A 57671-nucleotide genomic window follows, 5' to 3' on the forward strand; every position below is an offset into this window, starting at 1 on the left:
GAGGATATCGATTTAACTGAACCTACAGATGACGCTATAAATAGTCTGAAAATTGCTTTTGCTTGCGATGAATCTGTTAAAACCGGACAAATCGTTCTCCTCAACAATTAGCGTATGAAGAATTTCTGGACCATGGTGCTATTGATGTCTGTTATTGGCATAGGTAGTACGACACGGATTTTAGCGCAAAAGATTATTTCTAAATCTACTTTAAAAGATAAGATTAAAGGTGGTTGGGCAGGACAAACAATTGGCGTTACTTTTGGCTGGCCTTCTGAATTCCAGTATCAGGGGACCTTTATACAGGATTATGAAACCATTAAATGGCATGATGATTACGTGAATGAAGCTATGACTTCTTTTCCTGGTCTGTTTGATGATGTTTATGTAGATCTGACTTTTGTGGAAGTGTTTGACCGTTTGGGACTCGATGCACCGGCAGATTCATTTGCTAAGGCTTTTGCTGCTTCTCAATATCAGTTATGGCACGCCAATCAGGCTGGACGCTATAATATTCAACAGGGGATACCTGCGGTTAAGTCGGGCCATTGGTTAAATAATCCTCATGCTGATGACATAGATTTCCAGATAGAGTCTGATTTTATTGGGCTGATGAGTCCTGGAATGCCAAATACAGCTTCGGATATTAGCGATAAGGTTGGTCACATCATGAATTCAGGTGATGGTTGGTACGGAGGCGTATTTATATCTAACATGTATGCGCTCGCTTTTATAAATAATGATATTTCTTACATTGTAAATACAGCACTAAAGGCAATTCCTGTGCAAAGTAAGTTTTATCAGTGCATAGCTGATGTGGTTAAATGGCATAAGCTGTATCCGACCGACTGGAAAAGAACTTGGTTTGAAGTCCAGAAAAAGTGGGCTGAAGATGTAGGTTGTCCAAGCATGGTGTTTCATCCTTTAAATATTGATGCAAAGATTAATGCTGCTTATGTGGTAATAGGCTTACTATATGGACAAGGAGATTTTACAAAAACACTTGAAATATCGACACGTGCGGGACAGGATTCGGATTGTAATCCCTCTAGTGCTGCAGGTATCCTTGGGGTGATTTTAGGATATGATAAAATCCCTCAGAAATGGATCACCCCGCTTAAAAAGGCTGAACATAGAGATTTTAGTTTTACAAAGGTCTCTTTAAATAAGGTTTATGAAATGGGCTATAACCATGCATTGAAAAATATTCTTAAAAATGGTGGGAGCGTGCGTGATGATCAGGTGATAATTACAATTTCTGCACCAAAAACAGTTCGATTTGAAGAAAACTTTGCAGGTCATTTTCCTGTCGGCCGTATTTCTTTAGCAAAAACTTTTCAGGATAAATTGGAATTCAATATGAACGGGATCGGCTTTGTAATACGCGGATATGCGCATAAAAAGAAAGCAAATGCAGCAGCACATGTTTTACAGGGCGCACTATTCATAGATGGCAGGGAAGTAGAACGAGCCAATTTCCCAACCGGAGCAAATCAAGCAAGGACAGACCTGTTTTGGCGATATCAGCTTGCAAAAGGAGATCACAAAGTGAAAATAGAGATTCTTAATCCACATCCCGATTACGAGTTTGTAACAGTTGATTATCTGGTTTATGATAGCAAGCCTCTCAGGTTACCGGGGGAATTATAACAAGTATAATTGTAGTTACAGCGTATTTGGTAACGTATAAATAGTTATGTTTGTATGTCAAATACATGAAGGACTAAGAAAAATTATTGCCTATAAATGAGTACGAAAACTGCAGTTTCTCCATCAGAATTCGAATTGGTATCCGGTTTAGAGATCCACGTACAATTAAATACACAATCAAAAATATTCTCCTCAGATAGCGCTTCATTTGGTGCACAGCCCAATGAGCATATATCTGCGGTTTCTTTGGCTTTACCTGGTGCTTTGCCCAAGTTAAACAAGGAAGTTGTGGCTAAAGCCGTAAGAATGGGGTTGGCATTAAATTGTACCATCAATCAGATCAATTATTTTGATAGAAAGAATTACTTCTATGCAGATTTGCCTAAGGGCTATCAAATTACGCAAGACAATAAACCTATCTGTCAGAATGGTTTTCTGAACGTAACCTTAAGTAATGGTGAAGAAAAACGTATAGGTATTAACAGAATCCACCTAGAGGAAGATGCAGGCAAAAGTTTGCATGATCAGGATGATAAATATTCGTTCGTCGACCTGAACAGGGCCGGTGTACCTTTAATTGAAATCGTAACTGAACCTGATATCAGAAGTGCTGAAGAAGCCTCCCTTTTACTAACAGAAATCAGAAAACTGGTGCGCCACCTCGATGTGAGTGATGGGAATATGGAAGAGGGGAGTTTACGTTGTGATGCCAATATCTCTATCCGAGAATTTGGCACGCTTGAATTTGGTACACGCTGCGAGGTGAAAAACCTAAACTCTATCAGAAATGTACGCAGAGCGATGGACTTTGAGTTTGGTCGCCAGAAAGAAGTGATTTCAAGCGGAGGAAGGATTATACAAAGCACGCTTACTTTTGATGCGGATCAGGGTACTACGGCACCTATGCGGACTAAAGAAGAAGCAAATGATTACCGTTATTTTCCTGACCCCGATCTTGCACCTGTGCATATTTCGGATGAATGGCTGGCACAATTGAAATTCGATATGCCCGCGTTGCCACAGGAGATTGCCAAGAAACTGGTGGTTGACTATGGTGTTACGGCGTCGGAAGCTACTATGTTAGCCGAAGATCATGACCTGCTGGCTTATTTTAATAAAGCTTTGGTTTATGTGAATAACAAAAAGAGCCTGGTTAACTGGCTTACAGGTTCTGTGAGGGCATTGTTGAATGATGCTGAAATAGGAATAGCCGACTTTAAAGTGATCCCTGAGCAATTGGCCGATGTGATCAATTTGGTGGATGATAAGAAAATTACTCAACAGGTTGCGCTTCAAAAACTGTTGCCGGAGCTGTTTAAAGCACCTGTAGATAGCGTTTTAGAATTGGCAGCTCGATTAAATCTGCTGATAGAAGAAAACGTTGATGAGTTATCAGGTTTTGTAGATAATGTGCTGTCGAAGTACCAGCCTCAGGTGGAAGCCTATAAGAAAGGGAAAAAGGGGGTATTGGGACTTTTTGTTGGTGAGGTGATGAAGCTTGCCAAAGGAAAAGCCGATCCACAGAAAGTAAATGAATTGTTAGAAGAAAAGTTAAAATAACTACGAGTATGATAAAGAGAATAGGTTATATATTACTGTTATGTGTTGTTTTTGTAGCATGTAAAAATGAAAACACTTTTGTGGTAGAGGGACAGTTTAAAAATGCAGCAGCAGGAAGTAAAGTGTATTTGTTTGGTTTCCAGAAAGATCGTGCCCTACCATTGGATTCTACCGTATTTTCGAAAAATGGCGACTTTAAATTCACTCACGGCGCACCTGCGGTAGATTTTTTCAAGATTTCTACAGGCAATAGTGAATATATGATTATCGCTAAAAATGGCGACCACATAAAAATCAATGCTGATCTTACAGATAAGACGCTTGCCTACACGATTTCAGGAGCGATGGAAGCTGATAAACTGGAAGAATTGAATAAGGTGAAAAACCAGTATATGGGAAAAATCTCTGAAATCCAAAAGCAGTTTGATGAGGCAGTAGCAGCACAACCTGATAAAAGAGATGTGATCATGGAGCAAATGAAACCTGCATATACTCAGGAGATTAATGGCTTAAATAAAGCTATTCTGAAGTTTGCTCAGGATAACACCACTTCTTTGGTTGGATTTTATGCGATGAACCTTTTAAATCCTGCGGAATATGAAAAGGAATTGGTTGAATATTCAGATAAGATTAAAAGCAGTTTTAATGATAACCCTGTTGTAACAGAGTTTTTAGTTAAAATAGCTAAGCTTAAATCGGTACAAATTGGGCAACAAGCACCCGATTTTACCATTAATAGTGTAGATGGTAAGCCCATTAAATTGTCGGATTTTAAAGGTAAATATGTAATGCTTGATTTCTGGGCATCATGGTGTACGCCATGCAGACAGGAGAATCCTAATGTGGTTAAAGCTTATAACACGTACAAAGATAAAAACTTCACTATTCTGGGTATATCTCTGGATAAAGATGCTGTAGCCTGGAAAAGCGCCATTGCTGCGGATAAACTAACCTGGGCACATGGCAGTGATTTAAAAGATTTTGAGAGTCCTACTGCTGTATTGTATTCTATTGAATCTATTCCAAGTTCTTTTATTCTTGATCCAAGCGGAAAAATCATTGCTAAAAACCTTCGTGGTGAAGAGTTGGAAGCATTTTTGAGTAAAACTTTACGCTAACCCTAAATTCATGTTAATATACATGAGGGTATTAACAATTTGTTAACTTGAGTTTAACGCTATATTATAATTGATTACCTAATTTCGTAACAAATAATTAAAGCTATGAGCACCGTAAAACAGAAGATACTTATTGTTGATGACGAACCAGATATATTAGAGCTGATAGAGTATAACCTAAAAAAAGAAGGTTACCAGGTTTTTTTGGCAGCAAATGGACAGGAGGGAATTACGATTGCTAAGAAGGTACATCCTGATTTAATTATCCTGGACATCATGATGCCTAAGATGGATGGTATTGAGGCTTGTAGATTAATGCGTGCTATTCCTGAATTTAAAAATACATTTATGGTATTCCTTACTGCCCGCAGTGAGGAGTATTCTGAAATTGCTGGTTTTAACGTTGGGGCTGATGATTATATCGCAAAACCTATTAAACCACGTGCATTAGTTAGCCGTATAAACGCTATCCTGAGAAGAAATTCGAGCGCCGATGAAGTATCTGATAATAAAGTAGAGATAGGTGATCTGGTAATTGACAGAGAAGCTTACCTGGTTTATCAGGATGGTAAAAAGGTAGTTCTGGCTAAAAAAGAGTTTGAATTGCTGTACCTATTGGCTTCTAAACCAGGGAAAGTATATACAAGAGAGTCTATATTAAAGAACATCTGGGAAGACTCTGTAGTGGTAACGAACCGCACAATTGACGTGCATATTCGTAAGCTACGCGAGAAATTAGGTGAAAGATATGTGGCTACAGTTAAAGGTGTGGGGTATAAATTCGAACTTTCTTAGTACTTTTGCAGCTAAGAAATTCTTATCATATTGAAATATCCTTCTTTTAAAGATCTTATACTATTCGAAAACGATGATTACATCGTTGTAAATAAACCGCCATTTGTAGCTTCATTAGACGAACGTGGCGGTTCGGGAGAGGTAAACATACTTCGACTGGCAAAACAATATTCTCCTGATGCACAAGTGTGCCATCGTTTGGATAAAGAAACCTCAGGTGCTATTATTATTGCAAAAACACCTGAGGCTTATCGTTCTGTAGCCATACAGTTTGAAAAACGTAAAATAAATAAAACCTATCATGCGGTTGTGGACGGGCAGTTTACTTTTAAGGATCTGTTTATAGACCTGCCGATTTTAAATGATGGGAATAAAAGCGTTACAATCGACCGTAAAGAAGGCAAACGTGCCGAAACCATCTTCAATACCATAAAGCATTACAGACATTATACTTTGGTGGAATGTAAGCCTATCACAGGGCGTATGCACCAGATCAGGATTCACCTGGCTACACAACGTGCTGCAATTGCCGGTGATGATATGTATCGAGGTAAACCAGTATTTTTGTCGAGCATTAAAAAAGGCTATCGTTTAACTAAGGACGAAGAAGAGCAACCTATTATGAAGCGTTTCGCCCTGCATGCCAAACATCTTGTGTTTAAAGGTCTGGACGGACAGGACATCGTAATCGAAGCTCCATATCCTAAAGATTTTGCAACACTCATCAAATTGTTGGATAAGTTTGATGCCTAGAGTTTAGATAGAGATGTACGTTAGGTTAGTGAATTATATAGACCAAATCAATCAGTACAGGAAAACAAAGATCTCCAACAGGAATTTTCTGGTTATTGCCGCACTGATAGTAGGTGTACTTGCTGGACTTGCTGCCTCTCTACTTAAAGCCATTACACATCACATTGAAGAGTTCTTACAAAGTGGTTTTCATTGGCAGTATAAATATTATCTCTTTTTCTTCTTTCCTTTTATTGGGATCTTGCTATCGGTCATGTATGTCCGCAGGTTTATCCGAAAGGGAAAGTTTGAAACGGGTTTGACACCTTTGCTGTATACGATTTCTAAGAAATCAAGTAAAATAGAACCCCATAATATCTATTCACAGTTGATTACAGCTGCTCTGACCGTTGGTTTTGGCGGATCAACAGGTCTGGAGGCACCCATTGTAACCAGTGGTGGTGGTATTGGTTCTGTTGTGGGCCGTTTTTTAGGCTTATCTTACCGTGAGACCACTATGTTGCTCGCTTGCGGTGCTGCGGCCGGTATTGCTGCTGCTTTTAACAGTCCGATTGCCGGAATTGTATTTGCGATAGAAATTCTGTTGCCTGAATTTACCATTCCTGCCTTTATACCCCTGTTACTGGCTTCAGCCACAGGAGCGGTAGTGGCGCGACTGTTTTATAACCAGCAACTTTTTTTTCTGGTTACAGAAGGCTGGAGGATGGATGCCCTGATTTATTATGTGTTATTAGCAGTATTGATCGGCATATTTTCTATTTACTTTACCAAAATCAATACTTTCATTAAATCCTCATTTTATAAAGTAAGCAATCCTTATAAAAAGGTAGTATTGGGAGGATTGATGCTGGGGTTACTGGTGTTTTTATTCCCAACCTTGTATGGAGAGGGGTATATCACCATTAAGAACCTTTTAGGGGGTAATTACTCGGCGCTGGTGGCTAATAGTCTGTTTTCAGACTATAGTAGTTTACCCTGGGTTGTGGTGATGTTTACTATAGTTACAGTTTTTGCTAAATCGGCAGCTACATTAATTACCCTAAGTGCGGGTGGTAATGGAGGAACTTTTGCGCCCAGCTTAATTATGGGTGGCTTAATTGGCTTTGTCGTAGCTTTTAGCATCAATACGCTGGGCATTGCTCAGCTAAATGTGGCCAATTTTATCGTCGCAGGTATGGCAGCCTCATTGAGCGCGATCATGCATGCACCACTTACCGGTATCTTCTTAATTGCCGAGATTACAGGCGGCTATATCTTAATGGTTCCATTGATGATTACCTCAGCCATTTCATACCTCATCAACCGAGGCAAGCATAAACACTCCATTTATGCCACGCCTTTAGCAGAGCGGGGAGAACTATCTTCTCTTGAAGATAAGGATACTACAGTTTTAAATATGATGAAATTGAAGCATCTGGTTGAAAAGAATTATCTGATTTTGTATGAGGGTGAATTGATTGCCGAACGTCTAAATGAGATTCTGCAGTCTAAAAGAAATCTGTTTCCGGTGGTAGATGAAGATCAGCTTTTTAAAGGGCTGGTGTATGTAGAAGATATCTTAAAAAAAGGAATTAACCATTCAGATCAGCACACTGTAAATGATTTGATGCAGGTGGCTCCCGATGTGGTTATGATTTCTGATCCGTTAAAGGTCGTATTGCAAAAGATGGAAAAGGAGAATGCCTGGTTATTGCCGGTGCTTGATGCAAATGGTGGGTATCTTGGTTTCGTTTCGAAGACCTCAATTTTTAATAAGTATCGAGCTTTACTAAGCAGACAAGCAGATTACATGGAATAGTAAATTACGCAAACGTTTGCGTAACTTTTATGTGAATTTATTTATTAGCTTAGTTCCACACACAAATAACCTTATTGAATTGACAATCTTTTTTGATTATACTACTAATTGAATTTTGGAAAATTCAAAATGATTTATTAAGTATTTGAGATGAATAGCAGAATGTCACAAGTTGAAGATGAGGAGATACTGAGTTTATTTCTGTCAGGAGATAAAACTGCATACAGGGTAATTTATGACAGGTATTGGGCTATATTGTATCGTCATGCCCGAAAGATGCTTCAGAATGATGAAGAAGCAAAGGATGTTGTTCAGGAAGTATTTGCTATGCTTTGGTTAAAAGTCGAAAGCACTACTATTCATGGCCCTTTGGCTGCTTTTCTGTATACGGCTACGAGAAATAAGATTCTGGACCATGTTAAGCATACTAAAGTAAAGGCTAGATACATGATTTCCCTGAAGGAAGAAATGGAAAGTGACACGCATCCTCCAGATAGCCGGGTTCGACAGCGTGATCTAGCTCGTCAGATAGAGCAGGAAATTCAATCTCTTCCCCCTAAAATGCGGGTGATCTTTGAGATGAGCCGTAAAGAATATAAGACCCATAAAGAAATTTCGGAACAGTTAAATATTTCTGATAAAACCGTTAAAAAACAGGTAAGTAATGCATTGCATATTTTAAAAGAGAAGCTAGGCGCATTTAATGTTTTTTTAACTTTTTTTAACATCATCTACTACCTGCCTTCCTGTAAATCGTTATACTTATAAATCGCTTCAAATATGCGATAAACAAAGCGATGAAAAGCCATAAAACGGAACAAGAAGAACTACTTGATAAATATAATAGAGGAATTTGTACACCTGAAGAAATTGCCATCGTTGAAAACTGGTACAATAAACAAAGCAATAATTTAAAGGACGAACTACCTGAACCTGATTATGAAAAATCAAGCAATGAAATTTGGGACGGTATATCATCAAAACTAGCTAAGGCCAACTATATTGAACCCCCTGCCGACAGTATTTTTACCATCAAGCGTATGCTTATCGCAGCTTCCTTATTTATTGTTTTCGGATTGGGATTATCATACTTTGTTTTTGATGTTGTTAATAAACGTAGCGAAGAAATCGCAAAGCATGATAAAATTAAACCAGGTACAAATAAGGCTTATCTTACACTATCAGATGGAAAACGTATTGAGTTGACAGATAGTGTAACAGGTACATTGGCGCTGCAGGACAACGTACAAATTACTAAAACTGCTGATGGACAGGTAGCATATAGAGTGATTTCTGGTTCTGAAGCACATAAGGGTAAGCACAATACGCTTGAGGCACCTAAAGGTGGTCAATACCAGATTACGCTTATTGACGGCACAAAAGTGTGGCTAAATGCTGCTTCGACCTTAAAATACCCTACCTGTTTTGAGGGTGATGAAAGAAAGGTTGAGCTGATTGGCGAGGCTTATTTTGAAGTAACAAAAGACAAGAAAAGACCCTTCAGGGTTGTTTCGGATAATCAGGAAATAGAAGTTTTGGGTACTCATTTCAATGTAAACGCTTATAGTGATGAAGACGCAATCAGAACAACTTTATTGGAGGGCAGGGTGAAAGTGTGCCGTAAGTCTGCCATCCGCGATAATAAAATATTAATTCCTGGTCAGCAATCCGTTTTAACACCTGGTGTGTTTAGTGTAAAAGAAGTAGATATTGAGGAGGTTGTTGCCTGGAAAGAAGGCTATTTTATTTTCGATAATGATAACCTCACGATGATCATGCGTAAGTTGGAACGTTGGTATGATGTAGATGTGAACTGTAAAGGTATAGCCGATAATAGGACTAAGATAACCGGAATGATATCCAGAAAAACAGAACTGGCTGAGGTATTAAGGCTACTGGAGGAAACAGAGAAGTTTAAATTTAAAACCGAGGGAAGGAGGATTACGATTATGCCATAAACTTTACTTAGTGATGTATCCAGGTCATAATAACCTTATAAATAAAAACCAGGAGTGTTGGAGCACCCCTGGAATATAGTTTGGATCATCCTTCCAAAAACCAGTCTTAACAAAACAATTAATCGAATCTGATTACCAGATAGCATGGGAATGCTATGTGTAATCGTTGACCAAACTAAACCAAATGTATGAAAATTTATTTGTCTGGTTTGTATAGGTATCTCTGTATGAACAAGAAAATTCTATTAGCAATGAAGTTGACCGTTATTTTAATAATAGCAGCATTATTACAAGTCAATGCAGCGAGCATAGCACAAAATAAAATTACGCTGAACGTTACAAACATGCCGTTGGATAATGTACTGAAATCTATCAGGAAGCAATCTGGCTATAACATTATTATCCTCTCTACTGATATGGATAAGATAAAACCAATGACCTTAAATTTAAAAGCAGTAACACTGGAAGAGGCTCTCGATAAGGTGTTGGCAAAAGGTCCTTTAACTTTTACATTGAAGGGGAAGTCTATCGTAGTTAAGGAAAAAGCCGAACAGCAGACTAACCGACAAACGAACAGCATTAAACCACTAAAAATATCAGGTATAGTAAAGGACGAACTATCTATGCCTATGCCTGGCGTAAGCGTAAAGATAAAGGGAGAAAAGAGTGGTGCCGTAACAAATAATTCGGGTAAATATGCCATTGAGGTGGATCCTATGGACACATTGGAATTCTCTTATTTGGGTTATAAGCCGCAAGCCGTTCCTGTAAGGAATAGGGTAGATCTAAACATAGTGATGGTACCAAATGAAGGCAGCTTGAATGAGGTCGCTGTTGTTGGTTATGGTAAGCAAAAGAAAGCCAGCGTGGTAGGCTCACAGGTAACATTAAGACCTGAAGAACTAAAGCTTCCGGTTAGAGATCTAACAAGTGCTTTAGCGGGTAGATTAGCAGGGGTTGTTGCAACCCAACGTGGTGGAGCACCTGGATTTGATGGCTCAAACATATTTATAAGGGGAATTGCAACTTTTGCTTCTAGCCCACAAGGTCCGCTGTTGGTTGTTGATGGAGTGCCTGATAGGGACATTGCAAATATTGACCCTGAGGATATTGAGAATTTTACCGTGTTAAAGGATGCCTCGGCAACTGCTGTTTATGGAGCCAGAGGCGCTAATGGTGTTATCCTGATCAATACCAAAAAAGGTAAGATTGGAAGGCCAAGTATAAATGCAGAAATTAATAAAGCTGCAAGTCAGTTTACAGAACTTCCTAAGTTTTTAGATGCCCCTGGATTTATGTCATTATATAATGAGGGTTTAACCATGCGTGGAAGGGCTCCTTTATATTCTGCAGAACGAATCGCTAAACATGCAAGCGGCGAAGATCCGGATTTATACCCAAATGTGGACTGGTATGACGAGTTGTTTAATGATTACGGTTTTAATCAACGTGCCACATTAAATGTCGGCGGAGGCTCCGAAAATGCAACATATTATATTTCAGCTGGATATTTTGGAGAAAAAGGTCAGTTTAAGCGTGATGAAAATCAGGCATATAATTCTGATTTAAAACTTGACAGGTTCAACTTTACCAGTAATGTTGGTGTTAATTTAACAAAAACCACTAAACTAGATTTGGGGATTAATGGATTCATAACCAATGTTAATCAGCCCAATTTTGGTATTGATGCTATTTTTAATATTGCTACTCAAACCTCACCTCATATTATTCCAATTCAATATTCAAATGGGCAATGGCCACAATTAACCGGAACGGGAGCAAGTCCATGGATGTATTTAACTCAATCTGGTGTATCTAATGCTTATAACAATACGGTCAGATCAAACATCAGGGTAACTCAGGATCTCAACTTTTTAGTAAAAGGTTTGTCTGCCTCTACGATGTTTGCCTTCGATTTTAAAGGAATTAATACCCAACGTCGTTTCAGGACTCTGCAAACGTATTATGCAACTGCAAGAGATTCTGAAGGGAATTTGATAAGTACGATCTCGACTCCAGGAAGCAGCGACCTTGCTTTCGGAATGAGCAATGAAAGTGACAGAAGATTTTACACCGAATCATCATTAAATTACTCAGGAAAATTTGGTGATCATGATGTTTCAGGCTTATTGCTATTCAATCAGTCAGATTACAGAAGTGGTTTAAGCGGAATAGATAACTGGACAAAGGCTATCCCTTATCGTCAGCGTAATATAGTAGGTAGGGTAACATATGGCTATATGAACAAGTATTTTATCGAAGGTAACTTCGGATACTCAGGTTCAGATAACTTTGTGCCTTCTCGTCGTTTCGGTCTTTTTCCTTCAATTGGAGCGGGCTGGGTAGTGTCAAATGAAAAGTTTTTTGAATCGGTTAAAGATGTTGTTTCTCATTTTAAACTACGTTATACTTATGGCTTATCCGGTAACTCAGCAGTTCAAAGCAATGCATTACGCTTTCTTTATTTAACAACAATTGGCGATGGTGGTGCTTATACTTTTGGTGAACCTGGTCAGCTAAGAGGGGGTACTGGGTATGCCGAAAGTCGCATTGGCGGGAATGTACAATGGGAAACTGCCCGTCGCCAAAACTTAGGTGTCGAGTTAAATTTCCTTAATGATGACCTGCAGTTAATCGTTGAGTTGTTTAAAGAAAGGCGTACAGGCATTTTATTACCTAACTATGTGATTCCATACAACTCTGGTTTTACCGCCGGTAATATTCCTTACGGAAACATTGGTATTACCAACAATAAAGGGATTGATGTCACTTTAAACTATACCAAAAACTGGACTAATCAAAATTTCTTTTCTTTCAGAGGAACCTTTAATACGAATAAAAACTTAGCAGAATTTGATGGTTTGCCACCCTGGAGATATGATTACTTAAATCGGATAGGACAATCTATCAACCAGCGTTTTGGATACATCGCAACCGGGTTATTCCAAACTGAAGATGAGATAGCCAATGCAGCTGTTCAAGCAGGTGATGTAAGACCGGGTGATATTCGTTATAAAGATTTAAATGGTGATGGTATTATCAATTCTAATGATCAAACTGCAATAGGCTATGGAAGCGTTCCCCGTATAGTTTATGGACTTAGCTTTGGTGGCGGTTATAAGGGGTTTGATTTGAGCTTGTTTTTCCAGGGTTCAGGACTCGTAGATTTTAACTATGCAAGTGGTTTTGCAACACAACCATTCTCTAATGGTGCTACTTTCGGAAACATGTATGCCTATGCAAATGACCGTTGGACGCCTGATAATCCTAATAAACGCCCATTCTATCCAAGAATGTCAACCAGTCAGGATATTACTTCAAATTATAATACCAGCACCTGGTGGATTAAAAGAGCAGATTATATTCGCCTAAAGAGTGCAGAGATTGGCTTTACTGTCACCAAGAAATTTCTTGAAAAAGTAGCCATTAAGCGCCTGAGAATATATGCTAATGGTACAAACCTGATCACATTCTCTAAATGGAAATTCTGGGATCCTGAACTTGGCGATGCAAGGGGTGCATCCTATCCAAATATTACCACTTACAATCTTGGTTTACGTGTAAACTTTCAATAACAGATCATGACTTTAAAATATAAACATATTAGAAAAGCATTGGCAGGAGTTGTTTGCCTGTTAATGCTTACACCTGTAGGTTGCAAAAAGGGGTATTTCGATAATATACCTGATAACATTATCACTATTGATAATATTTTTCTAAACAGAGGTCAAACTGAGCGTTGGTTGACAGGTTTATATAGCTCGGTTCCTGATATTTGGGCGGCTCCCTATACCTATCAGTACACGGGCATCAGTGATGAAATCGAGTTTGCTAACTGGGGGGTAGGAACAGCCCCATCAATTAATAATGGAGCAATTACAGCTGATGGTTCCCCTTCAAACTTTGGAGCATACTATGAGAAAATCCGTCTTGCTTCTATCTTTTTAGAAAATATAGATAATAACAAGGAGATCCTTGCTTTACCTAACGGGGCACAATTAATCAAACAGTACAAAGGTGAAGCCAGGTTTATGAGGGCTTATTATTACTGGCTAATGATGAAAGAACTAGGCCCGGTAGTATTAATGCCACTAAAATCGGCAAGTGTAGAAGACAATTTTCAAATTCCCAGAAGCTCATGGGACGAATGCGTAACTTTTGTACTTTCTGAAATGGCTATTGCCAAAGCGGATGTGCCTTTGCAAAACTACGCAGTAGGAAGTTCAACTGAATTAGATCCTGCTCAAACAGGTAGAATCAATAAACTGATTGTTTCAGCTGTCGAGTCTCAAATTTTGCTATATCATGCAAGCCCATTGTTTAATGGTAATACCGAACTTGGTGATTTCAAGAACTTTGATGGCAAGCAGCTATTTAATCAATCGTTTGATGCCACAAGATGGAAAAAAGCTGCTGATGCTTCGAAAGTTGCTATTGATATGGCTATTGCTAACGGTAAGGATCTATTTAAAGTTGCAGATGATGATCCGTTCAGGGCAGCATATTTGTCGTGTAGAAACATGTTCTGGGATGGATGGAAAACAGAAGGTATCTGGTTAAGGAGTGCTTCCGATGAAAATGCGAGCTGGGAGCGTCACTGTTCTCCACGTTCAATCTCAGGAGGTGCATGGAATGGAATGGGAGTTCTGCAAAGTCTGGTAGATGATTTTAGAATGAAGGATGGTTCTTCTATATTCACAAACTCAACTTATAATGAAAATACTTATCCAAATACCGGAGGTGTTATTGGAATCGGTTCTAAAACAACGACATTATATGTTGCGGGAACCAATCAAATGTACCGCAACAGGGAAGCTCGTTTCTATGTTGATGTCACTTTTAATGGTTCGGTAAATCCTGGGGTGGCAAAAGCTAATACGCCTACAGAAAATAACTCAAGGGTTGAATTCTTTAAAACAGGCAGTTCAGGTAAGGATGGCAATGCACGTGACTGGCCTAAAACAGGTTATACTGCACGTAAAAACATAATCCCGAATATTAATTTTAATCCTTCGGTTACTAACGACAGACCAGCAATGTTAATCCGTTTAGCTGAATTATATTTAAACTATGCAGAAGCACTTAACGAGGCTGAACCTGGTCACCCGGATATATTGAAATATTTAAATGAGATCCGTGTAAGAGGAGGAATCCCCGCTTTAACAGGAGCGCTCAGTCAGGATGAAATGCGTAAAGAAATTCGGCTGGAAAGAAGAATTGAATTCTGCTATGAAGCAGGTATGCGCTATTTCGATGTGCGTCGTTGGAAAATAGCCGATAAACCAGGGTCTAATCAGGGTGGGGCAATGTATGGGATGAATATAGATGCAGGTACCTCATTATCAGATCCGGCATTCCATGTACGTACTGTAGCAACAGTTAGAAAAGTATGGCAAAGGAAATATTATTTCTTCCCGTACGGGCAAAATGAGATGGATAGAAACAAGCTTTTAGTACAGTTTCCAGGTTACTAGCTATACACGACTTTAGACTTCATTAGATTAAAAATTATGAATACAAAAATAAAATATCACCTACTCATTCTTCTTGGCCTCGGTATATTTTTCAGCTGCACAAAGAATGACGCATTTAACGAGGAGACGGACACTAAAAAGGGTGCTCAAGTTTTTCTGGCAAAGGCAAACCGCGGTTTGCAGGAACTCCAGATTTTTCCGTTTACAGATAATGCCCGTTCAATTAGTTTTGGTGTAGGGTTTGGTGCGGTAGGTCTGCCGGCAAGCCCAATTCTGATTAAAGTAGCAATAGACAACAGAGCTTTTGATAGCATAAATGTGATACGTAGCAATTCTGCCTTACCTCTTTATCAAAAGTTTCCCACCGATGCTTATACTATAGACCGCACAGATGTAACTATTCCTAAAGGGAAAGTATCTTCAGAACTGATTAATATCAAATATTTCTCAAATAAATTTGACTCAACCAAGGATTATCTTTTACCAATCAGCATAACTGATGCTTCAGGCTACACTATTAACCCCACAGTAAAAACCATTTTAATAGTTGTTCCTAAGTTAGTAGAAAAAGCTGCTGCAAGAGGTAAATGGAAGGTTACAGCCAGTTCTGAGGAATTAACTGGTGAAGGAGCTATAAACGGGCATGTGGCTGCTGTAGTTGATGGAGATATCAATACATTCTGGCATTCCTCATGGTCAACTCAGGAGCCCCCATTCCCTCATTGGCTAGCATTTAATATGGTAGACTCTACTTACGTTACAAAAATTGCAATGATACCTCGTCAAAACAATTCTAATGGCTTTACAAAGTTTAAACTGGAGGCCAGTTTAGATGGTACAGTCTGGACCCTTATTGGAGATAATTTAGTATTCAATCCGGCATTAAAGCAAGCTCAGGAATATCCTGTTGAACCAAATTGGTATAAACATATAAAATTAACAATGCTCGAAGGGAAGCAACAATCAAGTCATCTTGCGGAATTTAGAGTTTATACATATTAAGCCCTCCACGGTTGATTTAACAACCTTACCATAAAAAAAATAGCCTCCTGATTTTTGTCGGGAGGCTATTTTTGAATATTATATTATTCTGTAACTCGCTTCAAACCAAATTTCTCGATTTTACTATACAAATGGCTTCGCTGTATGTCAATGTCATCTGCAGTCTTTGATACGTTCCAGTTGTTTTTCTCCAGCTTGAACTTGATAAATTCGCGCTCCGCATGATCTTTATAATCCTGGAAATTACTGAATTTATCATAATCTACTGCCTGACTACCACTAGAGACCGCATGCCCGTTATTTGAACCGGCAGCACCTATATTTGTTCCTCCACCAGGGTTGGCAAAAGAGATCACATCATTCTCAGTAATCGTTTTATCACTTAAAATGATCAGACGTTCGATCATATTATGCAACTCCCTAACATTTCCTGTCCATGGTAAAGCCTGTAAGGCAGACATAGCACCTTCGCTAATCTTTTTAACCGGCATACCATAATCGCGACAAATTTCTTCAAGGAAGTTCAATGCGATCTCAGGAATATCTTCTGTACGTTCAGTTAAATGAGGTACATGGATGTTGATGACATTTAAGCGGTGGTATAAATCCATACGGAAGTTACCGGCTTCAATTTCTTTTAACAGATCTTTATTCGTTGCCGCAAGTACGCGAACGTTTACTTCCTGTTCTTTTTCGCCTCCAACACGGGTGATTTTGTGCTCTTGTAATGCACGAAGTACTTTTGCCTGTGCAGAAAGACTCATGTCGCCAATCTCATCCAGAAACAGAGTACCGCCATTAGCCAATTCAAATTTACCAATGCGTTGTTTTACAGCTGAGGTAAATGAACCCTTTTCATGACCGAAAAGCTCACTTTCTATAAGTTCAGAAGGTATAGCCGCACAGTTTACTTCAATAAGCGGATTTTCAGCACGCTGAGACTTTTCGTGCAACCAACGTGCAACCAGTTCTTTACCACTACCATTTGCTCCGGTGATTAAAACCCTTGCTTCAGTAGGAGCAACGCGCTCAATGGTTTCCTTAATTTTATTGATGTTATCAGAGCTACCAAGAATATCTCTTGTTTTGCTGGCTTTTCTTTTTAAGACTTTGGTTTCGGTAACTAAGTTACCTCTGTCAAGCGCATTTCTAACAGTAATGAGTAACCTGTTCAGATCAGGTGGTTTAGAAATGAAATCAAAGGCACCTTTTTTACTGGCTTCGATGGCTGTTTCAACCGTACCGTGGCCAGAAATCATGATGAAAGGAAGATCCGGACTAAACGCAAGCGCTTGCTCCAGCACTTCCATACCGTCCATCTTGTTCATTTTGATATCGCAAAGGACAAGATCAAACTTCTTTTTCTTAATGAGTTCTAATCCTTCAACACCATTATCAATATCCTCAACTTCGTAATTCTCGTATTCTAAAATTTCTCGAAGGGTGTTTCTTATTGCTCGTTCATCATCAATTATCAATAATTTTGCCATAGGTAATGCTAATCATTTTTGAGGTTAGGCTACTAATATAATTCATATTATTAATAACCCATTTATAAAATAAAAAAATGCAAGCCTATAAGCCGGGTTCTGTTTCCGATAAATCGAAATTCTATCATTAATCTACTATAAATGTTGCCATTTATCTCTAACGACCTACCCACTAACATCGGACGAGCAGCCCTACATGCGTTAGCCTATTTGGTCTTTCAACTCCCGGGGTTTACCACTCTTCCGGTCGCCCGGAAAAATCGTGAGCTCTTACCTCACGTTTTCAACCTTACCTGTGCTTAAAAAGCCATCGGCGGTATGTTTTCTGCGGCACTTTCCATAACTCAGGCATTCAGTCCTGAGCCTCTTCCCGTTAGGAAGCGAGATGCTCTGTGTTGCCCGGACTTTCCTCTTTCCCTTTTTAATCGGGCCAGCGATAGAACAGCTTGCATTTTGTACAAAGATACAAAAACTTATCAGGAGCTGATTTGAAAAAGATCTTAAAATTAAGCTTATTTCAATACATTTGTTACTCAACATTAACCGTAACCAACCACGAAAACTATGAGTAATCCAATCAATTCTCTAAATGAAGCCGTAAGTCACAATGTTTACTTTGAAGGAAGAGTTCAAAGCCTGGGCCTGGAAACCGAAAAGGGTAAAGCTACCCTGGGCGTGATGAAAAAAGGTATCTATACTTTTTCTGCCTCTACACCCGAAAAAATGATCGTAATATCCGGTAGTATGGAAGTAAAACTGGCAGGTGGAGAATTCAATAAATATGATGAAAAGGATGAGTTTGATGTAGCAGCAGGTACTTCTTTCGATGTAGTATGCAATGCTGATGTAGCTTACATATGTTATTATGGATAACTTTCCAGCAGGATTATTTACAACCTTTTAAATCCCCCGATACTTGTTCGGGGGTATACATACCCTGTTTATTACCAAATGAATTGCTGATGTAAACCAGTAATTGTGCGATATCGATATCATATAATTCAGGGAATGCAGGCATGGTACCTTCGTACTTTTGGCCATTGACAACAATCGTGTCTTTTATCCCATTTTTGATGAAACAGGCAAGCTTTTGCTTGTTCATTTTTAAGAAAAGGGTGTCGGTAAGCGGAGGTGCTAAAATACCTAGACCTTCGCCATTGGCACCATGACAATTCTGGCAATGTTTAATGTACAGGTCCCTGCCATTTACATAGTAAACGTCCTGCTTAATTTTTCCCGCATCCTGACAGGAATAAATTATAGAAGTAAGGGCAATGAGTAATACTGAACTGATCAGGAACCTGCGCATAATTTATTTTTTATCTTCTGCCAGTAAAACAGGAATGTCTTTCATCAATTGCGCTACCTGCTTGGTATCTGTGCCATCATAGGCACCACGAATGCGTTTTTGCTTGTCGATCAATACCAACCATCCCTGGTGAATATAACCGTCTTTAGCAGTGCTGTCTTCAATGACTGCAACTAAGTAATCATTTTCCGCGATTTTATAAACGCTGTCTTTGCTACCATGAACAAATTGCCATCTGCCATCATCTACCCCTAGTTTCTGCGCATATTTTTTTAGTACAGATGGAGTGTCATATTTAAAATCGATGGTATGAGAAAGGTACATCACTTCAGGATTGTCTTTATATTTCTCAAATATTTCCTTCATGTTTCTATGCATAGTAGGGCATATGGTACTGCATGAAGTGAAAAAGAAATCGGCAATGTAAATTTTATCTTTAAACTTATCGTTAGTAATCGCTACTGAATCCTGATTTAAAAAACTGAATGCAGGAATGGTTTTGTATACGGTATCGATACTTGTAGATCCATCAGCGTTTTTAACGGTCTCTGCAGCTCTTGGCCCTAGAATGGGTAATTTTTTTCCATCCTGACAAGAGGAAATGAAAATTACAGCGGCAGTCAAAAATGAGAGGGAAGTTGAAAGTTGTAGCTTCATAAGAATAATGATAATTTGAAGGAACGCAAATGTAATTAAAATGAAATTACCCTGCCATTTTGGTAAGGTATACTATTGCCATAAATGCGTCATGAAAAATAATTACTAATATTGTTGAAATTATCATTATGCAGTATACGGTCCTAATTATAGACGACGAGAAAAAGATCTGCAGCCTTCTGGCGCGCATCATAGAACTGGAAGGTTTTAAGGTATTGCAGGCGAACACAGGAAAGGAAGGTTTAAAGTTGCTCGCTAACCATGAGGTTTATGTGGTGATTAGCGATGTGAAACTTCCGGATTTTAATGGCGTTGAACTGGTAAAGGAAATCAAGAAAATAAGACCGTATGCCGAGGTGATTAACCTCACTGCATTTGGTACGATCGCCGATGGTGTAATGGCTATGCGCAATGGCGCTTTCGATTACATCACTAAAGGCGACGATAACGATAAAATTATCCCCTTGGTTTATAAAGCCCTCGACAAAGCAAAACTGCAGTATCGGGTTAATGAGCTCGAAAATAAGGTGGTTAAGAAATATAGTTTCGGTAGTATCCTGGGGCAATCGAAGGCCATACATGAAGCCATTAACCTTGCTCAAAAGGTGGCTGCAACAGATACAACAGTTCTTTTATTAGGTGAAACCGGCACGGGAAAGGAAGTCTTTGCCCAGGCCATTCACTACGAGAGCTTGCGCAAAATGAAACCTTTTGTAGCAGTAAACTGCAGTGGCTTTAACCACGAATTACTGGAAAGTGAGTTGTTTGGCCATAAAGCGGGTGCCTTTACCGGTGCGGTGAAAGATAAAAAGGGCTTACTTGAAGAAGCTAATGAAGGGACCATATTTCTTGATGAAATAGGGGAGATGAATCTGGATATGCAGGCTAAGTTGTTACGGGTGCTGGAAAATCAAACTTTTATCAAAGTAGGCGATACGCAAACCACCAAGGTGAATGTTCGGATTATCGCAGCTACAAACAGGGGATTGAAAGAGGAGGCTGATGCCGGTAGGTTCAGACTCGATCTGTTTTATCGCCTTTCCGTGTTTTCTATTGAACTGCCGTCTTTGACCCAACGTAAGTCGGATATTTTGTTGCTTGCCCGCCATTATTTAAAGGAGTTTGCCAATAAGGTAAATAAACCGGCTTTTACGATGGATAAAGAATTTGAGGACTTGCTGTTGAAGCATTCCTGGAAAGGTAACATCCGGGAACTGAAAAATGTAATGGAACGGGTGGTGATTTTGGCCGATGGCTCGTTGTTAGATGGGAATCTGTTGCCATATGAGTTTCATACAGCCGGTATTGCAGCGGAAGGGGACATGATGAAATTGGAAGATGTAGAAAGACAGCATATCGATAAGATATTGAAATATACAGGGGGAAATAAGACGGAAACTGCTCGGTTATTAGGGATAGGGTTGACGACTTTGTATAGGAAAATTGAAAAATAACCGTTCTCTTCTGCGTCTGGCATCTGTTGCTGAAGGGCAACAGCGCCTGAGGCCGCATCAGAGAAGGTAATTTTTCTTTTCAAAAAATAGCTTGAAAAAAAAACAGACGATATTAAAGTACGGTTAAAGTGTAAATTGTATTAGAGAGGCCCTCTGAGTTGTTTTTCAGTTTTGTTGATTTCGTAAATAAACTTCAGGTTTAAGGGGCCTCCAGGTTTAGAAGAGTCTTGTTCTGCGACTTTCTTAGCACCTATTTTTGTGAGGGCAATTTGCGATCGGAGGTTTGTTGAGCCAACGTGGAAATATACTTTGTCAACCTGTTGAAAAATGTAGTCCATCATTAACTTTTTTACTACAGGATTTATTCCGGTACCCCAGTATTTGGTGGCAAAGAAAGTGTAGCCGATAAAAATGCTGTTATCTTCTTTATTGTAATCGTAGAAACGAGTACTGCCTGCAATCTCACCAGTACTGTGATCAATAATTTTAAAAGCACCTTTACCGTTGATGGCATCATCAAAAAAAGTTTGGAAAATTTCCCGTTTCCATCGGTCCCTGTTAGGATGCTGCATCCATATTTCGGGATCTGAAGCCACATGAAAAAGCCCCTCAAAGTCATGATTAGTTAAAGGGATTAGTTTTATCTGTTCGTTTTCTAGTGTCGGTTGTATAGAGATAATCATCATCAGGATTTCTTTGGTTAAATATACCAAAATGATAAATAACCCTTCCAAAATGGAAGGGTTATTTGGTTTAGGAAATTGTGTATTTGTATTTTGTTTGTTTTTGTTGTCTGATAGTCAGTTGTTTACGTGTTTATTGGCAATGATGGTATGCCAATTGGCTATTGCCTATCAAAAACAACATAATTATGTTAACAATCCTACTTCTTCTTGCCCTGCTGCTAATGTGCTGGGTATTTTACAAATCAATCGACTGGTTCGAGAAAATCTAAAAATCATGATCGCATTATTCCTTATCGCAATCGCAGTATTCATTTATATGATTTACGTGCTGATTAAACCAGAAAAATTTTAATTAAAAGCTATGAACACTGAATTACCTGGAATTATTGCTACCTACCTGTTAACGCTGGTAATAGCTATTCCGTTGGGCAAGTACCTGGCAAAGGTATTTGCCGGAGAGCAAGTCTGGACAGACTTTCTAAAACCGATTGAAAGCGGCATATTCAAATTGTCCGGTATCAATCCAAAAGAAGAAATGAACTGGAAGCAGCACATGAAAGCGCTGCTGAGCATCAATATGGTTTGGTTGGTGTATGGATTCTTTGTACTAATCTATCAGGATAAATTACCCTTAAATCCTGATGGTAATCCAGGCATGGCACCTGACCTTTCTTTTAATACCATCATTAGCTTTGTGGTAAACTGTAACCTGCAGCATTATTCAGGAGAAAGTGGTGTAAGCTATTTAACGCAGCATTTTGTACTGATGTTTTTGCAGTTTGTAAGCTGTGCAACCGGTATAGCTGCTGCGGTGGTTCTGTTTAAAGCTTTTAGAGATAAAACATCTGCAAAACTGGGTAATTTCTGGGATTTCTTTGTGAAGTCTATTACCCGTTTGTTGTTGCCTTTGTCCTTAGTAATCGCTTTAATATTAGCCTTCAATGGTACACCTACCAGCTATGAAGGTAAAGACCAGTTTATTTCAGTGCAGGGTGACACAGTAAATGTTTCAAGAGGTCCTGCTGCTGGATTTATTGCCATCAAACATCTGGGTACAAATGGTGGTGGTTGGTTCGGGGTAAATTCTGCCCATCCATTAGAAAACCCAAGCTACCTGACTGCAATGGTAGAATTGATCGCTCAGGTCATCATTCCGATCGCAATGGTCATTGCCTTTGGCTATTTCATCCGTCGTAAAAAACTTGCCTGGATGATTTTTGGTGTAATGACGATTGGGATGCTTTTGTTAATGATACCAACACTCATCAGTGAGTTGGGCGGTAGTCCGGCTATAGAAAAAATGGGTATTTCACAAGCCACGGGAGCAATGGAAGGCAAGGAGATGCGATTTGGACCGGCATTGTCGGCCTACTGGAGCACCGTAACTACCATCATCTCTACCGGATCGGTAAACAGTATGCACGACAGTACCATGCCACTTACAGGCTTATGGCAATTGCTGGGCATGATGATCAATTCGTTTTATGGTGGTTGTGGAGTAGGTATACTCAACTATTTCATTTACCTGATTATAGCCGTATTTATTTCGGGCTTAATGGTTGGCCGTACACCAGAGTTTTTGGGTCATAAGGTTGAAGCCCGGGAGATTAAGATAGCGGCATTGGTTACGCTGTTGAGTCCTTTTTTAATTCTTTCAGGTACAGCAATAGCTAGTTATGTATTTACCAATAATGGCGAAGCTGCTTGGGCGGTTCAACCTCAGAACTGGTTAAATAACCCCGGTTTCCATGGTTTCTCCGAAATGTTGTATGAAATGACTTCATCGAATGCCAATAACGGATCCGGATTTGAAGGTCTGGGCGATAACAATGTATTCTGGAATGTGGCCACCGGTTTTGTATTGATACTCGGTCGTTTCCTCCCAATTATTGCGCCTATAGCTATTGCAGGGTTATTAGGTGCTAAAAAATACATTCCTGAATCTGCAGGTACACTGAAAACCGATACGGTTACTTTTAGCCTGATGACCTTCGTAGTTATTCTGGTTTTAAACGCCCTTTCTTATTTCCCTGCACTGGCCTTAGGTCCTTTGGCAGAATACTTTACGATGCTTAAATAGAAAGTAATATATAAATAGATGAAAACTTCTAATAAATTATTTGAACCCGCTTTGGTGCAAACTGCATTGAAACAATCCTTTATCAAGCTTGACCCCAGGGTTATGGTTCGTAACCCCGTAATGTTTACCGTTGAGATTGGTACCCTGATCATGGCTTTCGTTACGATATACTCGTTTACGCATACTGATCAAGGATCTCCCTTGTACAATTTCCTGATCTTCCTCATTCTATTGCTTACAGTTCTTTTTGCCAATTTCGCTGAAGCCATTGCCGAAGCACGAGGCAAGGCACAAGCTGATAGCTTAAGAAAAACCAGGGAAGAAACACCTGCAAAGGTATTACTGAGCAACGGAACTATTGAAATCCGATCTTCTAATCTCCTTAAAAAAGGTGATGTATTTGTATGTGAAGCTGGTGATACCATCCCAACAGACGGGGAGATCATTGAAGGTATCGCGACTATTGATGAATCGGCCATTACAGGCGAATCCGCTCCAGTAATCCGGGAGTCGGGAGGTGATAAGTCTTCAGTAACAGGAGGGACTAAAGTACTGTCTGATCAGATTAAGGTGCAGGTAAGTACACAACCCGGCGAAAGCTTTCTGGATAAAATGATTGCTCTCGTTGAAGGTGCATCCCGTCAGAAAACCCCGAACGAGATTGCACTTACCATCCTGTTGGCAAGTTTTACCCTGGTATTCATCATTGTATGTATCACCTTAAAACCATTTGCTGACTATGCCAATACGCCGATCACCATAGCGGCTTTAATCTCCTTGTTTGTGTGTTTGATTCCTACAACAATTGGAGGTTTACTTTCTGCAATCGGTATAGCTGGGATGGATAGAGCATTGCGTGCCAATGTGATCACTAAATCAGGTAAAGCGGTAGAGACTGCCGGTGATATTGATGTTTTGTTACTGGATAAAACCGGTACTATCACTATTGGTAATCGTAAAGCCACTAATTTCTACCCTACGGCAGGTGTGTCGCTTAAGAACTTTACTGATGCTTGTGTGTTGAGCTCGCTGGCTGATGAAACCCCTGAGGGAAAATCAATTGTTGAACTGGCAGTTATACAGGACAACCATATCCTGAGCGATGCTCCTGAGGGTGCAAAGTTTATCAAGTTTACTGCCGAGACACGTTCCAGCGGTATTGACACACCAGATGGAAAACGCATTAGAAAGGGAGCATTTGATTCCATTCGGAATATCGTGCTAATGGCCGGTAATCCTTTTCCAATGGACATTGAAGCGCAGGTGAAAGTAATCGCCAGCAATGGAGGTACGCCTCTGGTTGTTGCCCTAAATGAAAAGGCGTTTGGTGTAATTGAATTACAGGATATCATTAAACCGGGTATCAGCGAACGTTTTGAGCGCCTGCGCAAAATGGGCGTTAAAACAGTAATGGTAACTGGAGATAATCCGCTAACCGCGAAGTTTATCGCAGAAAAAGCTGGGGTAGATGATTTTATTGCCGAAGCTAAGCCCGAGGATAAAATGAATTACATTAAAGAAGAGCAGGCTTTGGGTAAGCTTGTAGCCATGATGGGAGACGGTACCAATGATGCTCCGGCATTGGCACAGGCCGATGTTGGTGTAGCTATGAACAGCGGTACGCAAGCGGCTAAGGAGGCCGGTAACATGGTGGATCTGGACAATGATCCAACTAAGCTGATCGAAATCGTGGAGATTGGTAAACAATTACTGATTACCCGTGGTACTTTAACCACCTTCTCCATTGCCAATGATGTGGCTAAGTATTTTGCCATTGTGCCCGCCTTATTTATCGCTTCAATTCCTGCGCTATCGCATTTGAATATCATGGGGCTGCACAGTCCGGAAAGTGCCATTTTATCGGCGGTAATTTTTAATGCGATCATTATTCCTTTCCTGATTCCTCTGGCTTTGAAAGGTGTGGCCTATAAGCCTATTGGAGCAAGTGCATTGCTGCGCAGAAACTTATTTATATATGGTCTGGGCGGAGTAATAGCTCCATTTATTGGCATTAAGCTGATCGATTTGTTTGTTGGATTGTTTGTTTAAAAATAAAAAACATGAAAAAGTACTTGTTACAATCTATACGCCTTACTGTAGTGCTGATGTTGCTACTGTGCGTAATATATCCATTAATGGTTGCCTTTGGAGGCAGCTTCTTTAAAGGGAATGGTGGAGGTGAGAAACTCTTTAAAAACGGTAAAGTGGCAGGCTATGCTTTAATCGGTCAGTCTTTTACTAAGCCAGAATATTTCTGGGGCAGGCCATCGGCGGTCGACTATAACGCGGCCGGATCAGGAGGTTCAAATAAAGGTCCTTCAAATCCTGATTATCTGGTTGTTGTATCAGCGAGGATTGATACGCTGCTAAAATATCATCCATATCTGAAAAAGGCTGATATCCCTGCTGACATGGTTACCGCTTCAGGTAGTGGATTAGATCCTAACATATCTGAGCAAGGAGCAATCATGCAGATCAAAAGAGTTGCTGCAAACCGGGGCTTAACCGATAGAGCAGTTGCTGAACTGGTGGTGAAAAATACGGTGGGTCCTTTGCTGGGCATGTTTGGTCCTTCGGTTGTAAATGTGCTGAAATTAAACCTTGCCCTTGACGAATTAAGAAAATAACATGAAGAAATTATTATTGCTATCAGCAGCTTTGAGTACTGCTGTTTGTACTTACGCACAGGATGAACCCAGGATTAAAGTGTCGGGCTACCTGGAAACTTATTATGGATACGATTTTAATAAGCCATCGGACAACAACAGACCTGGCTTTATTTACGCTCACAATCGTCACAACGAGGTGAACTTAAACCTTGGCTTTATTAAAGGGAGCTTCGACAATGGCACAGTAAGGGCTAATCTTGCTGTAATGGCAGGTACTTATGCCAATGCCAATTTAGCTGCCGAGCCCGGAGTATTAAAAAATATTTATGAAGCCAATGCCGGTTTGAAACTCTCTAAAACAATCAATTTATGGGTGGATGCCGGTATATTTTCTTCACATATTGGCTTTGAAAGTGCAGTATCAAAGGATTGCTGGGTATTAACAAGGAACATCTCTTCAGAAAACACGCCTTATTATGAGTCGGGCGCCAAACTGAGTTATGCCACTAATGATGGTAAATTCTCTGCAGTGCTCTTGTATTTGAATGGTTGGCAGCGTATTAACCGCTTAAACGGCAACAGCAAACCGGCCGTTGGTTTACAGCTAACCTGGAAACCTACGGATAAGATTACGGTAAACTATAGTAATTACATGGGGACAGAAGGTACTGATGAGGTTCGTGTAAACCGTTTTTATCACAATGTTTACGGTATCTTTCAGCTGACAGATCGATTTGGCCTAACAGTGGGATTTGATTATGGTACACAAGATAAAGCCAGAGATACTGAAGGTCATAATGAAGTCTTGTCGCCCGTTGCCATTGCTCAGTATTGCTTAGCGGATAAATGGAAAGTAGCAGGAAGGGTAGAGCATTATCAGGATAAAAATGGTATTTTCATAACTACTGGTACACCAAACGGCTTTAAAACTACCGGTTATTCTTTAAACCTGGATTATGCCCCAATCAGTAATGCGGTTGTAAGACTCGAAGGAAAGGTTTACGATAGTAAGGATAAGGTTTTTATGCGGAATCAGACTCCGGTTAATACCAATGCTGCAGTTACAGCGAGTATAGCGGTTTCTTTTTGATCATCGTTAAATGGCAAAATGTAATGGAAGAAGAAAATAGATCAGATTCTGTAAGGAAGTTTCTGGAGCTGGTGAAAAAATCCAGAAGAGGAAAATTTAAGGTCTACATAGGCATGAGTGCGGGGGTAGGTAAAACCTATAGGATGTTGCAGGAAGCCCATGCTTTGTTGAAAAACGGGATTGATATACAAATTGGTTATATCGAAACGCATAACCGTGCAGAAACACATGAACTGTTAGCCGGCATTCCAGTAATCCCACGGCGGCGGTTGTTTTACAAAGGTAAGGAGCTGGAAGAGATGGATGTGAATGCTATTATGAACATCCATCCTGAAGTCGTTATCGTCGACGAATTGGCCCATACCAATGTAGAAGGCAGCAAGAACGGCAAAAGGTGGCAGGATGTGGTTGATATCCTTGAGGCTGGTATCAGTGTAATCTCGGCAGTGAATATCCAGCACCTGGAGAGTATGAACGAGGAGATTGAGAAGATTACAGGTGTAGCCATAACCGAAAGGATTCCGGATAGGATATTAGAGCTGGCAGATGAGATTGTTAATATAGATTTGACGGCTGATGACCTGATCGACCGTTTAAAAAGCGGAAAAATTTATGATAAAAGTAAAATCGAGCGTGCTTTAAATAACTTTTTTCAATCAGAAAGGATTTTACAGCTTCGTGAGCTCGCCTTAAAGGAAGTCGCGCACCATTTAGAAAGAAAGATTAGTTTAGAAATACCTAAACAGATTAAGTTGCGCCCGGAGCGTTTCATGGCCTGTATCTCAACTAATAATGTCACAGCTAAAGTGATTATCCGTAAAACAGCGCGGTTGGCTTCTTACTACCAGTCGCCCTGGATAGTTTTATACGTACAGCGAAGCCATGAAAGTGGGGATCGGATAAAGCTAGATTTACAGCGGCATTTGATTAATAATTTTAAGCTGGCAACAGAGCTGGGAGCAGAGGTGATCAAAGTTAAAAGTAACCATATCACACAAACGATATTAAAAATTGCAGAGGAAAAAGAGGTGACAACCATATGTATTGGAAAGCCACATTTAAATTTATTACAAATTATCATGAGAACTGCGATTTTTAATCAACTTTTGCGAAGGATTTCTGCTACAGATATAGATTTAGTGATTTTGAGTTAAATAGAATAAAGATAGAAGACTATGAAAATAAAAAACAAACTTCGCCTCGGATTCGGATTCCTATTCGTGGTGATACTTTTTTTTGGGTGTATTTCTTTGTACTACATGAATGAAATCTCCATCAGGTCGAAGGTTATTTTGAAAGATAATTATGAAACGCTGAGCTATACGAGTAAAATGCGTTCCATACTGGATGAGAACAAATTACCGCTGTCGGAATCTGCCATATCGCAGTTTGATCAGCAACTCAATCTGGAACGTAAAAATGTTACTGAAGCAGGTGAAGGGACAGCGGTAGCAGCTTTAAATGCAGCATATTCTGGTGTTATTGATCCTGGAAATTCTTTATCAACTAAACAGGAAGCCTTGAGTAAAGTAAGGTCGAACTTGAAATTAATCGACGACCTGAACATGAATGCTATTGTAAAGAAAAATGCAGTCGCACAGTCTTCCATAGAGAAGGCTGCCATGTATGTGATCTTTGCTGCTTCGGTTTGTTTCCTGATCTTGTTCTCTTTTATCGTCAATTTTCCGGGTTTTGTAGCCAATCCTTTAAGAGAGTTTGCTGATGCCATACGCGAAATCAGCAGGAAGAATTATAAACAACGGCTGGAGTTTAAAGGTTCAGATGAGTTTTCGGAACTCGCTGGTTCATTTAATGTTATGGCTGCTGAATTAAATAGATGGGAGAATAGCAATCTGGCTAAAATTCAATCTGAGAAGCTAAGGATTGAAACCATTATTGAGCAAATGCAAGATGCTATTATCGGATTGAATGAGCAACAGGAAGTGTTGTTCCTTAATCAAGTAGCTAGTCAGTTGTTAAACCTTGATCAGGCAGCAGTTGTTGGGATGAACGCAATGGAACTTAGGAAAAAGAACGATCTGTTGAACCGTATTCTAGAGGAGACTGGTACTGATAAACCTATGAAGATTTATGCAGATCATAAGGAATCTTATTTTCAGCTGGAAAGAAGAGAAATTATGGTGCCTAATTACGACGATGGGGGCGATTATGCAATACTTAAAATGGATAAAGCAGCCGGACAGGTGTATATTTTAAAAAACATTACCCAGTTCAAAGAGCTGGATGAGGCTAAAACCAATTTCATAGCGACAGTGTCTCATGAGTTAAAAACGCCGATATCATCCATCAAAATGAGTTTAAAGTTAATGGATGATGAACGTGTTGGTTCAATGAACCCGGAGCAAAAGGAACTGGTACAACACATTAAAGAGGACTGTGGACGTTTGCTGAAAATAACCTCGGAACTTTTAGACCTGGCACAAGTTGAAACCGGTAAACTCCAACTGAATTTTGTGAAATCAGACCCTCGCAAGATTGCCATTTATGCCATGGATGCTGTGCGCTTTCAGGCTGAGCAGAAAGCTATTGAATTGGAATTGATATCCAGGAATAATCTCCCGCAGATCAATGTTGATATCGAGAAAACAGCCTGGGTGCTGGTTAATTTCTTATCTAATGCACTGAGGTATAGTGCGGAGAAATCAAAAGTGGTTGTGCAGGTGATACAGAATGGGGATGCCATCGAGTTTTCCGTCCGCGATTTTGGCAAAGGAATTGAGGAAAAATATCAGAAACGCTTGTTTGAGAAGTACTTTCAGGTACCAACTGACGGAAACAATAAGTCGGGATCAGGACTGGGGTTAGCGATATCCAAAGACTTTATTGAAGCGGAAAGTGGCAATATATGGGTTGAAAGTGCAATTGGAGAAGGTAGTAAATTCTGTTTTTCATTACCTGTTGAGGATTAGTGATAAGGATATATGTCGACTATTAACCTCAGGTTAATAAATGTAGTATAGGTTTAAAACGACTCGTGATTTCCCTATATTTTGGTTTTTTCCAACAGGGGACCGACAGGGATCGAACAGGGACCCAACAGGGGGTTAACAGGGACAAATCCCTGTAGAATTCCTGTTTAACCCTTGTTAGATTCTTTTTACTTTCTATTAAGATATCATTTGGATCCGGAAGCACTTCAAATGTAGTAAATAGTGTATACCAAAAGAAAGTTTTTTACAGTACCTTTACGCCGATATAAGTTCTTTACTTTCTTCATCAACCGATAACGGTTTTACTTAATTGTAGATTAATAGGGAATCGTGTGTAAATCACGAACTGTCGCGCAACTGTAAGTAACAAGCAAAGTTTTTACCAATAATGTCCACTGTTTCAATAAGGAATGGGAAGGATGGTGAAAATGTTACAAGTCAGGAGACCTGCCTTTATCGAATTGACAATGCTTTCGCGATATGAAGCACGAGTTAGGTTTGATGCATTTTTAAATACACACATTCAATAGAATGCCTGTGTCTGTGCATTTCTATTTTTCTTATTTTTTTATCTCCGGTAGCATTGCGAAGTTCAGCAAAAGAGCTTTTAACTGATTTTTTCATCAATTAAAAAGCAAGAAAATGCTAACAAACAATCTGGGCTACCCGCGTATTGGTAGTAAAAGAGAACTCAAAAAAGCCTGCGAGCAGTATTGGTCGGGCAATTCTAGTATCCAAAGTCTGGTTCAAACCGGTAAGGATATTCGTAAACAGAACTGGGAGCTGCAAAAAGCGGCCGGGATAGACTTGATCCCCTCTAACGATTTTTCTTTTTATGATCAGGTATTAGATCTTTCACTTACTGTAGGGGCTATTCCAAGGCGCTACCATGAGGTTATTTTAAACAAAAGGAACAACGAACTCGACCTTTATTTTGCCATGGCAAGAGGTTATCAGAAAGACGGACTCGATATAACAGCCATGGAGATGACTAAATGGTTTGATACCAATTACCATTATATTGTTCCGGAGTTTTTGAAGGATCAACAATTTAAACTGTTCTCAACCAAAATTATAGATGAGTATAGTGAAAGTGTAAGATTAGGTATTAAAACCAAACCGGTAATTATTGGGCCTGTTTCTTATTTGTTGCTGGGTAAGGAAAAGGAAAGTGATTTTGACAGGATTGACCTGATTAAAAACCTATTGCCGGTATACGTCGATCTGCTTAAAAAATTGGAAGAACAACATGTGGAGTGGGTTCAGCTTGATGAGCCTTTTCTATCTCTGGATCTTACTGAAAAAGATAGAGTCGCTTATAAATATGTTTATACCGAGCTTAAAAAGCAATTTCCTAAGCTTAAAATACTACTTGCTACTTATTTTGGGGCGTTGCAGGACAATGCCGCTTTGGTAGCATCATTACCGGTTTATGCTTTACATATTGATCTGGTGCGTAGTCCTGAGCAATTGGAAAGGGTTTTAGAACTGATTCTAGTTAACATGTATCTATCTGTAGGAGTGGTAGATGGAAGGGATGTCTGGAAGAATGATTTTCAAAAATCCCTTAACTTAATTGAGCTTGCACTTGAAAGTGTAGGCCATGATAGGTTGATCATCAGTCCATCTTGCTCACTAATTCATTCACCATGTGATCTGGATCTTGAAACGAATGAAGAGACCTTGCCTCTTGAAATTAAGGATTGGATGGCATTTGCCAAACAAAAGATTGACGAGGTCGTTGTATTGAAGCAATTAGCCAATGACAAAGACCTTGCTGATCCCAGACTGGTAGCTAATTTTGATTCGAATGAAAATCGCAGCGCTTCAACTTTGATTCATAACCCTGTTGTAAAACAGCGTGTAGCAGCGATCACTGAAACAGATGATCAGAGACATAGCCGCTTTTCTGTCCGCCAGGAATTACAACGCAAATCGCTAAATCTGCCGTTATTCCCAACTACAACTATTGGTTCATTTCCGCAAACGCCAGAGGTGCGAAGTTGGAGAGCAAAGTACAAAAAGGGTGATTTAAGTCTGGCGGAATATGATGCTTTGTTAGAAGCAGAGACAACAGAAACCATCCGCTTTCAGGAAGATGCGGGCATTGATGTGCTTGTGCATGGTGAATTTGAGCGGAATGACATGGTGGAATATTTTGGGGAGCAGCTGGCTGGTTTTGCCTTTACCAAAAATGGTTGGGTGCAAAGTTATGGCAGTCGCTGTGTAAAACCGCCTGTCATTTATGGTGATGTATATCGCCCAGCGCCTATGACGGTAAGGTGGGCTGCTTATGCGCAATCCTTAACAGATAAATGGGTAAAAGGCATGCTTACCGGTCCGGTAACTATTTTACAATGGTCTTTTGTAAGGAATGACCAGCCGCGATCGGAAACCTGTACACAAATCGCATTGGCTATCCGGGATGAAGTGAATGATCTGGAAAGCGTTGGCATTAAGATTATTCAGATTGATGAACCTGCGATAAGAGAAGGATTGCCATTGCGTAAGGCCGATTGGCAAAACTATTTGGAATGGGCAGTTCGTGCTTTTAGAATTTCTGCAAGTGGCGTAAAAGATGACACCCAAATTCATACGCACATGTGTTATTCTGAATTCAACGATATCATTCAGAACATTGCTGATATGGATGCTGATGTGATCACGATTGAATGTTCGCGTTCGCAGATGGAGTTGTTGGATGTTTTTGCCGATTTCAAGTATCCAAATGAGATTGGGCCCGGGGTTTATGATATTCATTCGCCTCGTGTACCTCGAAAAGAAGAAATGGTTACACTGCTGGAAAAGGCTAGAAAAGTTATTCCTGCAAGTCAGCTTTGGGTAAATCCAGACTGTGGTTTAAAGACCCGACATTGGGAAGAAACAAAAAAAGCTTTAACAGAAATGGTCGCAGCTGCAAAAGTACTGCGGGAATCTGTGGAAGAAGCTGTAACTTTGTAAAAAAAAGAAGGGCAGGTACCATGCCTGCCTTCTCTACAGAATTACGTACGCACAAATGAGAATAAGGAAAAATGCGGTGATTACCGCGGTTGGAGGTTATGTTCCAGATACAGTTTTGAGTAATGAAGACCTCGAAAAAATGGTGGATACCAATGACGAATGGATAGTTGCCAGAACAGGTATCAAGGAGCGGAGGATTGTAAACGACCCGGAAATTGCGACTTCAGATATGGCAACTTACGCGCTAAAGCGGTTAATGGAGGACGGTGATGTTAATCCGGACGAAATTGATTGTGTGATCGTTTCTACTTCAACACCTGATTACGTAATGGTAAGTACAGGTAGTATGGTCTGTGAAAAAGCAGGCTTGAAAAATGCCTGGGGAATTGATACAAACGCTGCCTGCAGCGGTTTTTTATATGCTTTGACGCTCGGAGCAAGTATGATCGAAAGCGGTCGCTGTAAAAAGGTAGTTGTTATTGGTGCTGATAAAAACAGTGCTATTGTAAACTATACAGATAGAAATACATGTATTCTTTTTGGCGATGGCGCCGGAGCAGTTTTATTGGAGCAAACAGAAGAGCCTGTAGGCTTAATGGACAGCTTTTTTAGAACAGATGGTACTGGTAAGGAAAACCTGATTGTTACTGCAGGTGGATCTAAATATCCTGCATCTCAGACTACACTTGATGAAAAATTACATTATGTTCGTCAGGATGGTAGGGTTGTATTTAAAGCCGCTATTCAAGGTATGACAGATACTTGTAATGAAGTGTTGAAGTCGAATGATTTGGTAAGTTCACAAATCAATTACCTGATTCCACATCAGGCAAATTTAAGAATCATCCAGTCTGTAGGTGACTATCTGGGGTTATCTCCGGATCAGGTAAAGGTGAATATCGACCGTTATGGCAATACCACTGCAGCAACCATTCCTTTGTGCATATGGGACTTTAAAGATGATTTTAAATACGGCGATAAAATAATATTAACTGCTTTTGGTGCAGGCTTCTCATGGGGTGCCACGTACTTGAAGTGGGGTAATCTTCGCCAGTCTAAAAAGGATTAAATGACATTAGAAGAAAAAATTGAAGCTTCGGAAACGCGCATTTTTAAAGCAGTTTTTCCGAATACAACAAACCATTATGATACCTTGTTTGGTGGAACAGCCATGCATATGATGGACGAGGTGGCTTTTATTACGGCTACGCGTTTTAGCAGGCAGATTATGGTTACAGTAAGTAGTGACCGCATCAACTTTAATAAACCCATTCCGGCAGGTACTATTGTAGAACTGGTTGGAAGGGTAAGTCATATTGGAAACACCAGCCTAAAAGTAAAGGTTGAGATCTATATTGAACAGATGTACGCGGAAACAAGAGAAAAGGCCGTAACCGGAGAGTTTTCTTTTGTGGCTATTGATGAAAATAAGAAACCAACTTCTATACTTAAATAGAAGATTTGATCATTTTTTTGAAAAGCAGGCTTTTAGTCTGCTTTTCTTATTTTTATTGCAAATACTTTAGCATTTCTCTCGTTTTCATCGCGTATGATACTTACATTTGCGACGAAATGTTATTGAAACCAGTTTCCATATTGCTTCTGTTAAGTCTGCTGACAACAAACTTTGCGAACCTGTTTGTTTTTGCAGGTTTTGAGCTTAATCAGAAGTATATAGCTGCGGAACTTTGTGAGAACAAGAACAAACCTGAACTGCATTGTAATGGTAAATGTTTCCTGATGAAAAAGCTAAAGCAGGCGCAGGATAAGGAACAAAAGCAGGAACGTCAGGCTCAAAAAACACAGGTTCAGGATGCTTTGGTGGTAACACCACTGGTTTTTAAAAGGTATGCATTAGCGGAAACAAAACTTCATATCCCAGCTTCTACAGGGATGCCGCAAAACATTAAGAATTCTATATTTCATCCCCCACAAACAACAGATACTCTTTCTTAAGTTTAAACCCAATTTTACGTACGCTGACAAGGAAATTTATGCCCTCTGTTAGTTTTGTTAACCAAGAAATTTACATCCTATGTAGGTTTAAATACCTTCTTTGGAGTTGTTAACCAAGAAATTTACCTTCTCTGAAGAGAACGGTTAATTTCTTCCTTTATCATTAATTAATGAGCCCATACAGATATTTTATTTTATCTATTGGTTTGGTATTCTGTTTTTTACAGAGCCAGGCCGAGACACAGCCTATCAAAGGCCATATTTACGATTCTCAAACACGTCAGCCATTAGCGGATGTTGTTATTTTAAACAGATTGAAACAGCAACTAACCATATCCGATGGTAAGGGGTATTTCGAGCTAAATCCTAGTCAGCAGCAGGATACGATCATAGCTATGTTGCCAGGTTATAAAACACAGTATATAAAATTAAACCCCAATGAAAACGACCTCAATGTGCAACTCGACGTAGATGGACTAAGCTTAAACGAGGTAAGGGTTGCGGGGTACAATAGCCATAAGACCAGTAAGGAGACCGCTGGTTCAGTCGCATTGGTTACTTCCAAAGACATCAACCGGGGGAGTGCAGTTTCATTTCAATCGGCATTTAATGCAATTCCGGGTGTTCGTATGGATCAAAGTACGCTATCCGAAGCCCGTATTTCCATTCGTGGAAATGGTGTCAGAGCCTCCTATGGCATTAGAAACATCAAAATTTATGTCAACGAAATACCCGTTACTGAGGCGGATGGAACGACGCGGATTGAAGCATTGGATGTGAATAGCATTGGACGTGCAGAGGTGATTAAAGGTCCGGCCTCCAGCATTTATGGCGCAGGTACAGGAGGAGTAATCAACTTTCAACTGCAACGTTCTCCATATCAGGAACAGAGTTTGGAGGCTTCAGGATTAATAGGAGCCAATGGTTTACACCGTTTGGCAACGACCTACCGCAGTGGTGGAGATAAAGTGAACAGTTATGTATCTTATGGATGGCAGGAATATGATGGTTATCGGGAGCATAGCAATGACATGCGGAGGTTCCTGACCGGTAATTTTCAGCTTTTCCCGAGTGATAAAAGGATTATTACGCTGTTGTTAAACAGGACAACGCAGCATTCGCAAATTCCGGGTTCGCTTACAGAGGATCAGTTGGCTGCCAATCCGCTACAGGCAAACCCTTCCAATCTGGATAAAGCAGCGGCAAGGTACCAAACCTGGACAAGGATCGGATTGGGACAACAGTATCGTTTTAACGATCAGTTTTCAAACACCACCAGCATATTTACTTATTTCTATGATCTAGATCACCCACTTCCATATGCTTACCTGCGTAACTTTTATCAAAGCTACGGCGGAAGAACACGATTCACTTACGATCCGGGTTTTAGTAGTTTCCCTACCCGTTTTACCATTGGTGCAGAATTTAATGAGGGCCTGACCAAAGGCACACAGTACGTAAATAATAAGGGGGTAGAGGGAGCAATCAGTGGGAATACCGATTATCAGAATACGCAATATTCACTTTTTTATCAATCCGAGACGGCTTTAAGCACAAAGACCACGTTGACGCTTGGGATAAGCTATAATAGTCTGCACTATGATGTGCATGATTATTTGAAGCCAAACCAGAGTGGTATTAAAAAATTTAATCCACAAGCTACGCCACGTATAGCGCTAAGCCATACTTTTGGTCAGGCCTTAAGTCTGCATGCCAGTGTAAGTTCAGGGTTTTCTCCTCCTTCAGGCTCAGAGATTAAAAATGTGGATGGCTCCATTAATCCAAACCTGCAAGCTGAGAAGGGGGTGAACTATGAACTAAATGCCAAAGGAAATTTGCTGAAATCTCGCCTTGAATATGATCTGGCTGTATTTAAATTAGATATGAAAGGTGAATTGATTGGACAGTCTATACAACAGGGAATTACAATTTACAACAATGCGGGAAAAACAAGCCATAATGGTGCTGAGTTAGCGATGTCTTATCAGATCCTAAAGGCTGATGACCAGCATGAAGTGGTAAGTCTGCGCCCATTTGTTTCGGTGACATATTCCGATTTCAAGTTTAAAGATTACAAAACGCTTAATGCGCAAAATCAGGTAACTGCAAGTTTTGATGGGAACCGGTTAACAGGTATTGCTCCATGTGTATATAACTTAGGTCTTGATCTGGAAACTAAAACAGGCTTATATTTTTATGGCAGTTACTTTTACAGCGACCGTTTACCGCTAAATGATGCAAATTCGGTTTACAATCCAGCTTATCAGGAAGCAAATGCAAAAGTTGGATATAAGAAACAGTTCATTAAATGTTTGGAAGTGAATCTGTACGCAGGTTTAGATAATATCCTGAATAAAAGATATAGTTCTATAGTTTCTTTAAATGCAGTAGGATTTGGCGGCGCGAAGCCTGCTTATTTTAATCCATCACCAAAAAGAAATGGTTATGGCGGTTTAAATGTTAAATACTTATTTTAATTAAGATGAAGAAGATCAGTTTTCCTCTACTTGTTGTTACGCTATTACTGGCTGCCTGCAATGGTAAACCTGGTGTAAATGAATCTAAAGCATTAAATACTTCAGGGTTAGAAGCTGTTGGACCTTATTTTACCTCGGATCATAAAGGTAATGCGGTGTTGTGCTGGACTGAACAGGATGTTCAGGATTCTTTGTACCGATTGAAGTATGCTGTGTATGATCAGCAGAAAGATCAGTTTGGTAGAAGTGTTACTGTTCCAGGTTCAGCCGGTTGCAGTGTTTCTGCGGAAAGTATGGCTAAGATTGTGTTTAAATCAGATGGGACCGTTATGGCTGTCTTTGCAAAACGTTTCCCTAACGAAAAGAGTCCATATGCCGGAGCAATTTATTATAGCATGTCGGCAGATGGTAAAAACTGGTCAGACCCAGACTTTTTACATTCGGATACCAGTCATGCCTATGGACGAAGTTTCTTTGATCTGACCAGGTTAAAAGATGGTGAACTTGCTGCAGTATGGTTAGATGGTCGCTTTGGTAAGTCGATTAAAGGTTCTGCCTTGTTTTTTAACCGGACCGAAAAGGGAAAGGGTTTTGCGGCAGAAACCTGTTTGGATAAGGGCACTTGCGAGTGTTGCAGGACAGATTTCATGACAGATGAGCAGGGAAATCTGCACATGGCTTATAGAAGCATTATGTTCCCGACGGCACTTTCAGATAAACAGGTAAGGGACATGGTTTATAAGAAGTCGACAGATAATGGCCAGACGTTTAGTGAAGCAAAAACGATTAGTAACGACAACTGGGAAATTAATGGTTGCCCACATTCAGGACCTTCGCTGGCCGTTACTGATCATACACTTCATGCGGTATGGTTTACAGCAGGGGGAAGTTCGGGATTGTACGAAACATCGGCCACAGAATCCGGTTTTCGTCCCCGTCAGTTGATTACTGCATCAGGTAAGCATCCTCAGTTGGTTGCCTTAGCTAATGGGAAAATAGCTATGGTCTGCGAAGAGTCAGCAGACCATGGACATGATCATATGAATATGGATCATTCGAAAGCGGGCATGACAATGAGCCATAGTGCTCCGGCAGGTATGAGCAAAATAGTTTTGAGGATTTCAGGAAATGGAGAGCCAGAAAACAAAATAGAATTGACTAAAGGTTTAGAAGCTGATAACCATGCTGTTTTAACGCCTGTTAATGGAGGATTGCTGGTTGCCTGGGTTAGAGAAGGAGAAAAAGGGGCTAGCATACATTACACTTATTTAAAGCAGTAAAGACTGTTAAATTTTATAATTAATAATAACTAAGCTTGGCAAGCTTTATAACCATAAAAAAACAAATATATAATGATGAAGAAATCAATTGGAATACTGCTGATCAGTGTGGCAGCAATAGCTTGTACACAAAAAGGTGATTATAAGCGCGTAAGGGATGAAGTGATGAAGTTTCACGATGTGGTGATGGCCGATCATGGCAAGATCATAAACAATCAGATGGCCTTAGATACTTTAGTTAAGGATTTAAAAGGTCTTAAGTTGAAGTATCCTAAAGTAGATACGCTTAAGGAGAAAGCAGAAATTACTGCTTTGCTGAACAAATTAACTACAGCAGAAGATAGTATGAATGATTGGATGCATAAGTTTGAACCGGATGTAACCGGTAAATCAAATGATGAAGCTATACAATATTTCGAAGCTGAAAAATCTAAAATAGCGACAATCGACAGTCTTTATAAAGTTGAGATTAAAGTATCTGGTGAATATTTAAGCAAATTCAAGAAATAAATGAATAGATCGGGAATGTATTTAGCGCTATTGACCTTGTTTCTTTTTAGCTGCAAGGATAAGCAAAAGCGTTTGCCGTTTTTGCAATTGGAAACAACGGAAAAGGTAGTAGATGGTAAAACGGTGATTGATTCTTCATTCAGGACCATACCGGCTTTTAAATTGTTAAATCAGGACAGTACGGAAGTTACTGAAAAGGATTTCGACGGTACCATTTACGTAGCTGATTTTTTCTTTACGTCATGTCCAACTATTTGCCCGGTGATGCATCGAAATCTTTTAAAGGTATATCAGAAATATAAAGGCAATCCGGAAGTTAAGCTGGCTTCGCATACCATTGATGTAAAATACGATGTTCCTTCAAGAATGAAAACTTATGCTACAAAATTGGGCATTGAGGGTACGCAATGGGAGTATTTATGGGGATCAAGGGACGAAATCTATGCGCTTGCTGAGCGTAATTATCTGGTTTCTGCTCAGGAAGATAAGGCTGCACCTGGTGGATTTATCCATCAGGGGTATTTGGTCCTGGTAGATAAAGAAAAACGTATCAGAGGGGCTTACGATGGTACGCAAGACAAGGACCTCGAGCAATTGTTAGCAGATATGGATGTATTATTGAAAGAATACAAACGCTAATTCATTCATATCGATTTCATCGGTAGTACAGGCCAATCTTAAAAATGGCAGTTTGTTTTTGGATGGATATCCAAGGCAAAGCGCTGAAATTTAGGTTGGCCTTTTTATATCTCCTAAAATTTATTTATCATTGAGCAATTTCAAAGTATTTTCTACTGGAAATAAAGCGGATGATAGATTATAGCAGATATACAGATCAGCAATTGATTGCGCTTTTAAAAGGTGGCGACCATGTTGCCTATACCGAATTTTATGACCGGTATTTTCAGTTGTTATTTGTGTATACCTATAAAAAACTAAGAGATGAGGCGGAGGCAAAGGATGTAGTTCAGGATTTTTTCACTGTATTGTGGATGAAACGCGAATTGCTTAATTTCAGCTCTTCTATTCCCGCATATTGTTTTACAGCTATTAACAACAGGATTATTGATCTTTTTCTACACAGAAAGGTGGCAGATAAATACATTGGCTGTATTCCTATTGATCAAGAAGAAGCTAAAACGGATCATCTGGTGCGGGAAAAACAACTAATGGCTTATATTGAAAAGGAAATACATGCTTTACCTTCCAAAATGCGTCAAATATTTGAGATGAGCAGAAAATCCAACTATACCTATAAGGAAATAGCGAATGAATTGTCTATTTCGGAAAAAACCGTTCATCGTCAGATGTCCAATGCTTTAATGCGATTGAGGACTAAGTTGGGCTCATTCATTTTCCTTGCTTTTCTGATGAAGTTTTAATTTTTTAAAAAAAAAGAAAAATTTTTCTGCACGTATAGGGGGGACTTCCTCGTCATACCATTGATTACGGGAATTATCCGCTTTAGGTATGACAGAACAAGAGAGAGAATTACTTAGAAAATATAATGCAGGTCAGTGTACTGAAGCTGAAAGTGCTGCTGTAGAAAAATGGCTGTTTGAACTCAATAATGAGCCAGTTGATTTATCAGCGGAAAAACTAGCCATGATAAAGGCAGAGATTCGTAACCAGTTGCCTGAAGAAATAGTTATAACCAAGACAAGATTGGCGTATTGGCCGCGCATTGCAGCAGCAGTTGCGCTAATTGCTTTTGGCACAGGTCTGTTTTATTTAATGGCCATCCGTCAGGCCGAAAGAAGCAACGACCTGGCTCAATCAGTTTATGCTAATGATGTTGCTCCCGGTAGAAATTCGGCGACACTTACGCTGGCAAACGGAAAAAAGATTGTTTTATCTGAAGCGCAAAATGGAGAATTGGCAAAAGAATCGGGCGTGGTAGTTTCTAAAACTGCAGACGGGCAAATTATTTATAATGTCATTCCTCACGCATCGTCAGGCCTGACTTACAATACACTTTCAACGGCAAAAGGAGAGACTTTTCAGGTACGATTACCAGATGGAAGTTTGGTTGTTTTAAATGCCGCTTCAAGCTTAACTTATGCTACGACGCTAAATACATTGCCAGAACGTAGAGTTAAACTTGCTGGAGAGGCTTATTTTGAGGTAACTAAGGCCATGGTTAAGGAACAAGATGATCGTCTTAAAGTAAAAAGAAAACCTTTTATTGTAGTAACGGATAAACAGGAAGTTGAGGTGTTGGGCACTCACTTTAACATCAATAGTTATTTGGATGAGCCTGGGATAAAAACAACATTATTGGAAGGATCAGTGAGGGTGTCGAACGGATCAATAGAAAAACTACTAAAACCCGGGCAACAAGCGCTGGCTAAGCAGGATGGGTTTTTAATCAGGGAAGTCAACATTCAACAGGCTGTTGCCTGGAAGAATGGAACTTTTGATTTTGATAATGAAGACATTCAGGGCGTGATGCGTAAAATTTCGAGATGGTATAATGTTGAAGTTACGTTTGAAGGAGAGGTTTCTAAGGAAAGATTTAATGGTGCGCTCTCGCGCAAAAAGAACATCAGTCAGATGTTGAAAATGTTGGAATCAACCGGAGTCGTTCATTTTAAAATAGAAGGAAGGAGGGTTATCGTTATCAACAACTGAGCTAACCGATAATCTTATAAAGCCAGGAAACCGACGGTCATCGGAATCCTGACTAAAGTGTGGATTGTCAATACATTAAAAACATATCAACTAACTGCGATTACCTGGCCCATCTTGCAAATGAAAAGGTAAAATCGCCTAACCAAACTTATCAAATGTACAATTTTTACTTAAAGAAAATGGTGCAGCCGCCAGACTGTATCGCAAGAATTCTGTTGATTATGAGGTTTACCCTACTAATTCTAATCACGGCTATTTTACAGGTTAGCGCAAGTTCATTTGCGCAGAAAATAACACTGTCTGAAAAAAACGCGCCCCTGAGAAAGGTATTTGATCAAATAAGAACGCAAAGTGGTTACGACTTTTTGTTTACCAGCACCATACTTAAAGATGCTAAACGAGTAAGTATCGATATTAAAGATGCGGAGATTGATGTTGTTTTGCGCAAAATATTTGAAGGACAACCACTGAAGTATACCATCGATGAGAAAACAGTTTTAATCAAAGCCAAAGAGAAAAACTTCCTGGATAACCTGATAGCTGAATTACAGGCTATTGATGTTAAAGGCAGAGTTTTGACGGAAACCGGAAATAACCTTGTTGGCGCTTCTATTGCCATTAAAGGAACAACTAGAGCAGTCAGAACTAATAGTAATGGAGAGTTTACCATTGGCAATGTAGATGAAAATGCAATCCTGGTGATTTCTTATATGGGGTATGAAACCAGGGAAGTTAAGGCTGAGAAAGTGATCAATGTTGTTTTAAAAATAGACATGACCGCTTTAAGTGAAGTCGTGGTGGTAGGATACGGCACACAAAAGAAATCAAACTTGTCCGGCGCGGTATCTTCTATAAAAGGTGAAGAATTGTTGAAAGGTCCCTCAACAAATGTATCAAGTTTATTGGATGGCCGACTACCCGGAATATCCTCAGTTCAGGAATCTGGGGAACCTGGAGTTGATCAGGCTTCGCTTCGAATACGAGGCTCAAATTATGCAGTAACTTATATTGTAGATGGGATGCCGCGTTCCATTAATGATTTAGACCCGAATGATATAGAAAGTATATCGGTTTTGAAAGATGGTGCTGCAGCTTCAGTATATGGATTGAAGGCTGCTGGAGGGGTAATTATTGTAACCACCAAGAAAGGGCTTTCAGGTAAACCAACCCTAAACTACAACGGATCAATGGGCGTTTCTTTAAATGCCAATTTTCCTAAATTTATGAATGGTCCTCAGTTTGCCAATTATTACAACATGGCTGATATGATGGATAAACTGGCCAATGGAACGATTAGGAATAGAAATGAGTATACGCCGATTTTTTTAAAGGCTGATGTAGATGCCATGTTAAACGGAGATCCTACCGATGGTTGGGACAATGTAAATTATATAGATGAAGTTTTTGGTACAGGACGTACCGCCAAGCACAATCTTTCTGTTCAGGGCGGAAAAGACAATACCAATTATTTTGTATCGGTTGGGTATTTGGGCAATAAAGGAAATATCAAAAATTTTGAATATGATCGCTATAACCTACGGAGTAATATATCCACTAAAGTAGCGCAACATGTTAATTTAGATTTAGGTGTAGCAGGGAATGTGGGATACAGACAAACTCCTGGATTTCTTTCCGGTGGTACCGATAGCAGCCCTGATTTAGGTGAACAAGGATGGTTTTCAATTGCAAAACAAACAATCGGTATGCATCCTTATCTACCGATAAAATACAATGGTCTTTATACCGGTGTTACACCCCGAAATAATTCTGGGGCACCAAATAGCCCACTTGCCGCTATTAATGAATCGGGATATAAAAAAACAAATGCTGTAGATCTACAGACCAATCTTTCCTTGCAGTACAATACACCATGGGTAAAAGGGTTAAGCTTTAAAGCTACCGGATCTTACGATTACAGTACTTCTCATAATAAGAATCTGGATACGTACTATTCGGTAAATTCAGTAAGGCTAACAGATGCAACCAGTAAGTTGGGATTTAATAAAATGCTCGATCCAAGAGGTAGATCTTTTAATGCATTAGGGGAAGGCCAATATCAAAGTACACAATTAGTAGGACAGGGTAGTGTGGCTTATAAAAATAAATTTAGCGAGCACAATTTTGATGTTTTGGCCCTGGTAGAAATTCGCGACAATAAGTCTAACTCATTATCTGCATATGCTAAAGATGTGGCTTTCCCGGAACTGCCAGAGCTAGGCCTGAATACACCGGCCGATAGTCCTATTGGTGGATGGAGTTCCGGATCGAGAAGTTTAGGGTATGTATTCCGATTAAAATATGATTATAATGAAAAATATCTCGCGGAATTCACCGGGCGGTATGACGGCTCTTATAAGTTCGCAGGAAATATTGATGGTAAACGTTGGGGATTTTTTCCTTCTGCATCCTTAGCCTGGAGAGTTTCTAAGGAAGATTTTATGAGTAAGCAAACTACCATTGATGATTTAAAGATCAGGGCTTCCGTGGGTTTGTTGGGGAATGATGGCGTGCCTGATTTTTCATTCTTAAGTACTTACGCTTTCGGTAGCAAATTGCCTATGAATGGTGCTTTGCAAAATTCATTATATACAAGTGTAATAGCCAATCCGAATCTTTCCTGGGAAAAAACGCTTTCTTACAATGTGGGAGCTGACTTAAGCATGTGGAAGGGCTTGCTAGGAATTGAGTTTGACGCATTTTACACTTATACGTATGATATCTTGACGGGGATGTCGGCCGGTTATCCACCTTCAATGGGCGGATATTATTTCTCCTACGAAAACTTTAGTGCAACAGATGCAAAAGGTTTTGAATTGATGCTGAAACACAATAACAGTTTCAATTTAGCTGGTAAAGCATTTAAGTATCGAATTTCTCCTAATGTTACTTTTGCCAGAAACAGATGGATCAAATATCCTGACAGTGAGAATGCTCCGGAAATTCAAAAGGTAACCGGAAGAAGGACTGGAATTGTTTCGGGTTGGGTTGCTGATGGACTTTTCCGTTCGGAAGAAGAAATAGACAATTCGGCCTGGTATGGCAGTCGCCCAAATCTTGGGGATATTAAATATAGAGACCTGAATGGTGACGGTAAAATTGATTACCAGGATAGGGGACTAATTGGCCGACCGAACAGACCTGAATTGACGTATGGATTGAATCTTTCGGCTGAATGGAATGGTTTTGATATTAACGCTCAGTTGACTGGAGGAATGTTGTTTGATGTGTCATTAACAGGTACTTATTATAACTATTATGATGACAATACCATTTGGACACAAACATTTAAAGAGGGCGCAAACTCTCCGTTGTTCCTGATTGAAAATGCCTATAGCATTGATAATCCCAATGGGACCTTTCCAAGAATGACACTGAGTTCTACAACACATGGTGGTGATAATGGTCTGGCGTCAACATTTTGGTTTAGAGACGGAAAGTATATCCGTTTAAAATCGGCTCAAATTGGCTATTCTATACCCAAAAAAGTGATGGAAAAAATGGGACTTGGCACATTTCGTCTTTTTGTGGAAGGATCTAACATTTTTACAATATCAGGATTACCAAAAGGTGTTGACCCGGAATCTCCGGGTGTGAACAACGGATATTATCCACAGCAGAGAATATTTATGGCTGGTGCAACACTCTCTTTTTAAACCTTAAATCTTGATTCAAATGAAAACAAATATTTTAAAAGCCGCCATCATTGGGATGGTCGCTTTAAGTTTTTCCTCCTGTAAAAAGTACCTGGATATGACACCAACCAATGCTGCCTCTGATAAGCTGGTATGGAGTAAGGTTGAATATGCAGAAATAGCGATTAACAGTTTTTATCATGATCTGAATTATTTTGGCAATTTCAGCACCGGGCAGAGTATTGCCGGCATGACAGATGGTTTGACAGATGCATTCAAATACTCATCCATGACCTACAATGCATATATGTATATCCCAAATGAAATAGCTTACGGTGGTAGTGTACTTACGCCTAATTACGCTGCTGTTTATCTGGGTAACTGGTCTAACGTTTACGAGAAGGTGCGTCGTGTAAATGAGGCGCTGGCAAACTTAAAAAAGTATGGGGCTTTTTCTGAAAGCGAAACAAATCGTTTGGAAGCCGAAATCAGGTTTTTCCGTGCTCAGTTATACTTTGATCTGGTAAAACGCTATAAAGAGGTAATCATTTATAATGAGGACCTATCTAAAATTGAAAAAAATAAAGGTTTGAGCACTGAAGCTCAGGGATGGGATTTTGTACAGGCTGATTTGAATTTTGCCGCACAGCACCTGGTTAAAAACAATAATCCAAACGGTCGCGTGAGCAGTGGTGCGGCTTATGCTTTACTATCACGAGCCATGCTGTATGCAGAGCGCTGGGAAGCAGCAAAGCTTGCTGGTGCAAAAGTGATGGAAATGGGCTATGAACTGGCAGGTAATTATGCAGATGCATTTAAAACAGGAAGCTCTGAAGCTATTTTGCAGTACAGTTACAATAAAGCATCTTTTACCCATGATTTTGATGCTACTTATGCACCTGGAGGGGATAGGAAGGGGGCTGGTGCAATGGGCACACCTACCCAAGAGATGGTAGAGTCTTATGAGCTAAAAACAATAGGAGGCTTTCCTGACTGGACCGCGTGGCATAACACTTCAGGAACAACAGCTCAACCGCCGTACGAAGACCTTGAGCCGCGTTTTCAAGCGAGTATATTATATAACGGAGCATCATGGAAGGGGCGCACAATTGAGCCTTTTGTTGATGGAAAAGATGGTTGGGCAAGTTGGAAGGAGGATGCTGTGCCAGCTGGACGTACAGTTACAGGATATTTCCTGAAAAAAATGCTGGATGAGAACATTGATCTGAGTAAAGATGGATCTACACAACCCTGGACCGCCTTCCGCTTAGGAGAGGTGCTGCTTAACTACGCTGAGGCCTGTTATCGTTCAAATAGTTCGCCAGAAGCGAATGCTGCTTTACGTAAAATAAGGGCCAGGGTAGGGTTGCCATACGTGGATAAAAACGGCCCCGCCCTTATGACTGCAATTATGCAGGAACGTAAAGTGGAGCTTGCTTTTGAGGGGTATTATTACTGGGATATGAAGCGTTGGAAACTGGCTGAAAACGCATTTACAGGAACGCGTGTTCATGGCCTTAAGGTCGAAAAAATAGGAAATATGTTTAGATATACCTATGTGGACTGTGATAAACAGGATCGCAATTTCCCTGCTAAGATGTACCGCATTCCATTGCCGACATCGGAAATTACCAACAACACCGCAGTGAAACAATTTCCAGAGTGGAACTAATTGTATTAATAAGGAATATAAATATGAGAAAGCACATATTCAATATAATTATCGCAGTTGTAGTTGTCTTTGCATCCTGTAAAAAAGCAGCGTATGTACAGCCTACAACTGACGGACAAGGTATTACCAGCCTGGTCGCTAAATTTGCTACCGGAGACCTGAAAGAGCTGGAAGCTGTTAAGTTTGATATTTCAGGGGCAGAAACTGATAAAATTGTAATCCCTGTTCCCTGGTTTTACCCGGAGGATAGTGATCATGAAACTACGCCATATATGACGGCAATGAAAATTGAAGCCAGCCTGGCAAACAATTGTAAAATCGAACCTAAGCTTGGTATTCTGGATCTGACAAAAGAGAATTTCTTCACTTTTACAGATCAGCAGGGAAATCAAAAGAGGATCTCAATCAGGGGCGAGCGCACGAAATCTAAAAAGTCAAGCATAACTTTCTTCTCCATAGAATCTGTGGGAGTAACTGGTTTAATTGATCAGGATAAGAAGACTATTTCCTTAATTACAGTGGAAGATTTGTCAGCTGTAGCTGTCGATGTAACCATGTCGGCGCACGCCACTTTAGATCGTTCCTTACAAAGTGTTAATCTGAATTCGCCGACACAGATTACTGTTATCGCACATGATGGCGTGTCTAAAACTACTTATTCCGTTATGAAAACTGCTCCGGCTAAAATCACCTATGGTTTTAGAAGTGGTTCAGAGAATTTAAGTTTTAATCTTAATCTGGGTACTTTGGGCTATACTGATGGTAGCAAACCAAGTTTAGCTGCAGCTGGGAATTTCCTTGTCGTTTCTACGGCAAATGGACAAGCACCTAAATATTATAATAGAAGTACTGGCAAGTATGTCGGTGTAATGAACTTAGGGGCTGCAAAAGGTAATGGCGCTGTTGCCAGCGATGGTACGGGAAATATTATTGTTGGCGATTACACGAATGCAGGCGAGACATTAAGAATTTACAAAACCAGTGCGGTTACGGTTGCTCCTCAGCCTTTCTTAACCTGGATCAACACATCAGGTTTTCCTGTAGGAAGTAAATTCTCTATTCATGGGGATTTGAATGCCAGGGCAATTATCATTGCCACATGCGATGGACTTGCGGGTGCAGGTTCAAATAAGTTTGTAAGATGGGTAATAACTAATGGTATTGCAGGCACTGCCGAAGTGATAACAGCAGGTAATATTCCTTTCTGGGGTGCTGGTGTAAACGGCACTAAAGTAACTTCCAGAAGTACTAATGTTGCAGATGGTGCTTTCTTAGGATTCTATGACGGCGGTGTAAACAATTTATATTATCTGGATGGAAGTAACGCCAAAGCGATGAGCCTGGCTGATCAAACTTCAGGTAATGGTTGGGGCATAAACAACAGTTTAGCTGATGCTAAAGAGTTCAACAATGCTAAATATTTAGCATTCTATTGTCCAAGTCATTTCCCGGGCTGGGGTATTTCATCAGAATTATACATTTATGATGTTTCTGCTATGGCCAGCTTTACTGGGAATGTAGATAAAACCAGTGCCTTAGTATTTTCTGCTAAATATGGCTCTGTAGGTAATGAGGTATCGGCAAGTGGTGATGTTTTAATTGCACCAAGTGCGGACGGCTATAAAATGCAGGTCTTTACGATTGATTTCAATGCGGGCAACTTAGCTTGTTACGAATTTAATTGTGTGGATGTAAAATAAAATTATGGGGCTTTGAGTTTATTTAAAGCCCCTTTCTTTAAAAAGACTTAAAACTAACCGAATATGAATAGGAAGAATTTCTTAATAGCCACAACTGGTTTGGGCTTATTTGGATTCGCGTCATCATGTAAAAAGGAGAATGATACGATAGATTGGCAATGGGATAAAAAACCGGATCAGGCGGCAAAACCAAGATACATCTGGATTGATGCTGCGGCAAATTTTCCGGATTATGCAAATAGTAAAGAAAATATTAAAAGAGACCTTGGAAAACTGGCCGATGCAGGTATTACGGATGTTGTAGTAGATGTACGGCCAAGCATGGGGGATGTGCTGTTCAACTCTACACAGGTTCAACAGGTGAAAAAGCTGGATGTATGGTCGTCCGGTTCATATGGATTCCATGAACGTACCGCGACATGGGATTACTTGCAGGCTTTTATTGATGAAGGTCATGCGGTAGGCCTTAAAATTCATGCAGCCATAAATACCTTTGTTGCCGGCAATAATTACGCATATGGATTGGGGCAACAAGGTATGCTTTTCAGAGAAGGTACTAAGAAAGAATGGGCTACGACCTTAAATCTTCCCGGTGGACTGGTAAACGTAATGGATATTACCAGTTCGCAGGACCCAAACAATAGCTACGGTACTAAATTTATTAACCCGGCGAATGATGAGGTGCAACAGTATATGCTCAATATCATAGGAGACCTGGCGAAGTATAATGTTGATGGTATATTTTTAGATCGTTGCCGATATAATGATTTCGTATGTGATTTTTCCGCTGTTACTAAACAGAAGTTTGAACAATATATTGGCGAAACAGTTACCAATTTTCCGAATGATGTTATTGTACCCGGTACACCATCATATCCGCTGCCTGCTACTATGCCGAAGCACTTTAAAAAATGGATGGAATTTAGGGTAAAAACCATACATGATTTTATGGTAAAAGCCAGAGAACGTGTTAAATCTGCAAATGACAAGATTCAGTTTGGGGTATATGTAGGCGGCTGGTATTCTACTTATTATGATGTTGGCGTAAACTGGGCTAGTCCGAAATATAATACAGCACAGTTCTACCCGGCTTGGGCAAGCCCCGCTTATAAAGATTTTGGCTACGCAGATCATATGGATTTTATCCTGATTGGGGCATATGCGCCCACAGACAGGATTTATGGCTCGGGTGAATGGACAGTTGAAGGGTTCTGCAAAAATGCGAAAACCCTCATGCAGGGAGATACAAAAGTTGCAGGTGGTCCGGATGTCGGCAATGGATCAGGATGGGAGAACGGAGGAATGGATACTGCTGTCGCTCAAACTGTGGACGCAGCAATTAATGCTGGTGATGGCTATTTCATTTTTGATATGGTGCATGTAAAGCGCTACAATTATTTTGCGGCATTAAAAACCGGGATTGATAAGTACCTTGGCACCATTAAAAAGTAATCAGGCATTAGTAATGAATAAAATTTCCTTTTTTTCCATAATAGTTCTGTTGATCTGCTTCTCCTTGCAATTGCAGGCAAAAGTTAAGCTTAGTTCTATTTTTGGAAATCATATGGTTTTGCAACAGAAATCAAGTGTGACATTTAAGGGTACTGCCGGACCCAATAAAAGGGTGCGGGTATCTGCAGGCTGGAGTGTGAGAACTTATGTTTCCACAGCTAATGCTTCCGGGCAATTTGAAATAACCCTCTCTACACCAGCAACTGCTGCAAAACCATATCAGATTAGTTTTAATGATGGTGAAGAACTGCTTCTACAAAATATTCTTATTGGTGAAGTTTGGTTTTGTTCCGGACAATCGAATATGGAAATGCCGGTAAAGGGATTCCGGGGACAGCCGGTTTTTGGTACTTTAAAACATATAGCGGCCGCTAATCCTAAGCGGAAGATCAGACTTTATACCGTTAAAAATGCATGGAGTACCACCGAACTTGAGCATGGGATTGTAGGAGAATGGAAAGAACTTTCTTCTAAGGATGTAGCAGAATTCTCAGCTACGGCTTATTTTTTTGGTGGGATGCTGGAACAATCGTTAGATTTCCCTATCGGTTTGATAAACTGTTCCTGGAGCATGTCTAAAATAGAAGCGTGGATGAGTAAAAGCACCTTGCAGAAATTTGAGGACGTAAAGCTTCCTGATGTACATCAGAAGGAATTTGGATGGGCTGCGGGAACGCCGACATTGATATGGAATGCGATGGTTAACCCATGGAAGGGTTTTTCTATAAGAGGGGTAATCTGGTATCAGGGGGAGGCGAATGCTGCTAATCCTGCCTTATATAAATTATTGTTTACTGAGATGGTAAAACAATGGCGGACATTTTTTAAGGCTCCCGAAATGCCGTTTTATTACGTTCAGCTTGCTCCATGGCAATCAGGTGGCAAAGACTTGTTGGACTGGGCCTATTTCCGGCAAGCTCAACTGGAACTGATGAATGAAATACCACATGTGGGGATGGCCATAACTGCTGATTTAGGTAGTGAAGTATTTATCCATCCTCCACATAAGATTGAGGTTGGTCAGCGCCTGGCCTATTGGGCCCTGGCTAAAACTTACGGTAAAGAAGGCTTCCAGTATTCTGGCCCAGTATTTAAATCGATTCAGCGAAAATCTACGGCAATAGAAGTGATTTTTGACTTTGGTCAGGATGGATTGAATCCCGAAAATGAGAAGGTTACAGGTTTTGAAATAGCTGGAAAGGATGGCGTTTTTTTTAATGCTGATGCCCTGATTATAAATGGTACTGATCGGGTGAAGGTTTGGAGTGATCAGGTTAAGGAACCTGTTGAGCTGCGCTATTGTTTTAGAAATTATATGACAGGTACCTTACGTAATAATGCGGGGTTGCCAGCTGCACCCTTCGTTTTTAAGTTCTGAAATAAAAACTCAGGTTTAAAGGCATATCTTCTCTTTTAAAAAGAAGATATGCCTTTTTTACAGTTAGAAACAACAGAGAAAGTGGTAGATGGTAGAATGGTTATTGATTCTTTATTTAGGACCATACCGGCTTTTAAATTGTTACGTAATGGGAGTATTTATGGGGATCAAGGGACGAAATCTATGCGCTTGCTGAGCGTAATTATTTGGTTTCTGCTCAGGAAGATAAGGCTGCACCTGGTGGATTTATACATCAGGGCTATTTGGTCCTGGTGGATAAAGAAAAACGTATCAGAGGGGCTTACGATGGTACGCAGGATAAGGAGGTGGAACAGCTGCTGAATGATATGGACCTATTGTTGGCCGAATATAAAAAATAGCGTTTACAAACTGAACGTTTTTTAGTTTAAAGGGAAGAGCAGGTGTAAATCGCCATGCACTTCCCTTTTTTGTTTTGAAAGAAGTAGAAATTAAGTGCGCTTGATGTTAGATTGCCTTTAAAACCTAGCGTAATCTGAAAATATTTAATTAACATTGGATTTTAGTTTTATATTATTCCGAAGTAAATCAAAAATGATTTCCTACAGTTCGCTTAGTGATGAAGAATTGATGGCATCTTTACAAGATGATGCTGCTGCTTTTAATGAAATTTATGAGCGGTACTGGTCTGTGCTTTATCGGTCGGCCTTTAACGTTTTAAAAGATGAAGAAGGCTGTATGGACGTAATTCAAGATGTGTTCATCTGGTTTTGGGAAAGTAGGTCTGAACTGAAAATTAACTCCGTAAAGGCGTATCTGTTAGTCGCTGTAAAGTATAAAGTTGCCAATTACATCCGGAATGGAAAAGTCAGGGAATCTTTTTATGACCGGATCCCTAAAATAACGGGTAATGCTGAATTTCCTGATGAGGTTTTAGAAGTAAAAGAGCTGAGAGAAATGATAGAGCGATTTGTGGTAGACTTGCCTGACCGCTGTCAGGAGGTTTTTCGACTAAGTCGGAAGGAGCACCTAACGAATAAAGAAATTGCTGAACGATTGGGCATCACCGAAAAAACAGTTGAAAATCAAATAAACAAGGCTTTAAAGCAGCTTAGGAAACAATTGGGGAGGTTCTCGGTATATATGTTTTTATATTAATTTATTTTTTTTCAAATGGCGTAGGTGCTGAGGGGCTGGGAAGTGCCTTACCTATATAAAAGCCATAAAATGAAGAAGGAAGAGTTTCGCAATCTGGTTGAGCGTATAACTGATGGGAGTGCCAGTGATGTGGAAATAGCTTTGTACAACAGATATTATCACCAGTATCAGAAAGCAGGAGCATCCTGGAGTGAAGCAGATATGGGGGAGGAGACTGCAATTAAGGAAAAGCTAAAACAACGGATTGATCAAAAAATCAAGCCGGTAGTTATTGTGCCTTTATGGAGAAGATACATCAAATATGCTGCTGCAGCTGTAGTGTTGCTAACACTTTCTACAACCTTATATTTATATTTTAACACCTCATTTTTAAAATCATCTGCGGATCTGGTTCAGCAGGATATAGCTCCTGGAGGAAACAAAGCTGTGCTTACGCTGGCCGATGGGAGAACCATTAACTTAAGTGATGCTGTGAATGGTAACCTTGCAGAGCAGGCAGGTATAGCGATTACAAAGAATGAAGATGGAAAGTTGACTTATACCGCCGGAAAAGTAAATGTCAACCATCCGGTTAGTTATAATACCATTGCAACCCCTGTGGGCGGTCAGTATCAGGTTAATTTGCCTGATGGTACCAAAGTATGGCTAAATGCAGCCTCATCCCTTAAATTTCCAACATCATTTGCCAAACTGAAGGAACGTAAAGTTGAACTTACTGGCGAAGCTTACTTTGAAGTGACTCATTCTAGGGATTTACCATTTGTTGTGAAAAGCGGAAAGCAGGAGCTTTCGGTATTGGGGACTCATTTTAACATCAATAGTTATCCTGATGAAGGGGCTATCAGGACCACCTTACTACAGGGGTCAGTAATCGTACGCAATCTGGAAAAAGTCAAAAATAAGCAGTTAGGAAAAGATTCTGTTTTGTTGAAACCTGAACAACAGGCGTCGTTAAAGGATGTTTTTTCTGTTAAAGTTGTCGATGTAGAGGGGGTAACTGCATGGAAGGACGGTAACTTTTTATTTAATGATACCGATCTGAAGGATATTATGAAGCAGGTTTCAAGATGGTATAATGTAAGTGTTGACTATGATGAAATTCCTAAGAACAGGTTCTTTACGGGCTTTATATCAAGGAATGTTAACTTGTCCAGAGTGCTTGAAATGCTAGAAGTGACCGGAAATATTCAATTTAAAATAGAGGATAAAACAATAAAAATTACGGATTTAAAAAAAGAGCCTATGTAGTAATTATACAAAGCCATAAAAAAAATATACCGGATGCGCGGGAACGCAGCCGGTATGATTAAGGCACATCACAGCAATCTTTTCGAATTAATCAACTGAACCAACCTTAACCTTACAAATGTATGAATTTCAATATTCTATGCAAGGGACTGCGCGGCCATAAAAAACGTGGCAGCAGTTCTGATTATTTAAAATCTAAACTGATTTTAATTATGAAATTAACCACTGTGTTAATGATAGTTTGCTGTCTGCATGTCTCTGCAGCAGGCTATTCACAAAATATAACCATTACAGAGAAAAACGCCCCACTAAAAAAGGTGTTGCAGCAAATCAGAAAGCAATTAGGCTTTCAATTGTTATACGATTCTGAACTGATTAAAAAATCGGCACTTGTTACGCTGGATGTTGTAAATGCACCCATAGGGATCGTGCTTGATAAAATATTTAGTAACCAGCCATTCAGTTTCAGTATTTACGACAAAACCATTCTGGTGAAAGAAAAGGTTATTGAACCACGTAACCGCGATATCGCTGTACTTATTATTGAGGGTACCGTAAAAGGTATCGATGGATCGCCACTCCCAGGTGTAAGTGTGAAAGTTAGAGGGAGTAATAAGGCTACAGCTACGAAGGCTGATGGTAAGTTCTCCATAAATGCTCCTGAAGAAAACACTATTCTTATATTCTCTTGTGTAGGTATGATCAGTGTAGAACGTATAGCTAAACAGGGAATGGTCGTGGTTATGCAACCAGAATTGAATAAGCTCAATGACCTAGTTGTAGTGGGGTATGGAAGTACCAGAAGAAAGGATTTAACGGGATCAGTGGCCTCGATAAGTGTGAATGAAATCAAAGATGTACCCTTTGCAACGGTTGATCAGGCGCTGAGTGGTAAAGCTGCCGGGGTACAGGTTGTACAGGCTGATGGATCACCAGGTGGAGTCGCAAAAATAAGAATCCGTGGTGGGACTTCTTTATTGGGTGGAAATGATCCTTTGTATATTATAGATGGGGTACAGGTGCAGATACAGAACAGATACCTGCAAAGTGCTGCAGATATTGTAAGTCCGGTAGAGCGATTTGGGAATGATAATCCTGACGTTTCTGTTTCAGGATCTTTTGCCCGTGGATTGAATAGCTTAGGAGGATTGAATATCAATGATATTGAAACGATTGATATTTTGAAGGATGCTTCGGCAACGGCGATTTACGGTTCGAGGGCTGCCAATGGGGTGGTTATTATCACTACAAAAAAAGGTAAGCAAAACCAAAAGCCCGTTTTAGAAGCCAATTACTATGCGGGTGTAAGTGTGCCAAAAAAGGAAAAGCTATTGGACAGGGATCAGTATATCATGGTTGTGAAAGAAGCAGCGAAAAATCTAAATGATGCCAGAGCTGCAAAGATACCTGCTTTGACTCCAAATGCTCTGGCTACTCAGATTTTAACTGATCCAACTTACTTTGGTACAGCAAATACGGATTGGATGGGGCTGGTGTTGCGAAATGGGATTACTCAAAATGCGGATATTTCAGTTCGGGGAGGTGGAACAGGCTCACGCTATTATACCTCGGTGGCCTATAACAAAAATGAGGGAACAGTACATGGGACAGATTACACCAGATTGGCAGGAAAAGTAAGTCTGGACAATGAAATTAGCAGTAAGCTTCGTTTTAATACCAATCTTGACTATGGCTTTAGCACCAACAATATTACCAATGGATTGTACACTCAGGCTATGTATGCGCCACCTACGGTTGATCCCTATAATCCAGATGGCAGTATTAAGATAATTGATCCAGCCTCAATTGGAGCTTATGCCTATGAGGGCTTTCAAAATCCATTGCTTCTTTTAAAAGGAGTAAATAAATCGAATGCGATTTCTCTAATTGGAAGTATTGCGGCAGAGTATGATATTTTGAAAGATTTGAAATTCAGAAGTTCAGTTGCGATCAATTACTACAATTACCGCCAGAATAATTATGTACCTAGTACGGTGGCAATTGCTACCTCAAATGGCACAGGCAGCTCTAACAACGGAACAGCTACTCAGGCACAGTCTCAGGATGTAAATACATTTTATGAAAACACCCTGACCTGGGATAAGGAGTTCAATGAAAATAACCGCCTGAATTTATTGGTAGGTACTTCATGGCAAATTAGTAAATCCAACTCCTTTTCTGCAAGTGGACAAGGTTTTCCTGATGATACTTATTTAAATAACCTTTCATCGGCTGCGGTAACCTTGCCTTCAACCGGGGTTTCTGCACAAAACTCGTTGCTCAGTTTTTATATGCGGGCGAACTATGCTTTGTTTGAAAAATATCTGTTTACGTTTACAGGACGCTCTGATGCTTCTTCTAAGTTCCCGCAAGAAAATCGGGTAGGTTATTTCCCTTCTGGTGGTGTAGCCTGGAGAATATCGCAGGAGAACTTTCTAAAAGATGTAAAATGGATAAATGAAATTAAACTGAGGGCAAGTGCCGGATATACAGGTACTCAAAATATTGGAGATAATCTTTTCTATACGCTATATGCGCCCGTTTCTTATGCGGGATTGAATGGTTTATCGCCCTCTCAGCTCGGGAACAATACAATTAAATGGGAATCTACCCTACAGAAAGATGCAGGTATAGACTTTGCCTTTTTCAATTCCCGCTTACGTGGTGGTATTGGCTATTATGAAAAATCAACCACAGGCGTGTTATTTCCTGCTACAGTAGCCACAAGTTCTGGTTTCTCTGGGGTAACAGCTAATATTGCGAACATTAGAAACCGTGGTCTTGAATTAGAACTTCGGGGCGATTTTGTACGAAATAGAGATTTTCAGTGGTCTGGAACTTTTAACATCTCTGGAAACAGATCTAAGGTACTAGCGCTTTCTAATGATTTTGCTGATCCGGCTAATCCAACAGTATACAATTATGGTAATACTGTTTTGAAAGTAGGTGAGCCTTTAGGCTTGTTATATGGAAGAGTATTTGATGGTCTTCTTAAAACGCAGGCGGAAGTGGATGCGTATAAAAAAGCTAGCCTCTTTGTAACTTATGGTATAACACCATATGTAGGAATTGGTGACGCCCGATATATTTTAGATGCTCCGGTACTTGGCTATTTTAAAGATGAGGTAATTGGCAAAGCTGAA

43 protein-coding genes, 1 other RNA gene and 1 riboswitch (1 of these 45 running past the window's edge) are annotated in these 57671 nt (G+C 39.9%); of the genes, 39 read left to right on the forward strand and 5 right to left on the reverse strand.

Annotated features, from left to right (window positions below):
- Positions 1 to 114 precede the first annotated feature (114 nt).
- The 11 genes from B9A18_RS20295 (at position 115) to B9A18_RS20345 (ending at position 16108) form a co-directional block, all read left to right on the forward strand.
- Complete coding sequence (locus tag B9A18_RS20295) at positions 115 to 1650, forward strand: ADP-ribosylglycohydrolase family protein (RefSeq protein ID WP_084291384.1); 1536 nt, start codon at positions 115 to 117, stop codon at positions 1648 to 1650.
- Between the two features lie 96 nt (positions 1651 to 1746).
- Positions 1747 to 3210 (forward strand): Asp-tRNA(Asn)/Glu-tRNA(Gln) amidotransferase subunit GatB, encoded by a 1464-nt coding sequence (gene gatB / locus B9A18_RS20300; protein ID WP_084291385.1) that lies wholly within the window; start codon positions 1747 to 1749, stop codon positions 3208 to 3210.
- Between the two features lie 8 nt (positions 3211 to 3218).
- Positions 3219 to 4328: a TlpA disulfide reductase family protein gene (locus B9A18_RS20305; RefSeq protein WP_084291386.1), complete on the forward strand. Its 1110-nt coding sequence runs from the start codon at positions 3219 to 3221 to the stop codon at positions 4326 to 4328.
- A 105-nt stretch (positions 4329 to 4433) separates the two neighbouring features.
- Complete coding sequence (locus tag B9A18_RS20310) at positions 4434 to 5123, forward strand: response regulator transcription factor (RefSeq protein WP_084291387.1); 690 nt, start codon at positions 4434 to 4436, stop codon at positions 5121 to 5123.
- A 30-nt stretch (positions 5124 to 5153) separates the two neighbouring features.
- Positions 5154 to 5876: an RluA family pseudouridine synthase gene (locus B9A18_RS20315; RefSeq protein WP_084291388.1), complete on the forward strand. Its 723-nt coding sequence runs from the start codon at positions 5154 to 5156 to the stop codon at positions 5874 to 5876.
- A gap of 13 nt (positions 5877 to 5889) precedes the next feature.
- Positions 5890 to 7674 carry a chloride channel protein gene (locus B9A18_RS20320; protein ID WP_084291389.1) on the forward strand — a complete coding sequence of 595 codons (1785 nt, stop codon included), beginning with the start codon at positions 5890 to 5892 and terminating at the stop codon, positions 7672 to 7674.
- 150 nt (positions 7675 to 7824) lie between these two features.
- Positions 7825 to 8442: an RNA polymerase sigma factor gene (locus B9A18_RS20325; RefSeq protein WP_084291390.1), complete on the forward strand. Its 618-nt coding sequence runs from the start codon at positions 7825 to 7827 to the stop codon at positions 8440 to 8442.
- A 29-nt stretch (positions 8443 to 8471) separates the two neighbouring features.
- Positions 8472 to 9632: a FecR family protein gene (locus B9A18_RS20330; protein WP_084291391.1), complete on the forward strand. Its 1161-nt coding sequence runs from the start codon at positions 8472 to 8474 to the stop codon at positions 9630 to 9632.
- A 227-nt stretch (positions 9633 to 9859) separates the two neighbouring features.
- The gene (locus tag B9A18_RS20335; RefSeq protein WP_159452713.1) at positions 9860 to 13207 is read left to right on the forward strand and encodes a TonB-dependent receptor; all 3348 of its coding nucleotides are present in this window, start codon (positions 9860 to 9862) and stop codon (positions 13205 to 13207) included.
- A gap of 6 nt (positions 13208 to 13213) precedes the next feature.
- A complete protein-coding gene (locus B9A18_RS20340) occupies positions 13214 to 15106 on the forward strand; it encodes a RagB/SusD family nutrient uptake outer membrane protein (RefSeq protein WP_084291393.1) in 1893 nt (630 codons plus the stop codon).
- Positions 15107 to 15142: 36 nt separating this feature from the next.
- Positions 15143 to 16108, forward strand: coding sequence for a discoidin domain-containing protein (locus tag B9A18_RS20345; RefSeq protein ID WP_084291394.1), 966 nt, complete (start codon positions 15143 to 15145; stop codon positions 16106 to 16108).
- Positions 16109 to 16191: 83 nt separating this feature from the next.
- On the opposite strand, the gene B9A18_RS20350 is transcribed toward B9A18_RS20345, so the two are convergent.
- Both B9A18_RS20350 and rnpB read right to left on the reverse strand, forming a co-directional pair.
- The gene (locus B9A18_RS20350; RefSeq protein WP_084291395.1) at positions 16192 to 17598 is read right to left on the reverse strand and encodes a sigma-54-dependent transcriptional regulator; all 1407 of its coding nucleotides are present in this window, start codon (positions 17596 to 17598) and stop codon (positions 16192 to 16194) included.
- A 72-nt stretch (positions 17599 to 17670) separates the two neighbouring features.
- Positions 17671 to 18051, reverse strand: an RNA gene (gene rnpB, locus B9A18_RS20355) — RNase P RNA component class A.
- A gap of 111 nt (positions 18052 to 18162) precedes the next feature.
- Between rnpB and ppnP the strand changes: the two genes are divergently transcribed.
- Positions 18163 to 18471 (forward strand): pyrimidine/purine nucleoside phosphorylase, encoded by a 309-nt coding sequence (ppnP, locus tag B9A18_RS20360; RefSeq protein WP_084291396.1) that lies wholly within the window; start codon positions 18163 to 18165, stop codon positions 18469 to 18471.
- A gap of 13 nt (positions 18472 to 18484) precedes the next feature.
- On the opposite strand, the gene B9A18_RS20365 is transcribed toward ppnP, so the two are convergent.
- Positions 18485 to 18907 carry a c-type cytochrome gene (locus B9A18_RS20365; RefSeq protein ID WP_084291397.1) on the reverse strand — a complete coding sequence of 141 codons (423 nt, stop codon included), beginning with the start codon at positions 18905 to 18907 and terminating at the stop codon, positions 18485 to 18487.
- Between the two features lie 3 nt (positions 18908 to 18910).
- Positions 18911 to 19564 (reverse strand): SCO family protein, encoded by a 654-nt coding sequence (locus tag B9A18_RS20370; protein WP_084291398.1) that lies wholly within the window; start codon positions 19562 to 19564, stop codon positions 18911 to 18913.
- A gap of 128 nt (positions 19565 to 19692) precedes the next feature.
- Here B9A18_RS20370 and B9A18_RS20375 point away from each other — a divergent pair, with 128 nt between their 5' ends.
- A complete protein-coding gene (locus B9A18_RS20375; RefSeq protein WP_084291399.1) occupies positions 19693 to 21018 on the forward strand; it encodes a sigma-54-dependent transcriptional regulator in 1326 nt (441 codons plus the stop codon).
- 140 nt (positions 21019 to 21158) lie between these two features.
- Here B9A18_RS20375 and B9A18_RS20380 read toward each other — a convergent pair whose 3' ends face one another.
- Positions 21159 to 21704 carry a GNAT family N-acetyltransferase gene (locus B9A18_RS20380; protein ID WP_235005390.1) on the reverse strand — a complete coding sequence of 182 codons (546 nt, stop codon included), beginning with the start codon at positions 21702 to 21704 and terminating at the stop codon, positions 21159 to 21161.
- A gap of 49 nt (positions 21705 to 21753) precedes the next feature.
- Between B9A18_RS20380 and B9A18_RS25320 the strand changes: the two genes are divergently transcribed.
- The 26 genes from B9A18_RS25320 to B9A18_RS20510 all read left to right on the forward strand — a co-directional run.
- Positions 21754 to 22056 (forward strand): potassium-transporting ATPase subunit F, encoded by a 303-nt coding sequence (locus B9A18_RS25320; protein WP_200816413.1) that lies wholly within the window; start codon positions 21754 to 21756, stop codon positions 22054 to 22056.
- 9 nt (positions 22057 to 22065) lie between these two features.
- A complete protein-coding gene (kdpA, locus tag B9A18_RS20390; RefSeq protein ID WP_084291401.1) occupies positions 22066 to 23784 on the forward strand; it encodes a potassium-transporting ATPase subunit KdpA in 1719 nt (572 codons plus the stop codon).
- Positions 23785 to 23802: 18 nt separating this feature from the next.
- On the forward strand, positions 23803 to 25833 hold the full coding sequence (gene kdpB / locus B9A18_RS20395; RefSeq protein WP_084291402.1) for a potassium-transporting ATPase subunit KdpB: 2031 nt from the start codon (positions 23803 to 23805) through the stop codon (positions 25831 to 25833).
- Between the two features lie 11 nt (positions 25834 to 25844).
- Positions 25845 to 26411 carry a potassium-transporting ATPase subunit KdpC gene (gene kdpC / locus B9A18_RS20400; RefSeq protein WP_084291403.1) on the forward strand — a complete coding sequence of 189 codons (567 nt, stop codon included), beginning with the start codon at positions 25845 to 25847 and terminating at the stop codon, positions 26409 to 26411.
- A gap of 1 nt (position 26412) precedes the next feature.
- Entirely contained in the window at positions 26413 to 27483 is a 1071-nt protein-coding gene (locus B9A18_RS20405; RefSeq protein ID WP_084291404.1) for a porin, read from the forward strand.
- Positions 27484 to 27506: 23 nt separating this feature from the next.
- Entirely contained in the window at positions 27507 to 28637 is a 1131-nt protein-coding gene (locus tag B9A18_RS20410; protein ID WP_084291405.1) for a sensor protein KdpD, read from the forward strand.
- A 21-nt stretch (positions 28638 to 28658) separates the two neighbouring features.
- Positions 28659 to 30413: a HAMP domain-containing sensor histidine kinase gene (locus tag B9A18_RS20415; protein WP_084291406.1), complete on the forward strand. Its 1755-nt coding sequence runs from the start codon at positions 28659 to 28661 to the stop codon at positions 30411 to 30413.
- Between the two features lie 301 nt (positions 30414 to 30714).
- Positions 30715 to 30903, forward strand: a riboswitch (cobalamin riboswitch).
- A gap of 173 nt (positions 30904 to 31076) precedes the next feature.
- On the forward strand, positions 31077 to 33395 hold the full coding sequence (gene metE / locus B9A18_RS20420; RefSeq protein WP_084291407.1) for a 5-methyltetrahydropteroyltriglutamate--homocysteine S-methyltransferase: 2319 nt from the start codon (positions 31077 to 31079) through the stop codon (positions 33393 to 33395).
- 55 nt (positions 33396 to 33450) lie between these two features.
- Complete coding sequence (locus B9A18_RS20425; protein WP_084291408.1) at positions 33451 to 34464, forward strand: beta-ketoacyl-ACP synthase III; 1014 nt, start codon at positions 33451 to 33453, stop codon at positions 34462 to 34464.
- Positions 34465 to 34851 carry an acyl-CoA thioesterase gene (locus B9A18_RS20430; RefSeq protein WP_084291409.1) on the forward strand — a complete coding sequence of 129 codons (387 nt, stop codon included), beginning with the start codon at positions 34465 to 34467 and terminating at the stop codon, positions 34849 to 34851.
- A 116-nt stretch (positions 34852 to 34967) separates the two neighbouring features.
- Positions 34968 to 35351, forward strand: a complete 384-nt coding sequence (locus tag B9A18_RS20435) for a hypothetical protein (protein WP_084291410.1) — start codon at positions 34968 to 34970, stop codon at positions 35349 to 35351.
- Positions 35352 to 35521: 170 nt separating this feature from the next.
- Positions 35522 to 37828 carry a TonB-dependent receptor domain-containing protein gene (locus B9A18_RS20440; RefSeq protein ID WP_084291411.1) on the forward strand — a complete coding sequence of 769 codons (2307 nt, stop codon included), beginning with the start codon at positions 35522 to 35524 and terminating at the stop codon, positions 37826 to 37828.
- Between the two features lie 5 nt (positions 37829 to 37833).
- Positions 37834 to 39108 (forward strand): hypothetical protein, encoded by a 1275-nt coding sequence (locus B9A18_RS20445; RefSeq protein ID WP_084291412.1) that lies wholly within the window; start codon positions 37834 to 37836, stop codon positions 39106 to 39108.
- A 72-nt stretch (positions 39109 to 39180) separates the two neighbouring features.
- A complete protein-coding gene (locus B9A18_RS20450; protein ID WP_235005391.1) occupies positions 39181 to 39618 on the forward strand; it encodes a hypothetical protein in 438 nt (145 codons plus the stop codon).
- Complete coding sequence (locus B9A18_RS20455; protein WP_084291413.1) at positions 39619 to 40257, forward strand: SCO family protein; 639 nt, start codon at positions 39619 to 39621, stop codon at positions 40255 to 40257.
- Between the two features lie 170 nt (positions 40258 to 40427).
- Positions 40428 to 41000, forward strand: a complete 573-nt coding sequence (locus B9A18_RS20460) for an RNA polymerase sigma-70 factor (protein WP_084291414.1) — start codon at positions 40428 to 40430, stop codon at positions 40998 to 41000.
- A gap of 88 nt (positions 41001 to 41088) precedes the next feature.
- Positions 41089 to 42249: a FecR family protein gene (locus B9A18_RS20465; protein WP_084291415.1), complete on the forward strand. Its 1161-nt coding sequence runs from the start codon at positions 41089 to 41091 to the stop codon at positions 42247 to 42249.
- Positions 42250 to 42404: 155 nt separating this feature from the next.
- Positions 42405 to 45902: a TonB-dependent receptor gene (locus B9A18_RS20470; RefSeq protein ID WP_144009561.1), complete on the forward strand. Its 3498-nt coding sequence runs from the start codon at positions 42405 to 42407 to the stop codon at positions 45900 to 45902.
- Between the two features lie 19 nt (positions 45903 to 45921).
- Positions 45922 to 47553 carry a RagB/SusD family nutrient uptake outer membrane protein gene (locus B9A18_RS20475; protein WP_084291416.1) on the forward strand — a complete coding sequence of 544 codons (1632 nt, stop codon included), beginning with the start codon at positions 45922 to 45924 and terminating at the stop codon, positions 47551 to 47553.
- 23 nt (positions 47554 to 47576) lie between these two features.
- Entirely contained in the window at positions 47577 to 49253 is a 1677-nt protein-coding gene (locus tag B9A18_RS20480; RefSeq protein WP_084291417.1) for a DUF5018 domain-containing protein, read from the forward strand.
- Positions 49254 to 49316: 63 nt separating this feature from the next.
- Complete coding sequence (locus B9A18_RS20485; RefSeq protein WP_084291418.1) at positions 49317 to 50705, forward strand: alpha amylase family protein; 1389 nt, start codon at positions 49317 to 49319, stop codon at positions 50703 to 50705.
- Positions 50706 to 50823: 118 nt separating this feature from the next.
- Entirely contained in the window at positions 50824 to 52143 is a 1320-nt protein-coding gene (locus tag B9A18_RS20490) for a sialate O-acetylesterase (protein WP_200816414.1), read from the forward strand.
- Positions 52144 to 52349: 206 nt separating this feature from the next.
- Positions 52350 to 52523 (forward strand): hypothetical protein, encoded by a 174-nt coding sequence (locus B9A18_RS25430; RefSeq protein ID WP_235005392.1) that lies wholly within the window; start codon positions 52350 to 52352, stop codon positions 52521 to 52523.
- A gap of 193 nt (positions 52524 to 52716) precedes the next feature.
- Positions 52717 to 53280: an RNA polymerase sigma-70 factor gene (locus tag B9A18_RS20500; protein ID WP_084291419.1), complete on the forward strand. Its 564-nt coding sequence runs from the start codon at positions 52717 to 52719 to the stop codon at positions 53278 to 53280.
- 69 nt (positions 53281 to 53349) lie between these two features.
- The gene (locus tag B9A18_RS20505; protein ID WP_144009562.1) at positions 53350 to 54528 is read left to right on the forward strand and encodes a FecR family protein; all 1179 of its coding nucleotides are present in this window, start codon (positions 53350 to 53352) and stop codon (positions 54526 to 54528) included.
- A 122-nt stretch (positions 54529 to 54650) separates the two neighbouring features.
- Positions 54651 to 57671, forward strand: the 5' portion of a protein-coding gene (locus B9A18_RS20510; protein ID WP_235005393.1) for a TonB-dependent receptor. It continues 498 nt past the right edge of the window; 3021 of the gene's 3519 nt are visible here — the first part of the coding sequence; the start codon lies at positions 54651 to 54653; its stop codon lies off the right edge, out of view.

The organism is Pedobacter nyackensis (genome assembly GCF_900176505.1).
Taxonomy (GTDB): Bacteria; Bacteroidota; Bacteroidia; order Sphingobacteriales; family Sphingobacteriaceae; genus Pedobacter; species Pedobacter nyackensis.

Bases quoted from the DNA above. Each gene is read 5' to 3' on its own strand.
- B9A18_RS20295 (WP_084291384.1), top strand. From the start codon at position 115: ATGAAGAATTTCTGGACCATGGTGCTATTGATGTCTGTTATTGGCATA.
- gatB (WP_084291385.1), top strand. From the start codon at position 1,747: ATGAGTACGAAAACTGCAGTTTCTCCATCAGAATTCGAATTGGTATCC.
- B9A18_RS20305 (WP_084291386.1), top strand. From the start codon at position 3,219: ATGATAAAGAGAATAGGTTATATATTACTGTTATGTGTTGTTTTTGTA.
- B9A18_RS20310 (WP_084291387.1), top strand. From the start codon at position 4,434: ATGAGCACCGTAAAACAGAAGATACTTATTGTTGATGACGAACCAGAT.
- B9A18_RS20320 (WP_084291389.1), top strand. From the start codon at position 5,890: ATGTACGTTAGGTTAGTGAATTATATAGACCAAATCAATCAGTACAGG.
- B9A18_RS20325 (WP_084291390.1), top strand. From the start codon at position 7,825: ATGAATAGCAGAATGTCACAAGTTGAAGATGAGGAGATACTGAGTTTA.
- B9A18_RS20330 (WP_084291391.1), top strand. From the start codon at position 8,472: ATGAAAAGCCATAAAACGGAACAAGAAGAACTACTTGATAAATATAAT.
- B9A18_RS20335 (WP_159452713.1), top strand. From the start codon at position 9,860: ATGAACAAGAAAATTCTATTAGCAATGAAGTTGACCGTTATTTTAATA.
- B9A18_RS20340 (WP_084291393.1), top strand. From the start codon at position 13,214: ATGACTTTAAAATATAAACATATTAGAAAAGCATTGGCAGGAGTTGTT.
- B9A18_RS20345 (WP_084291394.1), top strand. From the start codon at position 15,143: ATGAATACAAAAATAAAATATCACCTACTCATTCTTCTTGGCCTCGGT.
- B9A18_RS20350 (WP_084291395.1), bottom strand. From the start codon at position 17,598: ATGGCAAAATTATTGATAATTGATGATGAACGAGCAATAAGAAACACC.
- ppnP (WP_084291396.1), top strand. From the start codon at position 18,163: ATGAGTAATCCAATCAATTCTCTAAATGAAGCCGTAAGTCACAATGTT.
- B9A18_RS20365 (WP_084291397.1), bottom strand. From the start codon at position 18,907: ATGCGCAGGTTCCTGATCAGTTCAGTATTACTCATTGCCCTTACTTCT.
- B9A18_RS20370 (WP_084291398.1), bottom strand. From the start codon at position 19,564: ATGAAGCTACAACTTTCAACTTCCCTCTCATTTTTGACTGCCGCTGTA.
- B9A18_RS20375 (WP_084291399.1), top strand. From the start codon at position 19,693: ATGCAGTATACGGTCCTAATTATAGACGACGAGAAAAAGATCTGCAGC.
- B9A18_RS20380 (WP_235005390.1), bottom strand. From the start codon at position 21,704: ATGATGATTATCTCTATACAACCGACACTAGAAAACGAACAGATAAAA.
- B9A18_RS25320 (WP_200816413.1), top strand. From the start codon at position 21,754: ATGGAAGGGTTATTTGGTTTAGGAAATTGTGTATTTGTATTTTGTTTG.
- kdpA (WP_084291401.1), top strand. From the start codon at position 22,066: ATGAACACTGAATTACCTGGAATTATTGCTACCTACCTGTTAACGCTG.
- kdpB (WP_084291402.1), top strand. From the start codon at position 23,803: ATGAAAACTTCTAATAAATTATTTGAACCCGCTTTGGTGCAAACTGCA.
- kdpC (WP_084291403.1), top strand. From the start codon at position 25,845: ATGAAAAAGTACTTGTTACAATCTATACGCCTTACTGTAGTGCTGATG.
- B9A18_RS20405 (WP_084291404.1), top strand. From the start codon at position 26,413: ATGAAGAAATTATTATTGCTATCAGCAGCTTTGAGTACTGCTGTTTGT.
- B9A18_RS20410 (WP_084291405.1), top strand. From the start codon at position 27,507: ATGGAAGAAGAAAATAGATCAGATTCTGTAAGGAAGTTTCTGGAGCTG.
- B9A18_RS20415 (WP_084291406.1), top strand. From the start codon at position 28,659: ATGAAAATAAAAAACAAACTTCGCCTCGGATTCGGATTCCTATTCGTG.
- metE (WP_084291407.1), top strand. From the start codon at position 31,077: ATGCTAACAAACAATCTGGGCTACCCGCGTATTGGTAGTAAAAGAGAA.
- B9A18_RS20425 (WP_084291408.1), top strand. From the start codon at position 33,451: ATGAGAATAAGGAAAAATGCGGTGATTACCGCGGTTGGAGGTTATGTT.
- B9A18_RS20430 (WP_084291409.1), top strand. From the start codon at position 34,465: ATGACATTAGAAGAAAAAATTGAAGCTTCGGAAACGCGCATTTTTAAA.
- B9A18_RS20435 (WP_084291410.1), top strand. From the start codon at position 34,968: ATGTTATTGAAACCAGTTTCCATATTGCTTCTGTTAAGTCTGCTGACA.
- B9A18_RS20440 (WP_084291411.1), top strand. From the start codon at position 35,522: ATGAGCCCATACAGATATTTTATTTTATCTATTGGTTTGGTATTCTGT.
- B9A18_RS20445 (WP_084291412.1), top strand. From the start codon at position 37,834: ATGAAGAAGATCAGTTTTCCTCTACTTGTTGTTACGCTATTACTGGCT.
- B9A18_RS20450 (WP_235005391.1), top strand. From the start codon at position 39,181: ATGATGAAGAAATCAATTGGAATACTGCTGATCAGTGTGGCAGCAATA.
- B9A18_RS20455 (WP_084291413.1), top strand. From the start codon at position 39,619: ATGAATAGATCGGGAATGTATTTAGCGCTATTGACCTTGTTTCTTTTT.
- B9A18_RS20460 (WP_084291414.1), top strand. From the start codon at position 40,428: ATGATAGATTATAGCAGATATACAGATCAGCAATTGATTGCGCTTTTA.
- B9A18_RS20465 (WP_084291415.1), top strand. From the start codon at position 41,089: ATGACAGAACAAGAGAGAGAATTACTTAGAAAATATAATGCAGGTCAG.
- B9A18_RS20470 (WP_144009561.1), top strand. From the start codon at position 42,405: ATGTACAATTTTTACTTAAAGAAAATGGTGCAGCCGCCAGACTGTATC.
- B9A18_RS20475 (WP_084291416.1), top strand. From the start codon at position 45,922: ATGAAAACAAATATTTTAAAAGCCGCCATCATTGGGATGGTCGCTTTA.
- B9A18_RS20480 (WP_084291417.1), top strand. From the start codon at position 47,577: ATGAGAAAGCACATATTCAATATAATTATCGCAGTTGTAGTTGTCTTT.
- B9A18_RS20485 (WP_084291418.1), top strand. From the start codon at position 49,317: ATGAATAGGAAGAATTTCTTAATAGCCACAACTGGTTTGGGCTTATTT.
- B9A18_RS20500 (WP_084291419.1), top strand. From the start codon at position 52,717: ATGATTTCCTACAGTTCGCTTAGTGATGAAGAATTGATGGCATCTTTA.
- B9A18_RS20505 (WP_144009562.1), top strand. From the start codon at position 53,350: ATGAAGAAGGAAGAGTTTCGCAATCTGGTTGAGCGTATAACTGATGGG.